Annotated in this window: 41 protein-coding genes; 18 read left to right on the forward strand and 23 right to left on the reverse strand. The window is 62.8% G+C overall.

Annotation, left to right across the window (positions count from 1 at the left end; all coding sequences use genetic code 11):
• From DSAT_RS05495 to DSAT_RS05535, 9 genes are all read right to left on the reverse strand, one after another.
• On the reverse strand, positions 1-679 hold a 679-nt coding region (locus tag DSAT_RS05495; RefSeq protein WP_020886603.1), incomplete at its 3' end, for a flagellin N-terminal helical domain-containing protein.
• A gap of 148 nt (positions 680-827) precedes the next feature.
• Positions 828-1580, reverse strand: coding sequence for a tRNA (adenosine(37)-N6)-threonylcarbamoyltransferase complex dimerization subunit type 1 TsaB (gene tsaB / locus DSAT_RS05500; RefSeq protein ID WP_020886604.1), 753 nt, complete (start codon positions 1578-1580; stop codon positions 828-830).
• Positions 1581-1584: 4 nt separating this feature from the next.
• Positions 1585-2658: an RIP metalloprotease RseP gene (rseP, locus tag DSAT_RS05505; RefSeq protein ID WP_020886605.1), complete on the reverse strand. Its 1074-nt coding sequence runs from the start codon at positions 2656-2658 to the stop codon at positions 1585-1587.
• Positions 2651-3865: a 1-deoxy-D-xylulose-5-phosphate reductoisomerase gene (gene dxr, locus DSAT_RS05510; protein WP_020886606.1), complete on the reverse strand. Its 1215-nt coding sequence runs from the start codon at positions 3863-3865 to the stop codon at positions 2651-2653. Before dxr ends, rseP begins: the two co-directional genes overlap by 8 nt.
• A gap of 22 nt (positions 3866-3887) precedes the next feature.
• A complete protein-coding gene (locus tag DSAT_RS05515; protein WP_020886607.1) occupies positions 3888-4703 on the reverse strand; it encodes a phosphatidate cytidylyltransferase in 816 nt (271 codons plus the stop codon).
• A 55-nt stretch (positions 4704-4758) separates the two neighbouring features.
• Positions 4759-4983 carry a rubredoxin gene (locus tag DSAT_RS05520; protein ID WP_020886608.1) on the reverse strand — a complete coding sequence of 75 codons (225 nt, stop codon included), beginning with the start codon at positions 4981-4983 and terminating at the stop codon, positions 4759-4761.
• A gap of 146 nt (positions 4984-5129) precedes the next feature.
• Positions 5130-5996, reverse strand: a complete 867-nt coding sequence (locus tag DSAT_RS05525; RefSeq protein ID WP_020886609.1) for an aldo/keto reductase — start codon at positions 5994-5996, stop codon at positions 5130-5132.
• A 12-nt stretch (positions 5997-6008) separates the two neighbouring features.
• The gene (locus tag DSAT_RS05530; RefSeq protein ID WP_020886610.1) at positions 6009-6953 is read right to left on the reverse strand and encodes a YbgA family protein; all 945 of its coding nucleotides are present in this window, start codon (positions 6951-6953) and stop codon (positions 6009-6011) included.
• Positions 6950-8170, reverse strand: a complete 1221-nt coding sequence (locus DSAT_RS05535) for a protoglobin domain-containing protein (protein WP_020886611.1) — start codon at positions 8168-8170, stop codon at positions 6950-6952. Before DSAT_RS05535 ends, DSAT_RS05530 begins: the two co-directional genes overlap by 4 nt.
• A gap of 225 nt (positions 8171-8395) precedes the next feature.
• Between DSAT_RS05535 and DSAT_RS05540 the strand changes: the two genes are divergently transcribed.
• The 14 genes from DSAT_RS05540 to DSAT_RS05605 all read left to right on the forward strand — a co-directional run bounded on the left by DSAT_RS05540 (position 8396) and on the right by DSAT_RS05605 (position 22130).
• A complete protein-coding gene (locus DSAT_RS05540; RefSeq protein ID WP_020886612.1) occupies positions 8396-9043 on the forward strand; it encodes an HAD family hydrolase in 648 nt (215 codons plus the stop codon).
• A gap of 12 nt (positions 9044-9055) precedes the next feature.
• The gene (locus DSAT_RS05545; RefSeq protein WP_020886613.1) at positions 9056-9697 is read left to right on the forward strand and encodes a phosphatidylserine decarboxylase family protein; all 642 of its coding nucleotides are present in this window, start codon (positions 9056-9058) and stop codon (positions 9695-9697) included.
• Positions 9698-9727: 30 nt separating this feature from the next.
• The gene (gene pssA, locus DSAT_RS05550) at positions 9728-10498 is read left to right on the forward strand and encodes a CDP-diacylglycerol--serine O-phosphatidyltransferase (RefSeq protein WP_020886614.1); all 771 of its coding nucleotides are present in this window, start codon (positions 9728-9730) and stop codon (positions 10496-10498) included.
• 117 nt (positions 10499-10615) lie between these two features.
• Positions 10616-12151 carry a 2-isopropylmalate synthase gene (locus DSAT_RS05555; RefSeq protein ID WP_020886615.1) on the forward strand — a complete coding sequence of 512 codons (1536 nt, stop codon included), beginning with the start codon at positions 10616-10618 and terminating at the stop codon, positions 12149-12151.
• The gene (leuC, locus tag DSAT_RS05560; RefSeq protein WP_020886616.1) at positions 12136-13395 is read left to right on the forward strand and encodes a 3-isopropylmalate dehydratase large subunit; all 1260 of its coding nucleotides are present in this window, start codon (positions 12136-12138) and stop codon (positions 13393-13395) included. The genes DSAT_RS05555 and leuC overlap by 16 nt, the downstream gene beginning before the upstream one ends.
• A gap of 15 nt (positions 13396-13410) precedes the next feature.
• Positions 13411-13911, forward strand: coding sequence for a 3-isopropylmalate dehydratase small subunit (locus tag DSAT_RS05565; RefSeq protein WP_020886617.1), 501 nt, complete (start codon positions 13411-13413; stop codon positions 13909-13911).
• A 1-nt stretch (position 13912) separates the two neighbouring features.
• Positions 13913-14992 carry a 3-isopropylmalate dehydrogenase gene (gene leuB / locus DSAT_RS05570; protein ID WP_020886618.1) on the forward strand — a complete coding sequence of 360 codons (1080 nt, stop codon included), beginning with the start codon at positions 13913-13915 and terminating at the stop codon, positions 14990-14992.
• Positions 14993-15261: 269 nt separating this feature from the next.
• Positions 15262-17253, forward strand: a complete 1992-nt coding sequence (locus DSAT_RS05575; protein WP_020886619.1) for an ABC-F family ATP-binding cassette domain-containing protein — start codon at positions 15262-15264, stop codon at positions 17251-17253.
• A 9-nt stretch (positions 17254-17262) separates the two neighbouring features.
• The gene (locus DSAT_RS05580; protein WP_020886620.1) at positions 17263-17580 is read left to right on the forward strand and encodes a hypothetical protein; all 318 of its coding nucleotides are present in this window, start codon (positions 17263-17265) and stop codon (positions 17578-17580) included.
• Position 17581: 1 nt separating this feature from the next.
• Positions 17582-17989 carry an 8-oxo-dGTP diphosphatase MutT gene (mutT, locus tag DSAT_RS05585; RefSeq protein WP_020886621.1) on the forward strand — a complete coding sequence of 136 codons (408 nt, stop codon included), beginning with the start codon at positions 17582-17584 and terminating at the stop codon, positions 17987-17989.
• A 28-nt stretch (positions 17990-18017) separates the two neighbouring features.
• Entirely contained in the window at positions 18018-18890 is an 873-nt protein-coding gene (gene metF, locus DSAT_RS05590) for a methylenetetrahydrofolate reductase [NAD(P)H] (protein WP_020886622.1), read from the forward strand.
• A gap of 25 nt (positions 18891-18915) precedes the next feature.
• Positions 18916-19935, forward strand: coding sequence for an aspartate-semialdehyde dehydrogenase (locus tag DSAT_RS05595; protein WP_020886623.1), 1020 nt, complete (start codon positions 18916-18918; stop codon positions 19933-19935).
• Positions 19935-20891, forward strand: a complete 957-nt coding sequence (locus tag DSAT_RS05600) for an aminotransferase class IV (protein WP_020886624.1) — start codon at positions 19935-19937, stop codon at positions 20889-20891. The genes DSAT_RS05595 and DSAT_RS05600 overlap by 1 nt, the downstream gene beginning before the upstream one ends.
• A gap of 153 nt (positions 20892-21044) precedes the next feature.
• Complete coding sequence (locus DSAT_RS05605; RefSeq protein ID WP_020886625.1) at positions 21045-22130, forward strand: glycosyltransferase family 4 protein; 1086 nt, start codon at positions 21045-21047, stop codon at positions 22128-22130.
• A gap of 27 nt (positions 22131-22157) precedes the next feature.
• Here DSAT_RS05605 and DSAT_RS05610 read toward each other — a convergent pair whose 3' ends face one another.
• The gene (locus DSAT_RS05610) at positions 22158-22949 is read right to left on the reverse strand and encodes a Tim44 domain-containing protein (RefSeq protein WP_020886626.1); all 792 of its coding nucleotides are present in this window, start codon (positions 22947-22949) and stop codon (positions 22158-22160) included.
• A gap of 90 nt (positions 22950-23039) precedes the next feature.
• Positions 23040-23438, reverse strand: coding sequence for a response regulator (locus DSAT_RS05615; RefSeq protein WP_040370859.1), 399 nt, complete (start codon positions 23436-23438; stop codon positions 23040-23042).
• A 170-nt stretch (positions 23439-23608) separates the two neighbouring features.
• Here DSAT_RS05615 and DSAT_RS05620 point away from each other — a divergent pair, with 170 nt between their 5' ends.
• The 4 genes from DSAT_RS05620 to DSAT_RS14815 all read left to right on the forward strand — a co-directional run bounded on the left by DSAT_RS05620 (position 23609) and on the right by DSAT_RS14815 (position 30455).
• The gene (locus tag DSAT_RS05620; RefSeq protein WP_020886628.1) at positions 23609-24385 is read left to right on the forward strand and encodes an HD domain-containing protein; all 777 of its coding nucleotides are present in this window, start codon (positions 23609-23611) and stop codon (positions 24383-24385) included.
• Between the two features lie 413 nt (positions 24386-24798).
• Complete coding sequence (locus tag DSAT_RS14810; protein WP_020886629.1) at positions 24799-25821, forward strand: PEP-CTERM sorting domain-containing protein; 1023 nt, start codon at positions 24799-24801, stop codon at positions 25819-25821.
• Between the two features lie 61 nt (positions 25822-25882).
• Positions 25883-27181, forward strand: coding sequence for a tetratricopeptide repeat protein (locus tag DSAT_RS05630; protein ID WP_020886630.1), 1299 nt, complete (start codon positions 25883-25885; stop codon positions 27179-27181).
• A gap of 340 nt (positions 27182-27521) precedes the next feature.
• The gene (locus tag DSAT_RS14815; RefSeq protein ID WP_020886631.1) at positions 27522-30455 is read left to right on the forward strand and encodes a PAS domain-containing hybrid sensor histidine kinase/response regulator; all 2934 of its coding nucleotides are present in this window, start codon (positions 27522-27524) and stop codon (positions 30453-30455) included.
• Positions 30456-30834: 379 nt separating this feature from the next.
• Here DSAT_RS14815 and DSAT_RS15100 read toward each other — a convergent pair whose 3' ends face one another.
• The 12 genes from DSAT_RS15100 to DSAT_RS15105 all read right to left on the reverse strand — a co-directional run bounded on the left by DSAT_RS15100 (position 30835) and on the right by DSAT_RS15105 (position 42623).
• The gene (locus tag DSAT_RS15100) at positions 30835-31209 is read right to left on the reverse strand and encodes a YkvA family protein (RefSeq protein WP_084712775.1); all 375 of its coding nucleotides are present in this window, start codon (positions 31207-31209) and stop codon (positions 30835-30837) included.
• A gap of 13 nt (positions 31210-31222) precedes the next feature.
• Positions 31223-31426 (reverse strand): DUF2188 domain-containing protein, encoded by a 204-nt coding sequence (locus tag DSAT_RS05640; RefSeq protein ID WP_235695921.1) that lies wholly within the window; start codon positions 31424-31426, stop codon positions 31223-31225.
• 97 nt (positions 31427-31523) lie between these two features.
• Positions 31524-31943: a hypothetical protein gene (locus DSAT_RS05645; RefSeq protein WP_235695922.1), complete on the reverse strand. Its 420-nt coding sequence runs from the start codon at positions 31941-31943 to the stop codon at positions 31524-31526.
• Between the two features lie 51 nt (positions 31944-31994).
• Positions 31995-33380 carry a hypothetical protein gene (locus DSAT_RS05650; RefSeq protein WP_020886632.1) on the reverse strand — a complete coding sequence of 462 codons (1386 nt, stop codon included), beginning with the start codon at positions 33378-33380 and terminating at the stop codon, positions 31995-31997.
• 97 nt (positions 33381-33477) lie between these two features.
• Positions 33478-34017 (reverse strand): hypothetical protein, encoded by a 540-nt coding sequence (locus DSAT_RS05655; RefSeq protein WP_040370853.1) that lies wholly within the window; start codon positions 34015-34017, stop codon positions 33478-33480.
• 69 nt (positions 34018-34086) lie between these two features.
• Positions 34087-35127 carry an HTH domain-containing protein gene (locus DSAT_RS05660; protein WP_020886633.1) on the reverse strand — a complete coding sequence of 347 codons (1041 nt, stop codon included), beginning with the start codon at positions 35125-35127 and terminating at the stop codon, positions 34087-34089.
• A 47-nt stretch (positions 35128-35174) separates the two neighbouring features.
• Positions 35175-38207, reverse strand: a complete 3033-nt coding sequence (locus DSAT_RS05665) for a type I restriction endonuclease subunit R (RefSeq protein ID WP_020886634.1) — start codon at positions 38205-38207, stop codon at positions 35175-35177.
• Positions 38204-39478 (reverse strand): restriction endonuclease subunit S, encoded by a 1275-nt coding sequence (locus DSAT_RS05670; RefSeq protein ID WP_020886635.1) that lies wholly within the window; start codon positions 39476-39478, stop codon positions 38204-38206. Before DSAT_RS05670 ends, DSAT_RS05665 begins: the two co-directional genes overlap by 4 nt.
• The gene (locus DSAT_RS05675) at positions 39475-40515 is read right to left on the reverse strand and encodes a PDDEXK nuclease domain-containing protein (protein WP_020886636.1); all 1041 of its coding nucleotides are present in this window, start codon (positions 40513-40515) and stop codon (positions 39475-39477) included. The genes DSAT_RS05670 and DSAT_RS05675 overlap by 4 nt, the downstream gene beginning before the upstream one ends.
• Positions 40512-42089 (reverse strand): type I restriction-modification system subunit M, encoded by a 1578-nt coding sequence (locus tag DSAT_RS05680; protein ID WP_020886637.1) that lies wholly within the window; start codon positions 42087-42089, stop codon positions 40512-40514. The genes DSAT_RS05675 and DSAT_RS05680 overlap by 4 nt, the downstream gene beginning before the upstream one ends.
• The gene (locus DSAT_RS05685; RefSeq protein ID WP_020886638.1) at positions 42086-42295 is read right to left on the reverse strand and encodes a helix-turn-helix domain-containing protein; all 210 of its coding nucleotides are present in this window, start codon (positions 42293-42295) and stop codon (positions 42086-42088) included. The genes DSAT_RS05680 and DSAT_RS05685 overlap by 4 nt, the downstream gene beginning before the upstream one ends.
• A 157-nt stretch (positions 42296-42452) precedes the next feature.
• A complete protein-coding gene (locus DSAT_RS15105; RefSeq protein ID WP_268870153.1) occupies positions 42453-42623 on the reverse strand; it encodes a gamma-glutamylcyclotransferase in 171 nt (56 codons plus the stop codon).
• Between the last annotated feature and the right edge of the window lie 240 nt (positions 42624-42863).

Genomic DNA, 42863 nt, shown 5'->3' on the forward strand with positions numbered 1-42863 from the left:
GGTTGGCGCGGATCTTGTCCTTGGAGATGATGGCGTTTTGGATGCCCTGCAGGGCCTTCTGCGCCAGGGCCTGGGTGGACACGGACTTGGCGGCCGCGCCCGCTGCGGCGCCAAGACCGACGCCGAGCGCCGAGGCCGTGGAGTTGCCGATCTGGATGTAGTAGTAGTCTTCGGCCGAATCGTTGCCCGCGCCGAAGTGGACCTTGAGCTTGCCCGTGGAGTTCAGGCCTTCGCCGTTGTGGGTCTCAGAGCTCAGGTTGCCGTTCAGCAGGTAAACGCCGTTGAAGTCCGTGGCGTTTGCGATACGGCTGATTTCCGAGGCCATGGCCTGGTACTCGGAGTCGATGATGAGGCGCTGGTCCGAGTTGTAGGTGCCGGTGGCAGCCTGCTCGGCGAGTTCCTTCATGCGGATCAGCTTTTCGTCGATGACGCCGAGCGCCCCGTCCGCGGTCTGGATCATGGAGATCGCGTCCATGGCGTTGCGGATGCCCTGGTTGATGGACGCGATATCCGCGCGCATGAGTTCGCGGATCGCCAGACCCGCGGCGTCGTCGGCCGCGCCGTTGATGCGCAGGCCCGAGGACAGCCGGTTCACCGACGTGCCCAGGTTGCTGTAAGCCGTGGTCAGGTTGCGGGCCGCGTTCATGGCCATGAGATTGTGATTGATGACGAGAGACATAGACGTTCCTCCTTGAATGATTGCTGGCGTCCGTGCCATGCATGCCGTCTGGAACCCTTTCCCCGGGGGACGCTGGTCCTCACAGGGCTCCATTTCGGCCTTTCACATTCAAGGATCGGCAGGAAGATGCCGAATCTTTACTCGTGCTTCAAAATTTTTGCGCGCTGAGGCGGGCCTTTTCCAGCATGCGAGCCGCTTCGTCTGGGGAGAGCCCCCGTCCGGCCGCGATCTGGGGGAGATTTTCCTCGGCATCAGAAGGTCTGACGTAGAGCGGCTCCACTGGATCAAGGGAGAATGTGGCGAGTCGGGCGGCTTCGAGCAAGGCTTCGGGCAGAGGGTGGTCGAAGCGCTGGTCGAGTGTCTGGACGGAGGTAGCGAGAGCGGCGAACGCCTGCGCGTTGCGGCGCAGTCCGCTACCCAGAACCCGGACCGGGCCAGGCAGTTCCTCGATCGCCGCGATCGCTTCCGGGACGGACAGCACGCGCACGTCGCACAGGGGATCGAGCGAGGGGGCAAAGAAGGCCTGGACATGGACCAGCCCGCGCCGGGCATGGGTGACCACGGCCAGGGTTCCGTCGGGGAATTTCGGCGCGGAGAGCGCCAGGACGTGCAGGTGCGAGAGTCCGCCCAGGGGCAGGCCGAGCCCGGCCTTCATTCCCTCGGCAAAGGAGAGCACCACGCGCAGCCCGGAAAACGAGCCCGGACCCCGAACGCAGGCCAAGCCCTTCAGGCGGCCGGGGCCACCGAGAAGGGAAAGCGCGGCGTGAAGCGACGGGGCGAGCAGGGCCATGGCGCGCATAGGCGCGCGCCATTCCTGGGCCATCTCCAGGACAAGCTCGCCGTCCACGTCGCGCCCGATGACCAGGTGCAGCCGTTCTTCGGCCGCGCCCAGTACGGCCACGAGGTCAGGCCGGCTCGCCGAAGAAGGAGCGGACGATGTCATTGTAGATCGCCAGGGCCATGAGGGTGAGCAACAGGAACAGGCCGATGCGCGTGGTCACGGCCTGGATTCTCGGTCCTACGGGCTTTCTGGTCACGGATTCTATGCCATAGAACAGGATGTGCCCGCCGTCGAGTACCGGGATGGGCAAGAGGTTGATGAGCGCCAGATTGACCGAGAGGAAAGCGGCCATCTGCAGGACCGTGGTCACGCCGTGTTTGGCGGATTCGGCCACCACCTGGGCGATGAGGATGGGGCCTCCGATCTCCTTGGTGGAGACCGCGCCGGTGATGATCGAGCCTATGCCCGCGAGAATCTTGCTCGTCAGGGCAGAGAGCTTCTTCCAGGCCAGGACCGGGGCCTCAAGCATCGAGACCTCGGCCGGAACGGTTTTGTAGCCGAAGCCCACGCCTATCATGGGGCGGGTCGTTTCGCCTCCGTCCGGGTGGGTTACGGTCATTTCACGGGGCGCGAGGCTTATTTCGAACGTCTCCTCGCCGCGAAGGATGGAAAGGCGCATGGCCGTGTCAGGATACTCGCGCACGTGCTCGACGAGCTCGTCGCCGAACCACAGGGCTTTGCCGCCGATGGCCGTGATCTCGTCGTCCGGCAAGAGGCCCGCCTCCTGGGCCGGGCTGCCGTCCTGCACGGAGTTGACGATCAGGTGCAGCGACTGCGCCCCGCTGAACATGAGTCCCCAGAAGATGAGGAAGGCCAACAGGAAGTTGAAGCCCGGCCCGGCGGCCACGATGAGCATGCGCTGCCAGGGCGGCTTGAGCGAGAAGCTGTCCTTGGGTGTGAAGCCCTCGGGCATCTCGGCTTGGTCGTGCTCGCCGACCATGCTCACGTAGCCGCCCAGCGGAACGGCGCAGACGCGGTAGTCCGTGGGGCCGTGCTTGAAGCCGAAGAGGCGGGGGCCAAATCCCAGGGAGAAGACCTTTACGCCCACGCCGAAGATGCGGGCCACGACGAAGTGTCCGAGTTCATGGAAGAATATCAGGCCGCCGAGTACGAGGATAACGGCCAAGGCATCAATCACGCAGGGCTCCGCTCAGTTCACGGGCGCGCTCTCGCGCCTCGTGGTCAAGGTCGAGGACCGAGGAAAGGTCCGGAATGTCGCGGCCGTCGTGACGGTCGAGACAGCGCTCGATGAGGCGCGGGATGCCGAGGAACGGCAGCGCGCCGCTGAGGAACAGGGCCACGGCCACCTCGTTGGCGGCGTTGAGCACCACGGGGTGGCTTGGCGAGGCGGCAAAGGCCTCGCGGGCGAGCCTGAGACAGGGGAAGAGTGCGAGATCGGGCTCCTCGAAGGTCAGGCCGCCCAGGCGCACCAGGTCGATGGGCGTCACGGAGAGAGCCACGCGTTCAGGATAACACAGGCAGTAGGCGATGGCCACGCGCATGTCCGGCGGGCCAAGATGGGCCAGAAGCGAGCCGTCCACGTATTCGGCCAGCGAATGGACGATGCTCTGCGGGTGGACCACGGTGGCCACGCGGCTTTCGGGAAGGCCGTAGAGGTGGCAGGCCTCGATGACTTCGAGTCCTTTGTTCATGAGCGTGGCCGAGTCGATGGATATCTTCGCGCCCATGCTCCAGTTGGGGTGCGCCAGGGCCTGGGCCGGCGTCACGGTTTCCAGGAAGGCGCGGTCGCGGCCCCGGAACGGTCCGCCCGAGGCGGTCAGGATGAGACGTCTGAGCGAGGCGGCGGTCTCGTTGCACGATGCCTGGAACAGGGCGTTGTGCTCCGAATCCACGGGCAGAAGCGCCGCGCCGCTCTCGCGGCAGGCCGCGCGGATCAGGCCGCCCGCGAGCACGAGCGATTCCTTGTTGGCCAGGGCCACGTCGGTTCCCTGGCGCACGGCCGCGAAGGTCGGCGGCAGTCCGGCCGCGCCCACGATGCTTGAAAGCACCATGTCGGCCTCGGATAGCTCGGCCAATTCCACGAAGGATTCGGGGCCGCTCAGGATTTCGGGCGTGTAGTCGCCCGGCAGGCGCTCGCGTAACTCGGCGGCCAGGGGCTGGTCGAGCACGGCCAGAAACCGGGGCCGGAAACGCATGGCCTGGGCCGCGAGCAGGGCGACGTTCCTGCCTCCCGTGAGGGCCAGGACGTCGAAGCGCTCGGGATGCTCGGCCACGACGTCAAGCGCCTGCGCCCCTATGGAGCCGGTGCTGCCGAGCACCACCAGGCGGCGCGGGGCCGTTTGCGTTTCGCGGTCGGGGAGCGGGGAGATGTATGCGGTGTGCACTGTGTGATTGGTCCTCGTTTCGTCAGGTGGTGGGCGCGAAAAGCGGCCAGCAGATGCGCCAGGCCGCGTAGACCGGCACGGCCAGGAGCAGACCGTCGATGCGGTCCAGGATGCCGCCGTGCCCGGGCAGGATGGTGCCGGAATCCTTGACTCCCAGCCAGCGCTTGAGCGCGGACTCGAAGAAGTCGCCGAACTGGGCCGCCAGATTTAGTGTCAGGCCCGCCAGGAGAAACGCCTGCCAGGAGGCCACACCCAGCGGCAGACCGAAGGCCAGGGCCACGAGCAGACTCAGGATCAGGCCGCCCGCGCTGCCGGACCAGGTCTTCTTGGGGCTGATGGCCTCCCAGACCTTTGGGCCGCCCACGCGGCAGCCCGTGAAATAGGCGCCCGTGTCCGAGGCCGCGACAATGAGGAGCAAGAAAAGAATCTCCACGGGAGAGAAGAAAATGAACAGGGCCAGGGGCAGGGGCACGTAAAGCAGCCCGGCCGTGAGCACGGCCGCATTGGTGTAATGGGCGCTGCACGAGTCCTTGCTGAAGCAGAGCAGAAAGAAAATGTTGCCGACCCACAGGCAGGCCGTGAGCGTCAGGATCAGGTAGACCGGATCGCCGCCGAAGGCGGCCGCGAAGAGCGCGCAGGCCAGGAGCCCACCCAGCACTTTTTTGCCGAGTCCCGCGCGTCCCGGCCAGAACATGGCGTAGAATTCGAGCAGGCCAAAGAGCGAGACGGCCAGGGCCGCGAGGGCCACGGCCACTCCGCCCGTGGTCAGGACGACGGCGAGCGCGGCGACCATGATCGCCGAGGTGATCACGCGGGCGCGCAGGTTGGGAGCGCTCATGCGGCTACCTTGCTGGCCGCGCCGCGCGGGGTCGGAACGGCTCGTTGAACTGTTTCTACCGGGTGGGCTTTTCGCAGTGCGCCTGCACGTTGGAGCCGGGCCCGGCCAGGGGGCGGAAGCATTTCTTGGTGCCTCCGCAGACCGGACAGCGCCACTCGTCGGGAAGATCCTCGAACTTCGTTCCGGCGGGGATCTTGCCCTTCCGGTCGCCCTTGTCCGGATTGTAGATATAGCCGCAGTTGACGGTCTGGCACTGATACATCTCTTCTGGCGCTGCCATGTTCGACCTCCCGGTCAGCGGTGATGACGCCGTGTCGTATTTCGTAGAGATAGCCGCGCGGCGCGGGAAGTCAATCGGTGCGCGCGGCTCGATTGTCTGGACAACCCTAGCGGGATTCCCTCCGGCTGGCAACCGAGCCCGAACGGCTAACCCGGCCGCTGACCGCGATAAAAGGCCATGCGCGCGGCGTGCGGCGCAAAGGCCGCAGCCAACTCCTCCCGCGCCTCGGCGGGCATGGGCGTGAATCCTTTCGCCACGCGCGCGGCGATGCGCACATGGTCGGGCATGCCGCAGCCCACCACGCACACGTCCACATTTTGCGAAAGCGCGAAGCGCAGCAACAGTTCGGGCGTGACGTGCCCCTGTGGGAAGATGTAGTGGCCGCCGCCGTAGATTTTCATGCCGACCACGGCCATGCCGCGCGCCCTGGCCGCAGGCAGGACGCGGTCGAGAAAGCCGCCCAGCGCCGCTTCGGGCGGGTTCACCGGCAACAGCACGCTGTCCAGCGGCCAGGTGGTCACGCAGTGCAAGAGTGTCTCCGGGTCGTGGTGGCCGGTGACGCCGATCAGACGGGCCTGGCCCGCCTCGCGCGCGGCGATGAAGGCTTCCAGCGCCCCGCCCGGCCCCTCGATGGCCGCGATGTCGTCGGCGTCGCGCACGTCGTGGATCTGCCACAGGTCCAGGTGGTCCGTGCCAAGCCGCCGGAGCGTGTTCTCCAAGTCCTCGCGCGCGCCTTGCGCGCTGCGGCGGGCCGACTTGCTGGTCTGGAATATCCCTTCGCGCGCGCCGGGAAGCCGCTTCCAAACCTCGCCCAGGTAGCCTTCGCTGCCTGCGTAGGCCGGTGCGGTGTCGAAATAGGTGATGCCCTGGGCCAGGGCCTCCTCGATGACGGCCGCGGCCCCTGCCTCCTCGCCGAAGGTGCGCAGGATGCCCTCTCCGCCCAGGCCCAGGCGGGTGACGACGCGGCCGCTGGAGCCGAAGGGGGCGGTGACGATGGGGTCGCTTGGTTGCATGGATGTCTCCCCTCAGACGTGGTTTCGCAGTTTGAGTTCGATGGGGTGGGGGTTCAGATAGGTCTGCGCGGCGAGATATTCCTCGCTGTACTTGCGCACGTAATGGTTGATGAGCGTGATGGGCACGATGAGCGGTACGTGGCCGTCGCGGTAGTGGCCAAAGACCTCGCCGAGTTCGGCCTTTTCGTCGCTCGTGAGCGCCCGTTTGAAGTGCCCGGCCGCATGCTGCAGCACGTTCAGGTGTTTGCGCGGGGTGGCCTTGAGCGCCAGGGCGGCCATGAGTATGTTCTGGTAGTCGTGCACGAGTTGCGGCAAAGGCTTCTCGCGGCCCGTGGCCACCATACGGCCCATCTCGCGGTAGTGCTTTTCCGAGTGGGAGCGCAAGAGCAGTTTGTGCCGGGTGTGGAATCCCACTAGACGGCCGAGCGTCGGCCCCTCGGCCAGCATGTCCCGCCAGCGCTTCATGGTGAAGACGCGCTCCAGGAAATTTTCGCGCAGCGCGGCGTCGTGCAGCCGTCCGTCCTCCTCGCAAGGCAGGAGCGGGAAACGCTTCATGAACTCGCGCGCGAAGAACCCCACGCCTTTTTGCTCGGGCATGCCCGCGTCGTTGTACACCTTGACCCGTTCCATGCCACTGGAGGGGCTCTTGGACTTGAAGATGAAACCGCACAGGTCTTCCTGCTCCAGTTCGCTCACCCTGCGGGCACAGAAGTCCTGCATCCGCTGCGTGTAGTCGTGGCCGCTTTGCGTGCCCACGAGGCGAGGAAACTCCACGCTGCCTTTGAGGCGCATGGCTTCACGCGGGATGGGCAGGCCGCTCTCAACCTCCGGACAGACGGGCACGAAGCTTACGAACGCGCCCAGAGTGTCGCGTATCCAACGGTCGAGCTGATGGCCGCCGTCGTAGCGCACGTTTTGGCCGAGCAGGCAGGCGCTGACGCCGAGTTTCAGGGTCATGACGGTCTTTCCTGTTCCCCGGTCCTGACGAAGAGGCCCGAGGCGTCCACCGCGCCGGGCAGGGGCAGGGTGGCCACGGCCTCGGTGCCGCTGCCGTTCACGGGCGCGATGTCCAGCGTGCCGAAGTTGCGGCGGGCCGCGAGCCGGGCGATGGCCAGTCCGAAGCCCGTGCCGTAGGGCTTGGAGGAATGGAAGGGCAGAAACATGGCCTCGCCGCTCATGCCGGGCGGCGGTTGGCCGGTGTTGAAGACGTGCACCGACAAGAAACCTGGCAGCGCGCGATCCGTGCCGCTCGTGACGGATAGCCGGGGGTCGTCTGGCAGCGCGGCCTCGGCCGCGTTCTGCAGCAGGTGGTAGAAGAGCGGTTCCAGGAGCGCGGGGTCGCCCTCCACGGCCAAGGCGCCTTCGGGCAGGCGAATGTCCACGTCGTAGCCGTTCATGGCGCCTTCGCTCCGCAGCCGGTCCAGAAGGCCGGTGAGCAGCGGTTCGAGTTGAATCCTGCGAAACTTTGGTTCGAGCGAGAGCGTGGAGACGTAGACGCTCACGTTTCTGACCATGCGTTCGAGCCGTCTGGCCTCGTCGATGATGGCCTCGCCAGCCGCGTGCTCGCGGCTGCCGGGGCCCGAGGAGCGCAGCAAGGCATGGGCGTTGCCGCCGATGATCGTCAGCGGGTTCCTTATCTGGTGGGCGACCCCCGCCATGACGTCCAACTCGCAGCGGCTGGAACTGGTCAGGAAGGCGTCGGTTTCAACGAGCAGGCACAGGTCGAAAATGCGGGCCAGGGCGTCGGTTACGGCGGACAACTCCTCGGCCGAGACGATCTTCGCGGCTTCGGCCATGCAGAAGCGGCGTACATGGGAATAGGCCAGGCTGATGAAACGGTGGTCCACGCCGTATTGCACGTGCCGGGTGCCGCTCTTCCACAGGGCGGTCAGGAAATCGTCGGAGAGGGGATCGTCCCACAGCCGCGCGTACCAGCCTCGCCAGTTGTGTTTCAGGCGCATCTCCGAGGTCTGGTGCTGGAGCACGATCTTGGTCTGGGCATATCCCATGATGAGTTGGTAGAGGAATTCGCCCATGGAATCGACGCGCGCCGCGAATTGCGGCGCATAATTGGCCAGTGGGGCGGCGAGCTCCGGGCTTATGCCCAACTGGTCCTTGAAAAAGCGCAGCCGGGGAAGCGGCGGTTTGATGTCCAACAGATCGGGGGCTGGCATGGAATGGTCCTCCGGCAGTATTTCTTATCAACAGACAGGAAAAATGCAACGCGTGGCGGCCTGCGTTCGGGCCTTGGACGAGGTTTGCCCGGCCGAGCCGATTCCGCCGTCTCCCACGGCGTGGCCGATGCGGCCTTTGGCCGATTCACGTTGACGCAGCAGCCGCCCACGGCTAGATTCACATACTGCGCATTCGCGCTCAACCCGCAAACAGACACGAAGACTATGATATCACATGTTTATTTTGATTACGGAGGAGTCATCGCCGAGGAAGGGTTCGCGCAGGGGCTTCGGGCCATCGCGGTCGCTGAAGGCCGCGACCCGGACGAATTCTTCACGGCCGTGCGCGACATCATTTTCGAGACGGGCTACGTGGTCGGCCGCGTGGGCGAGGACGAATTCTGGAAAACCGTGCGCGATCGCCTCGGCGTCCGGCAGGACCCGCAGACGATGCGCCGCGAGATCCTTTCGCGCTTCGCGCTTCGGCCGCACATGCTGCATCTGGCGCGTCGTCTGCGCTCCATGGGCAGGACCGTGGCCATCCTCTCCGATCAGACCAACTGGCTGGACGAACTCGACGCGCGCGACGGTTTTTTCTCGGTCTACGACCACGTCTTCAACAGCTTCCACCACGGCGTGCACAAGGGGCAGCGGGAGTTCTTCGACCTTGCCCTCTCGACCCTCGGCGCGCGTCCGGCAAACACTCTTTTCATCGACGACCAGGAAGTGAACATCGTCACGGCCAGAGCCGTGGGGCTGGACACCATTCATTTCACAAGCGCGGATGCCTTCGCCGCGGGCTTTGGAGTGCGCTTCCCCGGCCTTTTGCAGACCGCTCTCGACGACGCCCGCGCCGACACGGCGGGCAATTAAGGATATCACGACATGAAGAAATCCCACGCCCAACTCTGCCCCGAGGGCCTGCCCTACATCGGCGTCTTCGCCTTCGCCACGCTCGTCTTCGCCCTGCTCGAATGGGGCTTTCTGGCCTTTTGCGGCCTCGTGGTCACGGTCTTGGCCGTCAACTTCTTCCGCGACCCCGAGCGCGTGCCGCCGTACGATCCCGACGTGGCCGTGGCCCCGGCCGACGGCAAGGTCATCCGCGTGGGACAGGCCGAGGACCCCATCACCCGCGAGCCGCGCACCGTGATCTGCATCTTCATGAACGTCTTCGACGTGCACGTGAACCGCGCGCCAGCGCCCGGCTCCGTGACCCGCATCGAATACATCCCCGGGACCTTCTTCAACGCCTCCCTGGACAAGGCCAGCCAGGACAACGAACGCTGCATGCTGCGACTGGAGGACGGCGAGCGTTCCTGGACCGTGGTCCAGATCGCGGGACTCGTGGCCCGGCGCATCGTGACCTGGGCGGACAAGGGTGACGCATTGACGCGGGGCCAGCGCTTCGGCATGATCAAATTTGGTTCGCGGGTTGACGTCTATCTGCCCCATGACTATGAACCCTGCATCGCCGAAGGCGAACGCACGGTCGCCGGACAGACGCCCCTGGCCAGACCCAGGCGCTGAACGAGCCGGACGCCGACCCGGAAAGACGAAGTGGACGAAAACAGCACGCAAAAGCCCCGCCATCGCGGGGTATACATCCTGCCCAACCTCATGACCACGGCGAGCATGTTCGCCGGGTTCCTGGGCATGACCATGGCCATCAAGGGGCAGTACGAGTTCTGCGCCTGGGCCATTCTGGTCTCCTGCGTGCTCGACGGCCTCGACGGCAAGATCGCCCGCCTCACGGGCACGAGCAGCGAGTTCGGCGTGCAGCTCGACTCGCTGGCCGATCTCGTGGCCTTCGGCGTTACTCCCGCGCTGCTGATCTACCTTTGGCAGCTCGACGGCTACGGCCGCCTGGGCCTCATGGCCTGCTTCCTGTTCATGGTCTGCGCCGCGCTGCGTCTGGCGCGCTTTAACATCCAGACCAAGACCTCGGGCAAGCTGCTCTTCACCGGCATGCCCACCCCGGCCGCGGGCTGCATCATGGCCACGCTGGTGCTCTTCGAACAGCGCCTGCCCGAGGGGTTGGCCGGAAGCCTGCTGCCCCCGGTCTGCCTGGTGCTGGCCTACGGCCTGTCCTTCCTCATGGTCAGCAAGATCAGGTACTTCTCCTTCAAGGAGTACGGCTGGTTCAAGGCTCATCCCCTGACCACGCTGGTCACGGCGGTGCTGCTCTTCGTGGTCATCGCCTCCGAGCCCGCCCTGCTGCTCTTCCCCCTGGGGCTGACCTACGCCCTGTCCGGGATCGTCTACACCTTCATCATCCTTCCCCGCCGCCACCCCAAGCTCCTAGGCGACCAGTCCCAGGATCTATCCTAGGGTCCGGCGCGCGCGGTTCGCGCGCGACTCATCCCCGATCACCGAGGTCCCGGCCTCGACCCCAGAAGCGAAGCCGGGCTTGACAAGCACGGCACACATCCCCCACGGAGGGTTTCCATGAGCGAGCGAATTCACATTTTCGACACGACTCTGCGCGACGGCGAACAGTCTCCCGGCGCGACCATGAACCAGCGCGAGAAGGTGCGCCTGGCCCGGCAGCTCGAACGCCTGGGCGTGGACATCATCGAGGCGGGCTTCCCGGCCGCGAGCCCCGGCGATTTCGAGGCCGTGCAGGCCATCGCCGGCGCGGTCTCGAACTGCCGCGTGGCCGGGCTTTGCCGCAGCATGAAGGCCGACATCGAGCGCTGCTACGAGGCCATCAAGGGCGCGGCCGCCCCGCGCATCCACACCTTCATCGCCACGAGCCCCCTGCACATGCAGTACAAGCTGCGCAAGGAGCCGCACCAAGTGCTGGAGATGGCCAAGGACGCCGTGACTTTCGCCAAGTCGCTGTGCGCGGACGTGGAGTTCTCGGCCGAGGACGCCTCGCGCTCGGAGCGCGAGTTCCTGGGCCGCGTCGTGGAGACGGCCATCGACGCCGGAGCCACAGTCATCAACATCCCCGACACCGTGGGCTACGCGCAGCCCGAGGAATTCGGCGACCTCATCCGCTGGCTGCTCGAAAACGTGCGCAATTCCCACAAGGCCGTCTTCAGCGTGCACTGCCACAACGACCTGGGGCTGGCCGCGGCCAACACCCTGGCCGCGCTCAAGGCCGGAGCCAGGCAGGCCGAGGTCACGCTCTCGGGCATCGGCGAGCGCGCGGGCAACTGCTCCGTGGAGGAAGTGGTCATGGCCCTGCGCGTGCGCCACGACCTCTACGGCCTTGAGACCGGCATCCAGACCGAGCAGCTCTATCCTTCCTGCCGCCTGCTCTCGCGCATCATCGGCATGCCCATCCCGCCCTACAAGGCCATCGTGGGCCGCAACGCCTTCGCCCACGAGTCCGGCATCCACCAGGACGGCATGCTGAAAAACCGCCAGACCTACGAGATCATGACCCCGCAGAGCATCGGCCGCAGCGGCACGGACATCGTGCTCGGCAAGCATTCGGGCCGCAACGCCCTGACCGCCAAGCTGAAGGAGTTGGGCTTCAACCTCAGCGACGAGCAGACCGTGACGGTCTTCGACGCCGTGAAGCGGCTGGCGGACAAGAAGAAACAGATCTTCGACGAGGACGTGGAAGCGCTGGTCCTCGAAGAGATATACCGCATCCCGGACAAGCACGCCCTGAAGGCGCTCTCCGTGCTCTCGGGCAACATGGGCGTGCCGCCCACGGCGGCCGTGGTCATGGAGACCGACGGCCAGGAGAAGAAGCTCTCGGGCTTCGGCATGGGACCGGTGGACGCGGTCTTCAACACCATCTCGGAGATCGTGGGCATCAAGCCCAAGCTCCTGGAATACCTGGTCAGCGCCGTGACCGGCGGGACGGACGCGCAGGGCGAAGTGACGGTACGCATCGAACTGAACGGCCAGTCGGCCGTGGGGCGCAGTTCGGACGGAGACATCATCGTGGCCAGCGCCAAGGCGTATCTGAACGCGCTCAACCGCCTGGCGAAGAAAGAGGAGAAGAAGGAATGGGCCGTACTTTAGCCGAAAAGATCCTGCAGCGGCACACGGACGAGACCATCAGCGGCGCGGGTCAGATCGCCCGCTGCAAGGTCTCGCTCGTGCTCGCCAACGACATCACCGCGCCGCTGGCCATCAAGTCGTTTCGGGCCATGGGCGCGAAGAAGGTCTTCGACAAGGACCGCGTGGCCCTGGTCATGGACCACTTCACGCCCAACAAGGACATCGACTCGGCCGAGCAGGTGCGCGGCGTGCGCGAATTCGCGGCCGAGATGGGCGTGACCCACTACTACGAGGGCGGCGACTGCGGCGTGGAGCACGCGCTGTTGCCCGAACTCGGTCTGGTCGGGCCCGGCGACGTGGTCGTGGGCGCGGACAGCCATACCTGCACCTATGGCGGGCTCGGGGCCTTCGCCACGGGCATGGGCTCCACGGACATCGCGGCGGCCATGGCCATGGGCGAGACCTGGTTCAAGGTGCCGCCCACCATCCGCGTGGACATCGAGGGCCAGATGCCCAAGTGGCTCTCGGCCAAGGATCTGGTGCTCGCCACCATCGGCGAGACCGGCGTTTCCGGCGCGCTGTACAAGGCGCTGGAGTTCGGCGGATCCGTGGTGGACGCCATGGACGCCGAGTCGCGCATGACCATCGCCAACATGGCCATCGAGGCTGGCGGCAAGGTCGGCCTGTTCCCGGTGGACAAGGTGGCCCTGGACTACGCCAGGGCGAACGGCCATCCGGGCTGCGAGCCCCTGGCCGCGGACGCCGACGCTGACTACGAGCGCCGCATCCGTTTCGACGTCACGGAGATGTCGCCGGTGGTGGCCTGCCCGCACCTGCCCGACAACGTGAAGCCGGTTGAGGACGTGGGCGAGGTGGTCATTCATCAGTCGGTCATCGGCTCGTGTACTAACGGCCGCATCTCGGACCTGCGCGCCGCGGCCGAAATCCTGAAAGGCCGCAAGGCCGCCAAGGGCGTGCGCCTGATCGTGCTCCCGGCCACGCCGCGCATCTGGCGTCAGGCCATGGACGAGGGGCTGTTCGCCGTCTTCATGGACGCGGGCGCGGTCATCGGGCCGCCCACCTGCGGTCCGTGTCTGGGCGGCCACATGGGCATCCTGGCCAAGGGCGAGCGCGCCATCGCCACCACCAACCGCAACTTCAAGGGCCGCATGGGCAGCCTCGAATCCGAGGTCTATCTGGCCAGCCCGGCGGTGGCCGCGGCCTCGGCCGTGGCCGGGCGGATCATTCACCCCCGGGACCTCTAGGCAAGGGAGACGACGATGATATTCACAGGCAAGGCCCACACCATGGGCGCGCACATCGACACCGACGCCATCATCCCGGCCCGCTTCCTGGTCACCACGGACACGGCCGAGCTGGGCAAGAACTGCATGGAAGGGCTCGAACCCGGCTGGATCGCCAAGGTCAGCCCCGGCGACATTTTCGTGGCCGACGAGAACTTCGGCTGCGGCTCCTCGCGCGAGCACGCGCCGCTGGCCATCCTGGGCGCGGGCGTGAAGGTCGTGGTGGCCCACAGCTTCGCGCGCATCTTCTACCGCAACGGCTTCAACATGGGACTCACGCTCCTTGAGGTCGGCGACGCCGTGAAGGACATCAAGGACGGCGACGAGCTTTCCGTGGACACCTCCACGGGCGTCATCGAGAATCTGACCACGGGCGCGAAGATATCCTGCCAGCCCGTGCCGCCGTCCATGCAGGAAATCCTCGACGCGGGTGGGCTCGTGCCCTTCGTCAAACGGCGTCTGAGCGCGGGAGCGTGACATGAAGCTGAACATCTGCCTTCTGCCGGGCGACGGCATCGGGCCGGAGGTCATGGACCAGGCCGTGAAGGTTCTGGAGAAAACCGCCGGGATATTCGGCTTCGGGCTTCAGACCACCACGAAGCTCATCGGCGGCGCGGCTATCGACGCCACGGGCGGGCCGCTGCCCGAGGACACCGTGGCCGCCTGCAAGGCCGCGGACGCCGTCTTGCTCGGCGCGGTGGGCGGCCCCAAGTGGGACGAGATCGACAAGGCCATCCGCCCCGAGCGCGGCCTTTTGGGCATTCGCAAGGCGCTTGGATTGTTCGCCAACCTTCGGCCCGCCACGCTCTTCGAGGAGCTGAAGCACGCCTGCCTTTTGCGCGCGGACATCGCGGCCAAGGGCATCGACGTGCTCATCGTGCGCGAGCTCACGGGCGGCGCGTACTTCGGCGAGCCCAGGGGCGAGGAGGTGCGCGGCGGCGAGCGCGTGGCCTTCAACAACATGATCTACTCCGAGCACGAGATCGAGCGCATCGCGCGCGTCGGTTTCGAGGCGGCCAGGAAGCGCGGCAAGCGGCTGTGCTCCGTGGACAAGGCCAACGTGCTCGACGTCTCGCAGCTCTGGCGCGAGGTGGTGATCCGCGTGGCCAAGGACTACCCGGACGTGGAACTCTCGCACATGTACGTGGACAACGCGGCCATGCAGCTCGTGCGCGCGCCCGCGCAGTTCGACGTCATCGTCACCGAGAACCTGTTCGGCGACATCCTCTCGGACGAGGCCTCGGTCATCACCGGCTCGATCGGCATGCTGCCCTCGGCCTCGCTGGGCGCTTCCGGGCCTGGGCTTTACGAGCCTATCCACGGCTCGGCCCCGGACATCGCGGGCAAGGATCTGGCCAACCCGCTGGCCACGATTCTTTCCGTGGCCATGATGCTGCGCCATTCGCTGGACATGCCCGAGGCGGCCGCGAGCATCGAGGGCGCGGTCAAGAGCGTGCTGAAGGAGGACTTCCGCACCGGCGACATCATGCAGGAGGGCGCGACCCAGGTCGGCTGCGTCAAAATGGGCGACTTGGTGGCCGAGCGCATCGCGAAATAAACAATCGCGCAAACCATACGGACACGATGCGGGGCCGTGGCAAATGCCACGGCCCCGCAGACCGTTTTTGACATTTCCAAGCCATCTGTTACTACCGGGAGCGCCACGCGGGAAGCGTGGCGCTCCCGCGGCTTCGCCGCCAGGGCCCGCCCTCGGCGGGCCGTATTGATAACCCGGAGCACGAAAATACTGCATATTTTCTGCTCCGGATAATAGCTTCTCGCCCTGCGCGTTGCGCGGTATTTCGTTTCACGAGGGTTTCACGTCCCATGGCCTCCCTGTCCGTCACCAATCTCCACAAGTCCTACGGCGGCCGCGACCTCTTCACGGCCCTGTCCTTCGACGTGCCCGACGGCTGCCGTCTGGCCCTGGTCGGCCCCAACGGCTGCGGCAAGTCCACCCTGCTGCGCATCCTGGCGGGCGAGGCGGGCGCGGACCGGGGCGAGATCAAGACCGGCGACGCGGCGGGCGTGGGCTACGTGGCCCAGGAACTGAGCCCGGACGACCTCTCCCAGGGCATCCTGGCCTTCGTGCTGGCCGTGTTCCCCTCCTGGGCGGACTTCTGGGCGCGCTGGGAAAGCGCTCTGGCCGCGCGCGACGAGACGCTCCTGGCCAGGCTCGCGCGCGAGCAGGCCGATCTGGAGGCCCGCTTCGGCTACAATCCCGAGCACAAGGCCGAGAGCGTGCTCATGGGCCTTGGCTTCACGCGCGAGGAGTTCGGCAAGACCGTGGGCCAGTTCAGCGGCGGCTGGCGCGAGCGCGCCAAGCTGGCCCGGGTGCTGGTGCAGGGCACGGGCACGCTGCTGCTCGACGAGCCCACCAACCACCTGGACCTGGAGGCCGTGGAATGGCTGGAGGAATACCTCCTCTCCTTTCCCGGCGCGCTGGCCTTCGTGGCCCACGACCGCGTCTTCCTGGACAAGGTGGCCACCCACGTGCTGCCCCTGGGCACGGCCAAGCCCACGCCGCGCAAGGGCAATTTCTCGCAGTACCTGGCCTGGACCGAGGAGCAGGAGGTCGTGCGCGCCCGCCAGGCCGAGAAGATCGAGGCCCGCATCGGGCACCAGATGGATTACATCCGCCGCTTCCGGGTCAAGGCGCGCAAGGCTGCCCAGGCCCAGAGCAAGCTGCGCTCCGTGGAGAAGCTGCAGGAGGAGCTTTCGGGCCTTGCGCCCGAGCGCAGGCGAAAGAGCCTGTCCTTCAGCCTGCCCGAGCCGCCCCCGGCCGAGAAGGTGGTCATGCAGGCCGTGGACCTGGCCTTCTCCTTTTCCGGCGGCGCGCCGCTGTGGAAGCCCTTGTCCTTCACCGTCTACCGGGGCCAGAAGATCGCCCTGGTGGCCCCAAACGGCGCGGGCAAATCGACGCTCATCAAGCTGCTCACGGGCGGGCTCGCCCCCACGGGCGGCAGCGTCTTGCCGGGCGCAAAGACCCGGCTGGGCTACTTTTCGCAGCACCAGACCGAGATCCTTTCGCTTTCCGGCACGGTGCTTTCCGAGATGCGCCGCCTGAGCGACCCGCGCTGCCTGGAAGAGGAGTTGATGGGCACGCTGGGTCTGTTCCTGCTCGGTGAGGAATATTTCGACCGGCCCGTGGCGCGCCTCTCCGGCGGCGAGAAGAGCCGCTTGGTGCTGGCCAGCCTGTTCCTTCGGCGCTGCAACTTCCTGATCCTGGACGAGCCCACCAACCACCTGGACCTGGAGAGCCGCGAGGCGCTCATCGAGGCCCTGGCCGGCTTTTCGGGCACGATCCTGCTCGTGGCCCACGACCGCTGGCTGATGCAGGAGGTGGCCGAGGAGGCCTGGGCGCTCACGCGAGAGGGCGTCACCCAGTACCTGGGCGGCTTCGAGGAATACGAGCGCTGCCGCAGGCGCGAGGCGGCCGAGACGCCCAAGAACTGCCCCGCGCCGGAAACGCAGCTCAGGCGCAAGCTGGACAAGGACGAGAAGCGGCGGCAGGCCGAGCTTCGCAACGCGCTCTCGCGCGAGATGAAGCCCAAGAAGGAGGCCTACGACCGCCTGATGCTCGACCTGGACGCCGTGGCCGAGGCCCAGGCCGAGGCCGAGCGCGTGCTGGCCCTGCCCGAGACCTACGCCGACCACGAACGCTTCCTGCGCCTGACCAGCGAGTACCAGCGCCACAAGGAGCGCGAGGAGGAGCTGCTGCTCGAACTCGCGGCGCTCGAAGCCGACCTTGCCGCGCTCGAAGCTCGCAGGGCGGAGCTTTTGGGCCTTGAGGCCACGCAGGCCGAAAGGGCCTCGTGAGGAGAGGGCATGCAAGCGGCCTATCGCATCTATGGAACCGTCAAGGGCATACCGGCTTCAGCCTGGGACCGGCTTGCCGCCGAGTTGCCTTTTGAGGGCGTGAGCTATACAAACGGTCTCTTGGACATCGACCACGAAGGCGCGTGGGTCGATGTGGAATCCGCCCTCGATCTCATTTCGGCCGTGATGCTGGAAGGGGGCTGGGGCGGGGTGGATGTCATCGACAACCTGGATTGGCAGATTACCCGCTACACGCTTACGCCCGGCGGGTATTCGTCCAGGACGTTCGATCTGGATAACGTGATGGAGCACGTTCGGCCCAACTGAGATGAACGAGCGCAGGGTTATCGACGTGGCCGCAGGGGTCATCTGGAACGAGGGGCGTTTTCTGGCCGTGCGCCGTCCGCCAGGGACCAGCATGGCGGGTTACTGGGAATTTCCCGGCGGCAAGGTGGAGCCCGGCGAGAACGCCGAGCGCGCCCTGGTGCGGGAGCTCCAGGAAGAACTCGGCGTCACGCCCAGGGCCATCGACTTCTGGCGGGCCATGCGCCACGATTACCCTCACGTCTCCGTGCGCCTGCATTTTTTCCACGTCCGCGCCGTGCAGGGCGTGCCGCACCCCCGCGAAGGCCAGGAACTGGCTTGGGTCGATCCCGCCGGAGAGTGCGACCTGACCTTTCTGCCCGCCGACGAGGACATCCTGGCCGAGCTGATGCAGACCGCCCCGGCCGGTTAGCTTTCGATACCGATCAAGGAGAATCCGCGTGCGCATTTGCGATCTGATAGCCCAAAAGACGCCCTTCGTTTCCCTGGAGTTCTACCCGCCCAAGGAGCGGGAGCAGTGGGGCGCGTTCTTCGAGGAGGCCGAGAAGCTCAAGGCCGTGGACCCGCTGTTCGTCTCCGTGACCTACGGCGCGGGCGGCGGCACCCAGGACAACACCCTGGAGATCGCCGCGCGCCTGAAGAACGAGACCGGCTTCGAGCCGCTGGTGCACCTGACCACCGTGGGCGCGACCGAGGAGCGCATTGCCGCCTACCTGCGCGACCTGAAGACCTCGGGCATCGAGAACATCCTCGCGCTGCGCGGCGATCCGCCGCGCGGCATGTGCGACTTCAAGCCGGACAACGAGCGCTTCCAGCACGCCTCGGACCTGGTGTCCTTCATGCGCGCGGGCTTCCCCGAGTTCTGCGTGGGCGTGGCTGGCTATCCGCAGCCGCACCCGCAATCGCCCACCGTGGCCGAGGATCTGGCCTGGACGAAGTTCAAGATCGAGCAGGGCGCGCAGTTCATCGTCACCCAGCTCTTCTTCGACGTGCGCCAGTACGTCGATTTCGTGGGGCGCTTGAAGGCCATGAACGTGGACGTTCCGGTGATCCCGGGCATCCTGCCGATCATGAGCCTGGGCTCGATCCGCTTCATCCTCTCCCTGTGCGGGGCGAGCATCCCCGGCAAGTTCTACCTGGAACTGGAGGAGGCGGACAAGAAGGGCGGCGCGGCGGCCGTGAGCGAGATCGGTCTTCGCTTCGCCATCGACCAGTGCAGGCAGCTCCTGGACGCGGGCGCGCCCGGCGTGCACCTGTACACCCTGAACAAGGCCGATGCCTGCCTGCACATCGCGGGCGAGCTGAACATCTAGAGATTTCAAGGAGACTGGCACAATCATGAGCAGAGTGAAGGTTGCCGTTGCGGGCGCCACGGGCGCCGTGGGCCGGGAGATGCTGAAGGTTCTGGAACAGCGCGACTTCCCCGCCGAGGTGGTTCCCTTCGCCTCGGCCCGGTCGGCCGGGAGCGCCGTGCCGTTCAAGGGCGCGGAACTGACCGTGCGCGAGCTGAAGGAGGACTCCTTCAAGGGCTTCGACATCGCGCTCTTCTCCGCCGGAGGCTCGACCTCGGAGAAGTTCGCCCCGCTGGCCGCCAAGTCGGGCTGCGTGGTCGTGGACAACTCCAGCGCCTGGCGCATGGACCCGGCCTGTCCGCTGGTGGTGCCCGAAGTCAACGCCCACGACCTGGACTGGCATAAGGGCATCATCGCCAATCCCAACTGCTCGACCATCCAGATGGTGGTGGCGCTCAAGCCCCTGCACGACGCGGCGCGCATCAAGCGCGTCATCGTCTCCACCTACCAGGCCGTGTCCGGCACCGGGCAGAAGGCCATCGTGGAGCTCGAAAACCAGGTGCGCCGTCTCATGTCCGGCCAGGAGGCCGTGCCCGAGGTCTATCCGCACCAGATCGCCTTCAACTGCCTGCCGCAGATCGACGTCTTCCTGGACAACGACTACACCAAGGAAGAGATGAAGATGGTCAACGAGACCAAGAAGATCATGGGCGACGACTCCATCCGCCTCACGGCCACCACCGTGCGCGTGCCCGTGTTCTACGGCCACTCCGAGTCCGTGAACGTGGAGTTCGAGAAGCCCCTGAGCGCCAAGCAGGCCCGGGCCATCCTCGCCCAGGCGCCGGGCGTGCGCGTGCTCGACAACCCGCGCGAGAGGATCTACCCCATGCCCATCGACGCGGCCGGCCAGGACGAGACCTTCGTGGGCCGCATCCGCCAGGACGAGACCGTGGAGAACGGCCTGAACATGTGGATCGTGGCCGACAACATCCGCAAGGGCGCGGCCCTCAACGCGGTGCAAATCGCCGAGGCCCTGATCGAGCGCGATCTGGTCCGGGTGCCGTGATGCCCGACATCCGCATCGTCGATGGCGACGAATACATCGAGCGGCTGAAGGCCGCCCACAGGCCCGGCGGCGAGAAGATGCTGGCCTTCTACGAGCACCGCCTGGGCGTGATCGGCACGGACCCGCGCCTGATGCTCATGCTCTGGGACGACCACCTCGTGCACCGGGGCGACGGCGTCTTCGAGACCATGAAGTGGGTGGACGGCAAGCTCTACCAGCTCGATCCGCACCTGCGCCGCATGGAGTGCTCGGCCAAGGCCATCCATCTGGCCCCGCCGTGCGCGCTGGACGACGTGCGCTCCATCTGCATCCAGGTGGCGCGCGCCGCCAAGCGGCCGCACGGCATGCTGCGCGTGCTGCTCGGACGCGGCCCCGGCGGCTTCGGCATCGACCCCCTGGAGTGCCCGGTGCCGGGGCTCTACGTGGTGGCCTACGCCTTCACGCCCAAGGCCGAGGAGGCCTACGAGAAGGGCGTCACCGCGTTTCGCACCTCCATCCCGGCCAAGCAGAGCTATCTGGCGACCATCAAGAGCACGGACTACCTGCCCAACATGCTCATGAAGCGCGAGGCCCTGGAAAAGGGCGTGGACTACCCCATCTGTTTCGACGACCAGAACTTCCTGGCCGAGGGGGCGGTGGAGAACGTCTGTCTGGTGGACAAGCAGGGCGTGATCTGCGTGCCCGCCTTTGACAACTGCCTGGCGGGCACCACCATGCGCAGGGCCATCGAGTTGATCGGGACCGAGCGGCAGGTGGACTTCCGCAAGATCCGCGAGGACGAGATCTACGACGCGCACGAATTCATCGTGGTGGGGACCACGGTGGATGCCGTGAGCATCGTGCGCTACAACGGCAAACCCATCCACGACGCGCGGCCCGGCCCCGTGGCCAAGCGCATGCGCGAGCTTTTGCGCCAGGATCTGCGCGAGACAGGCGTGGTGGTGTACGACGGCTAGCAGCATACTCAGGCCGTTCAAAAAGCCCCAGATGCAAGGCGCAAGAGAAGTTCAAGGCCGACGCGTATTTCGCATACGCGAGGACGTGAACTTCTCGCAGCAACGCAGCAGATGGGGTTTTCGGGGCGGCCTGGTTTCACCCCAGGCAGCCCCATGATGCAGGCCATCCAACTCGACCTGGGCCGCGAATGGCGCGGCGGGCAGCGCCAGGTGCTCTATCTGGCGCGGCATCTGCTGCGCGAGGGGAGCTTCGCGCCCCTGGTGGCCGCGCCCAAGGGCGCGCCGCTGCTCGACGCGGCCAGGGGCGAGGGCATTCCCGTGTTCGAACTGCCCGGCCGCCGCGAATGGAGTCCCGGTAGCTTTCGGGCCGTGAACCGGCTGTTGCGCCAGGGCGCGGGCATCCACATCCTGCACACCCACTGCGCCCGCTCGGCCGCGCTGGCCGCGCTGCTCAGGCTTCTGTCCGGGGTGCGCTTTCATCTCGTGCACACCCGCCGCGTCTCCTATCCCCTCAAGGGGTTTTGGAGCGTGGAGAAGTATCGCCTGGCCGACCGTGTGGCGGCCGTGAGCGGCGAGATCGCCGCGGTGCTGGAGCGCGGCGGCCTGCCGCGCGAGAAGATTCGCGTCATCCACTCCGGCATAGATCCCACCCGCTACCCCGTGCGTGAGCGCGGGGCCTTGCCCGACATGCCCCGCGTCATAGGCTTCGTGGGCGCGCTGACCCCGCAAAAGGGCCTGCCCGTGCTGCTCGACGCATTGGCGCTCCTGCGCGAGGGAAATCCCCCGGCCTTCAAGGCGCTGATCGTGGGCGAGGGGGCGCTTCGCCCCGACCTGGAGCGCAAGGCGCGCGACCTGGGTCTTGGCGACCTGACGCGCTTCCTGGGTTTTCGCGAGAGCCGCGAGGTCATGCCGTCCATGGACGTGTTGGCCGTGCCCAGCGTGGACGGGGAGGGGTCGAGCGGGGTCGTCAAGGAGGCCTGGGTCACGGGGCTGCCCGTGGTCTGCTCCAGCCTGCCCTCGAACCTCGAATTGGTGGAGCCGGGCGTCTCAGGGCTCTCCGTGGGCGTGGGCGATGCCCACGATCTGGCCGAGGCGCTTCGCCGCCTGCTGACCGAGCCGGAACTGGCCCGCAGTCTGGTGGAGGGCGGCCGGCGCCGCGTGGCGTCCTTCACGGACACGGCCATGGCAAGGGCCTATCTGGACCTGTACCGGGAAATGACCGCGCGAAGCGACTCCTGACCGGAGTTTTGCCGAAGTTCTTGAGGGCTACTGCGTCGCGGACTGGTCCAGCGGCTGGATGGCGTCGAGCTTCCACATGGCCGAGGGGTCGTCCGTGGGCCGCACGAAAGTCCAGACCTCGCGCACCTGCTCGGTGGCCGAAAGCCTTTTGTCCTGACGCATGGTTACGTCGTAGTAGACCGTGGCCGTAGTCATGCCGCCTTGTTCCGCCACCTCCATCAGCCGGGCGTTGATGACCAGCACGTCAACGGGCGACGGCGTGGGGTTGGCCGCTGCCTCGCGTTCGATCTCGGCGAGCATCTTTGGCGTGGTGAAGGGCGTGAGGTCTTCGATGTCGCGCCGACTCCAGGATTCTTGCAGCCGGGCGAAGACGAGTTTGGCGCCCTTCATGAATTCATCGGCGTCGAAGTCCTGGGGCAGGCGGACGTTGGGTGCCACGTCGGCTTCCTGTTTTCCGGCTTCCGGGCCGGCCTGCCGGGCCGTGGGGCCCTTCAGCGCTTCCCAGGCCTGTTCGGCCGCGCGGTAGCGCGCGTCGCGGCCGTAGGTTCCCTCGCGATCGTGGTCGTCGTCCAGGCCGCCGTGCGAGTTGTTGCCGAAGCGCTCATCCGGCCGTCCGTGGCCGCCTCCGCCGCCACGGCGGCGGGCGATGAAGCGGAAAAGTAGGTACACGGCCAAGCCCATGAGCAGCATGTCGAACATGCCCATGCCGCGTTGTTGCTGCGGGGCGGCCGCAGGCGCATTGGCCAGGGCCAGCGTGGGCGCGAGACACAAAACCGCCGTCAGGAGCACGGCGGACAAGGTGGCGAGGTGGTATTTCATCGATGTCGTCCGAGGGTTCGATATGGTTGATCGGTGGCCGGGCAGAGAATGGATGCGCCACCCGACTCGGGGCCATTCGGAAAAGGGCCGCTATTCGATCAGGCCCAGGTTGCGCAGCAGGTGCAGGAACATGTGCTTGTCGATGGGTTTGGGGATGTAGGAGGTGGCTCCGCCTTTGTAGTAGGCCTCGACCACGTTCTTGGGATCGTCCAGGGCCGTGGTCATGACCACCTTGACCTCGTCCGCGCCGCGTCTGCCGCGTTCCTTCTCGATCTGGCGGATCACCTTCAGGGCCTCTTGGCCGTCCATCTCGGGCATCATGATGTCCATGGTCACGAGATCGTAGGGCCTGCCCTCGTCCAGCGACTGGGAGAAGGCCACAACGCACTCGCGACCGTTGACCGCGATGTCGCACTCGGCATACGGAGCCAGAATTTTCTGCAGCAGCTTGCGGCTGGTGAAGTCGTCCTCGACGATGAGCGCGCGCATGGACATCCCCTCGTTGCGATTGGTTTCCTCCATTCATAGTTCCTTTTCAGATTAAATCAAGGTCGCGCCCGTTCGCCATGGCTCCGCAATCCTTGCTGGATTGCGTGTTGAGGGTATAATCAGCAACCGGACGCGTCGTGCGCATCCCAAATCCGAAGGCGCGCCGCAGGATGCCTGTGGAACTGTTCGAGACCTATTGCCGGTCGTTTTTGGACGGAAGCGAAGGCGATCTCGCCTATCGGGTGAAGCTCGACCATTCGCTGCGCGTGCGCGACGAGGCCGCGCGGCTGGCTAAGATCCACGCCGTCGAACTCGATCGGCTCGGCGTTTCAGCCGAGACCGCAGCCCTGGCGGGGCTTTTGCACGACGCGGGTCGTTTCGAGCAATTCCGGCGCTTTCAGACCTTCAACGACCGCGTTTCGGTGAACCACGCTACGCTTTCCGTGCGCGTGATCCGGCGCGAAAACTTCCTTGCGCATCTTTCCCCGGCCGGGCAGCGCCTTGTGCTCGGCGCGATCATGCTCCACAATCGAAAGATCGTCAGGTCGCCCGCGTCCACGCCGCTTGGCTATCTCGCGCGGCTTTTGCGCGACGCGGACAAGCTCGATATCTACCGGGTCATGCTCGACTACTTCACCCCAGGCGGCGACCGCCATGCCTTCATGACGCTCGACGCCAAACCCCACGCGACCGCCTACACGCCCGAGGTGCTCGATGACGTGTTGGCGGGCCGCATGGTGGACTACGCGCGCCTTTGCTGGGAGAACGACTTCAAGCTCCTTATGTTGGCCTGGGTGCACGACCTGAATCTGCCTGGAACGGCCAAGGCTTTTTTGGAGCGCGGCTTCGTGGGCCGGGTCTTGTCCCTGCTGCCGGACAACCCTGACGTGCGCAAGGCCGGGCACATCCTGGCGGACACGCTCGCCCGCCGGGCCGAAGAGACGTAGCCCAGGCGGGCGGTCCGCCGGATCGCACATCGCATCTCGCCGCTCACGGACGTGTGTGCACCTTTCATTCACCCTTCCCATCCTCGCCCGCCGTTGCCCCCAGAGCAGCCGGACAAGCCGCTGCCGCGTGCTTTGTCATCCGGTTTTCCTGAACGCCCTTCCCAATTGCATGAAACCAGCACATCCGGTCTGTTGTGTCTGTAAAGTGATCGCTCTTGCCTTTTGAGCGCGCAAAATAATCTTGTCTATAACATTAATAAATTGTCGGAATTGTTTTCATCCGTGTCGCCACCGGTTACATTTTTCATTCATTTTTATGAAAAAATTATTTTTATTTCAGCATATTATGCAGTGGAATATTCCTTGCTAGATTCATCATGAATTCTTTCTCTCAACTTTTGAGGAGGCTGGCAATGGGCATCAGGAAACACATCGCAACAGTCGTAGTGGCCATGGCGATGCTCCTGGCGGCAAGCGCAAGTGTGCACGCCGGAGCCGTCATCTTCAGCCCCGATGGGAATCTCGCCTTGGGCGTGAACGACCACGGGCACCTCAACTTCAGCTCGGCTCCGAACCCGGCCAACGCAGTCGCCTGGGGCGTGGCCTACAGGTTCCCGGACGGCTCGTTCCGCGACGCGACCGCGCCCGGCTGCCTGTGCGAGGGCTGGGGCGTGTCCGGCAGCGGCTTTTCCGGCGACGCCAGCGTGGACAACGGGGGCATCAACAACCTCTCGCTCGTCTCGTTCGTCTCCGGACCCAGCACCGCCACTTCCACGGTGGCCCTGACCTCGTTCTCCGATCTGGTCGTGACCCAGTCCTACGGCCCCTCGGCCGAGGCTCCCAACTCCCTGTTCGTGAACAATGTGACCATCTCCAACACGGGCGCGAGCACCATCACCGATGTGCGCTACGTGCGCGTCATGGATTGGGACATCCCGCCCAGCGAATTCAACGAGTACGTGACCATCAAGGGCACCGGCACCACGACCCTGCTCGAAACGTCGCACGACGACGGCTTCGAGTCGCCCAATCCTCTGGCCTTCACCACCCCGATTCTGCCCGGAACCCTGGACGTCGATTTTGAGAACTCCGGCCCCACGGACCACGGAGCGTACTTCAAGTTCCTGTTCGGCGATCTGGCGGCTGGCGAATCCTACAGCTTCAGCATCTTCTACGGCGCTGCTCCGAGCGAAACCCTGGCCCTGAATGCGCTTGGCCTGATCGGCGCGGAGCTTTACTCCCTCGGCAAGAGCACGATCGCCGGCACGCCCGCGACCTTCATGTTCGCCTTCAAGGGTGTTGGAGGCGAGATCATCGTTCCTCCGCCGACTCCGACCGATCCCATTCCCGAGCCGGGCTCCCTGCTCCTTTTGGGCAGCGGTCTGGCCGGGTTCGCGGCTTGGCGGCGTCGCCGCGCGGCGAACGTCAAGGCGTAAGGACAAAAAACACGAACAGGCCTTCCCCCACGTGGGGGAAGGCCTGTTTCGCCGAGGTCGCATGAAGACGCTACTCCTCATCCTGGCATTGGTGTGCGGCATCGCGGTCGGCGTGGAACAATCCCACGCCTATTTCATAGATCTTTCCCCTGGAAGCGGTGACATGCACCATTCCACGGAGGGAAAGCGACTCTTGGCGCTCGGCATGGCCGCCTTGGAGAAGGGCGATTTCAGGGAGGCGACAAGCCGGTTTGAGCAGAGCGCGGACGATAATCCCCGCAGCCCCTTCCCCTATCTGGGGCTCGCGGACGTGGCCCGCGCGCAGAACGACGTTCCGGGAATCGGCCGACAACTCGCCAAGGCGCTGGAGACGGCGCCCGATGAGCCCGTCGTGCACCTCGCGCTCGCGCGTTACCATTTCATCAGGGCCGAGTATCCGGCTACGGAATTGTCGCTGCTCAAGGCCCTTGAGTTTGATCCCGGGTTCACCAAGGCCAAGGTCGAGCTTGCGACCTTGTATGCCTCCGTCATCCCCGATCCGGCCAAGGCGGAAAAACTGTTCCTGGAGGTGCTCGCCCAGGAGCCGGAGAACACCGGGGCGTTGTTCGGTTTGGGCAATCTACTTGGAGGGCAGGGCCGCATGAGCGAGGCCGAGCGGCATTTGCGGGAAGCGGCCCGGCTGCGGCAGCGTGACGCGAGGCCCTACATGGCGCTGGCCGCCCTGCACGCCCGCATGAAGGATTACGAAAAGGCGGCCGCTGTCTACGGCGAGGCCTTGACCGTGGATGCCGAATCGAACGATGCGCAGTTCGGCCGGGCGCAGGCTCGTCTGGCCATGGGGCGAAAGGACGAGGCGCTTGCGGATTGCCGGGCCGTCTTGCGTAGGCAGCCCGACAATCTCGGGGCGCTGTTCATGGCCTCCATGATCCATCTCGAACGTAAGCAGTGGGACGAAGCCGAGAAAGGCTTTCGCGAAGTCGTGCGTCTCGACCCGGAGAACGGCTGGGCGCGTAACAACCTGGCTTGGCTCATCGCCGAGCGCAAAGGAGAGCTGGCCGAGGCCAGGATGCACGCGGCAAAGGCGGTGGAGATACAGGCAAACAACGCCCAGTTCCGGGACACATATGGCACGGTCCTGGCGAAGAGCGGGGACAGGCAAGGTGCGGCCATGCAGTTCGAGCTGGCCGCGCAGGCGGCCCCGAATTCCTCGGCCGCGTGGTATCGCCTGGGAGAGGCCAGGGAGGCCACGGGCGAGACCGGCGATGCCCGCAAGGCGTACCAGCAGGCGGTCAAGATCGGCGGCGGGGGCGATCCCTTTGCCAAGCGCGCGGGTGAGAGGCTTGCCGCTTTGAAACAGTGAGGCGGCTGCCGCGCCGTCACGGAACCGGACGAATCGCGCCGACGGGCCCTGCACGCGCATGGTCCGTCGGCGCAGGCTTTTGCGGTTGTCCACCGTGAACCCTCCGGTCGCCGTTCCTTCTGGCCGGAACTGCCGGGAGGAGCCAAATAATAATTGGCGATGCCGGTTCCGCCCTGTTCAATCCGTCCGAAATCTGCCACAAGATATCAGACCGTATGCCATTCCGGGGCAGGGAAGAGCATGCGCCAGATTTGATCGGCGCATGGAGTCTCGCCGTGTCTCCTGGACGGCATCCGAATTTTCCGGCTACCCACACAGGGCGCACAAGGAACACAGCGACATGAAACGCCTGCTCCTGCTCGCACTACTGCTCATCCTCCTTTGCGCGGCGACGGCTTCGGGGCATTTCGCGGACGATCGGCTGCCCCCGGAACTGGCCGGGCACACCTCCGTCATCATGCTCATCGACCCGGGATCCGGGCGGATACTCGACGCCAACAGGGCGGCTGCGGATTTTTACGGTTACGACCGCGACGCGCTGCGGCGAATGACCATCCAGGAGATCAACGTTCTTGACCCGGTGGAGGTTGCCGAAGAGCGCCGCCGGGCAGCGGCAGAAAAGCGCAATCACTTCATATTCCCGCATCGCCTGGCCGATGGCCGCGTCCGCACCGTGGAGGTTTACAGCTCTCCCTTCGTCGATGCCGGGGGAAAACAGCTCCTGCTCTCGATAATTCACGACGCGGAAGGCAAGAGTCTCTTGGAAGCGGAACTGAAGGAGTACCATGGAAGGCTCGAAAATCTCGTGGCCAAGCGCACGCAGGAGGCGCTCTCGGCGCACGAACGCCTGAAGTGGCTCACGATCCTGGGAGTGGTCGTGGTCTTCGGGCTGGTCTTCGTGCTCTACCGCAAGAACAGGCAGGCCGCGATCTACCGCCTGGAATCGGATATGGAGCACGAGCGTCGCTCCATGCTGGAGCGCTTCGAGTATCTGACCAAGTACGCCAACGACATCATCCTTCTGCTGGACGAGCAAGGGCGCATCGTGGAGGCCAACGAGCGCGCCGTGAAGGCTTACGGCTATTCTCGCGAGGAGCTTTTGCAAAGCACGCTGCACGACCTGCTGGTTCCGGAGGAGCGGCCAGAGGGCGCGTCTTTCATGGAGGCGGTCCGCGCCCACAACGGCCACGTCTACGAGACCAGGCACCTGCGGCGCGACGCCACGAGCTTCCCCGTGGAATCGAGCGTGCGCCAGGTCAACATCAAGGGCCGCGCGTACTTCCAGCACATCATCCGCGACATCACCGAACGTGTGAAGGCCGAGGATGAGCGCAGGCAGCGCGAGGCGTTCATCGAGGCGATCATCGACAACCTCCCGGTGGGCATCGCGGTCAACTCCGTGGACCCCGCCGTGGAGTTCTCCTACATGAACGACAACTTCCCCAGGTTCTACCGCACGACCCGCGAGGCGCTGCAAGAGCCGGACGCCTTCTGGACAGCGGTGTATGAGGATCCGACATTTCGGGAGGAAATCAGGAAGAGGGTTCTGGAAGACTGCGCCTCGGGCGATCCCAAGCGCATGCAGTGGGTCGATGTGCCGATTACGCGCAAGGGCGAGGGAACGACCTACGTCACCGCCAAAAATATTCCCATCCCCGAGAGGAACCTGATGGCCTCGGTGGTCTGGGACGTGACCGATCGCAAGCGGACCGAAGAGGCGTTGCGGGAAAGCGAACGGCTGCTCGCGGAGACCGGCGAAATCGCCCGTGTCGGCGGCTGGGAGTTGGATCTGGAGCGCAGGGTGGTGCGCTGGACCAGCGCGGTCAGGCTTATCCATGAAATGCCCGAGGGTTTCGAGCCCACGCTGAAGCAGGCCGTGGACTTCTACGCTCCGGAATCGCGGCCGATCATCGCCGAGGCCGTGCAGCGGGCCGTGGAGCATGGCGAACCTTGGGATCTCGAACTACAGGTCGTCACGGCCACGGGCCGCGTGGTGGACGTGCGGGCGGTGGGACGCCCGGTCTTTGAAAATGGTCGCTGTGTCAAGCTGTCGGGCATCTTCCAGGACATCAGCGAGCGCAAGCGGGCCGAGGCCGTGTTGGTCAAGGCCAAGGAGCAGGCCGAGGCGGCCAACCAGGCCAAGTCCGAGTTCCTGGCCAACATGAGCCACGAGATACGCACACCGCTCAACGGAGTTTTAGGCATGCTCCAGTTGCTCGAGACCACGCCGCTCGATGACGAACAGATCGAGTACGTGAGCAACGCCTTTATTTCGGGTAACAGACTGACTACGCTCTTGAGCGATATTCTCGACTTGGCCAGGGTGGAGGCGGGAAAATTGGCCATCCAGGAAGAGAGTTTCGACCTCGCCGAGTGTCTGCGCTCCATTGAGCAGCTTTTTCACTCTTCGGTGCGCCAGGGCGGCGTAGGTTTTGGGTTCGACATCGACCCCGCGCTACCCAGGCTTGTGGTGGGCGATCCCGCGCGGTTGCAGCAGATTCTGACCAATCTCGTGGGCAACGCGGTCAAGTTCACGGAAGTCGGGCAGGTGCGCGTCGGTGTTTCACTGCTTTCAACATCGACGCCAGAACTGGCTCGCGTGCTGTTTACGATCGAGGATACCGGTCCCGGAATCCCCCCGGAGAACCTGGACAGCCTGTTCGACCCCTTCACCCAGGGCGACAAGGGCTTCACGCGCAAGCACCAGGGGGCCGGACTCGGCCTGTCCATCTGCAAGCGGCTGGTCCGGCTTTTGGACGGCAGCCTGGTCATCGAGTCGGAGATCGGGAGCGGCACCACGGTCTACGTTAGCTTTTCCTTCGCCGTTCCCGAGACCGTTGCAAGGAACTCCAGCGCGGACACGAAAGCCGTGGCGCAAGCCCACCAAGGGCTGCGCATTCTTTTGGCCGAAGACGAGCGGATAAACCGCGTCTCGGCCGCCAGGCTTTTGGAGAAGCTCGGCCATGAAGTCACGGCCGTGGAGAATGGCGAGCAGGCTGTCGCGGCCGTGCGCGCGAAAGATTTCGACGTCGTGCTCATGGACGTGCAGATGCCGGTCATGGACGGCATCGAGGCTATCCGGACCATCAGGGCCGATGAAAAGGCGCGGGCGCGCAAGGGTGTCCCCGTCATCGCCATGACCGCCTACGCCATGGCCGGGGATAGGGAGCGCTTCCTGGCCGAGGGGATGGACGACTACGTGGCCAAGCCCGTCGAGGTGCACGAGCTTGTGCAGGCCATCGAAAGAGTTCTTGCCCAAAGGGAGAAAGACTAGGCGGAATGACGGCAGGATTATTCCCTGGCATGGTGCCAGACGTTCGCCAAAAAAAGAACGGCTTGCGGTTTTGTGCCGCAAGCCGTTGATTTCTTTGGTGGAGGGAACGCCGACCTACCGCAAAACAGCCTCAAAGCCCGCGCTCCTCGTAACTCCTTGATAATAAACGCCGAAGTCATTTCACACAACCATTTCCCACCAACCCGACCAGAGAAACGATTTTCTCCCCTGATTTCCCTGCACCGGACGAGGGTGACGGGTTTGCAGTAAAACCGGATACCTGGCGCTTCTCAGCAACAACTTCGAATCCGGTTTTCGGACGCCGGTTCAGTTCCTAAATCGGGAATCGAATTGATGCCGTCCTGCGCTTCCGTCTGAGTCACCGACGCCACAACAGCCAGCCTGTCATCAATGCAATTCCCAACCAAATGGTTACGATGACGCCTGCGGCGAGAACACTTCGTGGACGTTGTGCCAATCTGAGACTGGCCTCATTCCGCAACTCAGCGAGAATCTCTTGCGGTATCAACCGCACCGTCAACCAGATCGCAGTCGGCAGTATTATTATGTCGTCCAGATATCCGATTACGGGTATGAAATCTGGAATCAAATCAATGGGACTGAGCGCATAAGCTGCTGTTGCAGCCGCCAATAGCTTTACGTACCAAGGAACTCTTGGATCACGTCCAGCCAGATATAGGGCCAAAACATCCCGTTTCATCGTTTTGGCCCAGCTCTTCAGATGATCAAGCATATCCCTGTTCTGATCACCCCTTTGGCGGATACGGATCGTTCCCGTGGCTGTCCTTGTTTTGGATCTTCCCGTCCTTGCCGTGGATGTAAAACTCGGTGCCTTGGTTCTGGCTGATCTTGCGCCCGGCATCGACGGCATCCTGCTTCTTGTCGAAATGGCCGCTGCTGCGGGTCGCGCCGTCTTTCTTGACGTCCCAGCCGCCGTCGGCGTTGGGCACAACATGATGTGATCCTGGTTTCTTTGGCATGGTCACCTCCTGTTTACTTGGTTTCGGTTGAAATGAGTTGAGCTGGAAGGTCCCGAACACCCACCGGCTACGATTGGATAAGCATCCTCTCCTCGGCATGGTCAATACGCCACTCCTTGCCTCGGTCATCGGTCAGAACCACGGTGAAAACAGACCTGCCAATCGAAGCGGAACGGCCGTCCTCTGAATAGTCATCAATCCCGAAGTGGGCAGAGAGAACCGCCGAAGCCACAGCGCCGGGTGGTGCCAGTTGCCCGGCGTTTCGGTGGAGCGTGCTCTGACACATCCCGGCAAGAATCCGGTTCCTCTCAATGTCGAAATCAGCGGGTTCGATTCGCAGTTCCAGGAGGTCAATTGTCACCGTCGGCAACCGGTGGTGGTACGCCAGCCAGGCATAATGCTGAGCCGAGCAGGCAAACATATGAGCGATGCCGCTGGCGAAGCTCTTGATATGCTTGCGACCCAATTTTTTCTGCTCGAATGGCATATCTGCCGTTTTTATTGATCAATCTCCGCGCTGTGACTCAACCAGACAGGTTCACCCCGGCTGCCAGGCGCAATCTGCCCAGTGCGCTTCGTAGCGTTTCACAAAGTCTTTCATCTCCCGGATGTTGGAGTTAGGTTCGCGGCAGGCCCGGGCGCAGGTAGAAACAACATCCCGGTAGAACTCCGGAGCGACAGTCTTGATGCCCCCATAATTCATAAGCAACTCAGGAAGGCGCTCCGTGATTTTTGCTCCGCGAGGTGCCATCACAATGCTCGGGGGCTCTCCATAAGTGTTGATCAACACGTATCGCCAGCTTGGATCGGCGGCTCCTTGACGAGGGACAATCTCACAGGGATATGCATCTCCACCTCCGGAAATGCCTTCATAGACTTCCTTGAGGGCCAGTGGTTTGTGGGCCACCAGGACATAAGGTCCGGCCTCTACATATCTGCCCATGCTTTCGTCGTATTCGATGCCGAGCAAGGCTTCCAGGTCAAAACGCGCATGCCGGTCGAGGGACGCCTTCCCCGAAGTGAACCATTGAAGTTCCCGCAGGGTGATCCCGGCACACTTGGCAATCTCTGCAGGTGAATTGGGCCAGCACGCCACGAGGTTCTTGGCGATTTCGGCTGCGTTGTCATAGTCACTGTCGGCCCAGAAATCATCATCCTCGACGATATTCTCCGGTGCCTTCTCACCTGTCAGTAACCAGGTACAGCCATCAAACCCATCGTGGTTGAAATATCGGGGCTGATCGGGCGGCAGAGAGGTCTCCCAGGATGACAGCCATGGGCCAGGCTCCCAGTCGAGTCCACCTGCCACTGTTGGCACCGGCACTTGCGCCGGTAAGGTCAACCACTGCTGGATTCTGTCTTCAACCTCGCGGCTGTTGACGCCTCTGTGGCCATCCCTGGCACGAAAATCGTGGTCAACTTGAGCGTACCGGCAAAGGGCCTGAATGGCCCCGGCAAGAGACCGGTCATTTCCGTCGTGCTTCCTCAGCAACCACCGGCTGGAGTCCTGGGCCGAGCGCAGGGAAGCTGGCAGGGATTTCTCCTTGGCATCGGCCACCTCGACCTGGACTCCGATTTTGGCCATTTCCCCTATCAGTCCAGGGCTGGCCGTCGAGAGGTGTCGGTTGACCCGAAGGATGTCGGGGCGGCCACGCAAGCCCTCGGCGTTATGCCACGCTTCCAGAAGAACCTCCCGGAAGGACCTGGGCTGAGCGACCGGGGCAAAGGTCATCCACCGAATGGGTAACCCGGCCACGGTCAATCCATAGAGTATGAGGGGGCTGAGCCCGTACCGCTCTGCGTCCTTGATCTTGATCGGGTCCCGCACTGATACAATGCCATGCTCCGGATGATGGAAAAGGAACTTGGCTATCGCAACGTAGAAATGATGCTCTCTTGGTGATGGCTGCGTCTGCTGATTCATGCCCTCTCCTGGGGAAACGAGAATTTCCCTCCGGGAACTTGCGGCCTGCTGGCCACGCTCTCCACAATGAAAAACGGCGTATTCCCGTACATATCAGTTAATCCCGCCCGAACCACCATCCCAGCAGGAAGGAGGCGGCCAGGGCACCAAGACCACACCCTTGCGAAGGCCGTAATCCGATTCTCTGATGGGATGCCAGACCATCAAGCCATGTGTTGAAACAATTCAGCTCTTCTTCTGCGTCAAGAGTAATCAGCGGCTCCCCCAGATAATCTTCGCTTTCAGCCTCTGTAAGAGACTGAAGCGTCCGCAGCAGATCGCGCATGGGCCGTTCGAGAACGGCCGAAAACAGAGGCTGTCCCATTTCCAGGCCCTGGGGGAATGGCCGCTCCCAAAAGCACCGGTAACCCGATGACATACCGTTTGCTGCCTGAAGCAGATCATGAGTAGAGAGCCTTCCGGTGGTTTCCGTAAGCTCCCGAATGCTCTGAAAATATTCGTCGCAACTATCAAGCGCAGTCTGCAGATCGAAATGCGGCTCACCTTCAGGATTGGGGCGTCTTGTTAAAGCGTCCTGCAGTGTCCCAATGACTGGAACCAGTTCGTCGGCATCCAGCAAAAAATCAACTCTATTCATTTCTCACCCCGCTCAATCGACAGTCCCGCGTACATTCTGCGGTCTTGGAGAATCGATCTATCCGCGCCGTCATTTCATCACCGGTCCGAATTCTTCATCAATTTCAAAAAGATCAGGCGTCGAGCGATGGACGCCGATGCCGTGTTCCATCAGGAGCATCACAAGCTGGTCCCCGTTCATCAGGGCGATGGGGGTCTTGTCTGCCTGGGCGGCCTCCTTGACGGCTCCGGCGCTGAAGTCGCTGGTGGTGATGATCAGACCTTGCTCGTGCGCCCCCAAACTGCCGCGCACCTGCTGTACCACCGGAGCCTGGATATTATTCTTGAGCTTCCACTTTTTGACCTGGACGGCCATCTTGATGCGGACAACGTCACCAACCACCAGGGTGCCCCTGACATCGATGCCGCCGTCGCCGCTGAGTTTGGTTACCTCGACCATCTCGAAACCCATCTCCGCCAGCAACTGCGAGATAAGTTCCTCGAACTCGCCGGGCTTCATGGCCAGCAGTCGTTCGCGCAAGACTTTCCGGACCTGGTGGTTGTGCTGCTCGATCTGGAACGCTAACCCGCGCCCCATCCATTGGCTCAGGCCCACATAGCCACGGCCGTGCTGAACGAAGCGGGGACGTTCACCGCGTTTCTGCTGGCGCTTGATCTCGGTGATCACCTGGGCGTACATGGTGGCCTCGGGCGTTTTGCCGCCCGTCACCAGCCAGCCTTTTTGCAGGGCCTTCTCGGTTATTTCCTTGTAATGCATCGGCTTCTTGCCGCCGAACTCCTCGAGCACCTTCTGAGCGCAATCAGTGAAGGAGAAACCCGCGTTCGGATGATGTTTTGGGGCTTCTTCGACGGCCGCAGGAACCGGCTCAGCGCCGCTCGGTATTTCAACAGAATCCCGAAGCGCGAAGGTCTGAGGACCGACCTTTACAAAGGGCGATTTGTCCCCATTGCTCTTGATGTCGGAGTAGAGCCGGGCGCTGACGGTGGCGTCTGGGGTTTTCCCTCCGGACTGCCAGAGACCGGCAGCCATGATCTGCTCGGCGATGTCCTTGGCGTGCAACGCCGTTCCGGCCTGCTGCAAAACCTGAATGGCGGCCGTTTTAACGTCCATGATGTCCCCCATCTGCTTCTGCCAGTTTCGCCGTCATCATCATGTCCTCAGATCAGGCCGAAGAAACGCTCGAAGAACGCACCCAGCTTGTCCAGCACCGTTTGCTTCTTCACCGCATGGCCGTTGTTTTTGTTAAACCTTGAAACCGGCGGCAGAATCTTCGTGATGGCGGTGCCGGTGGCAGGGATCGCGCCATCCCGGAACGCGTTGTCAACAAACGCCTTCGTCTCGTCTACGTTGAGACCTTCATCCGCGATGATCCGGTCAAGTTCCTCCGCCTTTTTGGTCGTAATGAATGCGACCCATTCCGCGTCGACCTTGGCTTTCGTGGAGACGGAATCCACAAACTGTTCGATGAGGTCTTTTTTGTTGCGCAAGCTGGGGCTGGCATTGATCGCACGTTCGATAGTCGCCCGGATCTCTTTGTCTTCGCCCGAGCCTTTCTTCTTCAGGTACTTTTCGACCAGCATCAGAATGTAATCGACGTTGATCTCGACCTGCTTGATCAGCTCGATCTCGAACACCACGTCGTCGTTGATCGACTCCTTTTCCGCTTCCGACGTGCTGCGGAACTCAGCGTATAGGTTGAGATACAGGCTCTGGTAATCCTGGAAGTCGCGTTGGCTCAAAATTTCGTTGCCTGCGAAATCGTCAAATGCCGTGAGAATATTTTTCAGCCGCAAGATCGAGCCAAAGAGCTTGATAAATGCCTTCTGAGCCGCTTCGCCGACGATGGCTTTACCGAGCGGAAACTTCTCGACCAACTCCTCGATCCGCTTCTGGTACTCCTTGTAGTACTCGGCGTAAGGTTTCAGTAGCACGATACCCTTGGCATCCTTATTGCCGAACAGGGCCAAGGCATCGTTGGTTTCCTGTTCGAGATCGCGGAAGGAGACGATGTTGCCGTAGGTCTTGACCGAATTGAGGATGCGGTTGGTGCGTGAATAGGCCTGGATCAATCCGTGGGCTCGCAGGTTCTTGTCCACCCACAGGGTATTGAGCGTGGTGGCGTCGAAGCCGGTCAGGAACATATTGACCACGATCACCATATCCAGCTCGCGTTTTTTCAGACGCTGCGACAAGTCTTTGTAGTAGTTCTGAAACTTGTCGGCCGAGGTGTCGAAGCTGGTGCCGAACAGGGCGTTGTAGTCTTTGATCGCGGCGTCCAGAAAATCGCGCGAGCTTTGATCAAGCCCTTCGGTTTCGAATTCCTCCTCGCTCAGAAGTCCATCGACTTCTTCTTCGTTGGCGGCAAAGCTGTAGATCAAGCCCACTTTGAGACGCCGTGAGGGCGGCAGCTCTTTTTCTTGCTCGGCAAATTCGGTGTAGTAGCGTTTGGCCGCGTCGATGGAGGCGGTAGCGAACAGCGAGTTGAATCCGACCAGCCGCTTGCCATCATGGCGGTAGCTGGCGCTGCGCTTGGTTTTCTGGTCGAAGTGCTCTCGGATATAGCTCACGACCTGCGTGATGCGTTCCGAGGCCAGCAGCGCCCGCTCCGTGTCGATGGCCGACACCTTTTTGTCCTTGATACTTGGGCGTGACTTGATCGTGTTGATGTAATCTATGCGGAAGGGCAGCACATTCTTGTCATTGATGGCATCGACAATCGTGTAGGTGTGCAGCTTGTCGCCAAAGGCCTGCTCAGTGGTGCGTCTGAGCGGGTTGCCGTGGCTCCCGGCGTTGTCGGCGAAGATCGGTGTGCCGGTGAAGCCGAACAAGTGGTAGCGCTTGAAGACCCGGGTGATTTCGGCATGCATGTCGCCGAACTGGCTGCGATGGCATTCGTCAAAAATCACCACCACATGTGCATCATAGACCGGGTGTTTTTTATTCTTTGTCACGAAGCGGCTTAGCTTCTGGATGGTGGTGATGATGATACGAGCGTGTGGGTTCTCCAGCTGCCGCTGCAACACCGCCGTCGAAGTGTTGGAGTTGGCCGCACCTTTTTCAAACCGCTCGTATTCGCGCATGGTCTGGTAATCCAGATCCTTGCGGTCCACCACAAACAGCACCTTGTCGATCTCCGGCAGGCCCCGCGCCAGTTGCGCCGCCTTGAAACTGGTCAACGTCTTGCCACTGCCGGTGGTGTGCCAGATGTAACCGCCTGCGCTTGCTTTGCCCAGCTGCCGGTGGTTGGTGCTGGTCGCGATGCGTTGCAAAATCTGTTCAGCCGCCACGATCTGATAGGGCCGCATCACCAGTAGCTTGCGGTCTACGTCGAATACGCAATACCGGGTCAGGATGTTCAACAGCGTGTGCTTGGCAAAGAAGGTCTTGGTGAAGCCTGTCAGCTCGGTGATGGGATGGTTCTTCGCGTCAGCCCACCAGCTGGTGAACGAGAAACTGTTGGAGGTCTTCTGTCGCGAGCGTTTGCTTCGTTGTTCAGCCAGATGCCCGTCGCGCACCGTGTTGCTGTAGTACTTGGTCAACGTGCCGTTGCTGATGACGAACAGCTGTACGTACTCAAAGAGGCCGGAGCCTGCCCAAAAACTGTCACGCTGGTAGCGGTTGATCTGGTTGAAGGCCTCGCGGATGTCCACGCCCCGGCGCTTTAACTCCACATGCACCATTGGCAGACCATTGACCAACACCGTCACATCGTAGCGATTGGCCCGGTTGGCCCCGCCATCCCCCTGTGGCACCTCGTATTGGTTGATGACCTGCAAGCTGTTGTTGTGGATATGCAGCTTATCGATCAGGTAAATGTTCTTGACCGTGCCATCGTCGCGCTTGAGCACCTGGATATGGTCTTCCTGGATGCGTGCAGTCTTTTCGACGATGCCATCATTGGCACTGGAAATACAGGTACCGAAAAATCGTTCCCATTCGGAATCGGAAAAGACGATCTTGTTGAGGATTTCCAATTGGAGGCGCAGATTGGCGACCAGATCGGCCTCAGAGGTGAGCGGCAGGTAATCATAGGCCTGCAACTGCAATTGCTTGATGAAGGCTTTTTCCAGCTCAGCCTCAGACTGGTAAGCCGTCTCCCGGACCCTATCGGGCAGAAATTCGGCGACGACCGTGCTTTCGTTTGAGAGCGCAATCGGTTCGATTCGGTACGGGGTGAGGTCTTCGCTCATGCAGCCTCCCGAAAATCGAGCAAACGGTCGCGGTAGTGCTCGTACTGCTGACGGCGGGCTTTGATCTCGGCGGGCAGACCGCTCCCGAGGTCGTTCACCAGGGCATCGAATTTATCGAGAATAGCGACGATGCGTTCTTGTTCTTCAGTCGATGGGACTGGGATTGTGAGTTTGCCGAGGTTCTCCCCGGACAACCGTTTGACCTTGGCCCGGGCCACGAATTTATTTTTCTCTGAGTGGAAGGCTGCAGTCTGGAAGTAATATGAGACGAACTTCGGATTCAGTGAATGATGGAATGCGAAACAATCATCGTGGATAGCTACCTCCTCTTCACCGAGCCATGCGACAGCTTTACCCACATCCTCGACAGTCTCACCGACAGCAGCAATGACGAGATCACCCGGTTGGGCGAAACGGAGGGTGGAGGCCAAATCAGTACGCACGTGCGAAATTGCATCCTTCGCGGACGTTCCGTAGTGTGTGTAGATATCGCCATAGTGAATGCATCCGATTCCATCAGGCGCATAGTCATCCTTAGTGAATCTCCGTCCGCGCGTAAATTTTCCTATCTCACTCAAGGTCGCCCACCTTATGCTTGCTTGCTTGCTTGCTTGCTTGCTTGCTTGCTTGCTTGCGCTCGCTACGCTCGCGTCATTAAAACTCAAAAGCGCGTCGCGGTAGTACTGGTACTGCCGCCGACGCGCTTCCAGCTCCGCTTCCAGCTCCGCTTCCAGCTTGGTGAACTTGTCCAGTACTTCCACGATTTCGCGTTGCACTTCAAGCGGCGGGACGGGAATCCTGATCTTTGCGAGGTTCTTTGCAGAGACATCGATGACCTTCGTGCCCGTCGCGTGTTTCTTCTTCTCAGCGAAGAATTGTGGTGTTTGCAGGTAGTAGGAAAGATACTTCGGATCTTGATTGTGCTTCAGCACTGTGGCGTGACCACCAGTGACAATCTGAGCGTCGCCGATCCACGCTACCGCCTTGCATACATCGTCTATGTTTTCGCTGGTGTTGGTGATAATCAGGTCGCCCGGATCGACTTTGGCAAGTTTGAGCGCTTTTTCTGCCGAAACAAACGAAATCGTTTCGGTAGTCCAAATGCCGTAGTAGGTATAAATCTGCCCGTAATGAATACAGCCTACCCCAGACTCCACGAAATCGGATTTCGGCATTCCGTTGCCACGTACTAACTCACCAAAATCGCCAATGGCTTTGTACTCCACCCCCTCCGGACACAACTCGGCAATCAATCCTTCAATCCGGCTCATGCGTCACCTCCCTGCAATTCGCGTTCGATCTGTTCGATGCTGGGCAGATTGGTCTGCAGCGGCTCGGGCAACGACTCCAGCAGTTTGTATTCGGCGATGCCCATGGGCTGGGTTTTGTCGCCCAGGGCGTATTCCGCCACCACCTTGTTTTTGCTCTTGCACAAGAGCAGGCCGATGGTAGGGCTGTCCTGTTCGCTCTTGAGCTGGCGATCCACAGCGGTGAGGTAGAAACCCAGTTGCCCCAGGTGTTCCGGTTTGAATTTGTCCGCCTTGAGTTCGATCACCACATAGCAGCGCAGTTTGAGGTGATAAAAAAGCAGGTCGATGAAAAAGTCGTCGCCACCGACCTCCAGATGCACCTGCCGCCCAACGAAAGCGAACCCCGCGCCCAGCTCCAGCAAAAACTGGGTGATGTGTTTAACCAGCGCCGATTCAATTTCCCGCTCATCCGCCTCTTTGCCAACATCCAGAAAATCGAACAGGTAAGGGTCTTTAAGTGATTGCCGTGCCAGATCACTTCCCGGCGCGGGAAGGCGTTCGCTAAAGTTGGTGACGGCTTTGCCGGTACGTTCAAGAAGCTTGGTTTCGATGTGGATGTTCAACACATTGCGCGACCAGCCATGTTCGATGGCGGCCCGGGCGTAGGCAAGGCGCTGTTCCGGTTGTTTCAGCCGGGCCAAAAGGACCAGGTTGTGTCCCCAGGGCAATTGTCCAACAGCCTGTTGGACAATTGCAGAGTCGGGCCAGGCTTCGGCAAAGGCACGCATGTACATCAGGTTGGCGCGGGAAAACCCCTTCATCTCGGGAAAGGCGGTGCGCAGGTCATGGGCCAGCCGGTCGATGACCTTGGCCCCCCAACCCTGTTCGGCCTGCCGCGTCAAAATGTCGCGGCCGATCTGCCAGTAAAGCGTCACAAGTTCGCGGTTGACCGCCAGGGTGGCGCGTTGCTGGGCGCTGTGAATGCGGCCTTTCAGTTCCACAAGCCAGTCGGCGTAACCTTCCGGTGGTTGGATCAGGGAGACGGGTTTATCACTCATGCCTGTTCCCCCTCCAGATCGGCCACGATGGCGTCAATCTGCATCCGCAATTCCATCTGCCGTGCCACGATACGGGCGATATCGGCGTTGAGCTTTTTGATATCGATTGCTTCGCGCTCGTCTTTTTGAGCGACATAAGAGGAGACGGCGATGTTGTAATCGTTCTCGGCAATCTCGACGTTGTTCACCAGCCGCGCGAAGTGGTCGATGCTCTTGCGCCCGATGTAGGCATCCAGAATTTTCTTCTGGTGGTCTTTGGTTAACTTATTCTTGTTGCCGTTGCGCATGAACTCGCTGGATGCGTCGATGAACAGGGTGGCGTTGTCGTGTTTGGATTTTTTTAGCACGATAATGCAGGTGGCAATGGTGGTGCCGAAGAAGAGATCCGGCGGCAGCTGGATAACCGCATCGATATAGTTGTTGTCGATCAGGTACTGGCGGATTTTTTTCTCGGCCCCGCCGCGATAGAGCACGCCGGGAAACTCAACGATGGCCGCCGTGCCGTTCACCGCCAGCCAGCTCAGAATGTGCATGGTGAAGGCGAGGTCGGCCTTGCTCTTGGGGGCGAGCACGCCCGCAGGGGCGTAGCGCGGGTCGTTGATCAGTAAGGGATTGGCGTCGCCATCCCATTTGATTGAATACGGCGGATTGGAGACGATGGCTTCAAAGGGCTCGTCGTCCCAGTGGGCGGGGTCGGTCAGTGTATCGCCGTGGGCGATGTCGAACTTCTCGTAATTCACGTCGTGCAGGAACATGTTGATCCGGCACAGGTTGAAGGTGGTCAGGTTGATTTCCTGGCCGAAGAAACCTTGACGCACCTTATCGTGGCCCAACACCTTGGCGAACTTGAGCAGCAGTGAACCGGAGCCGCAGGCCGGGTCGTACACCTTGTTGACCTCGCTCTTGCCGACCACGGTGATGCGGGCGAGCAGTTCGGAGACCTCCTGCGGGGTGTAGAACTCGCCGCCGGATTTTCCAGCGGTGGAGGCATACATCTGCATCAGGTATTCATAGGCGTCGCCGAACAGGTCGATGGTGTTGTGCGAAAATCCGCCGCCATTGCTCAAGGGCAGATCGCCGATGGCATCGAGCAGCTTCACCAGCTTTTCATTGCGTTTGGCCACCGTGGGACCGAGCTTGCTCGAGTTGACGTCAAGGTCGTCGAACAGTCCCTTGAAGTCGTCCTCACTCTCCGCGCCGATGGCGGAACCTTCGATATCGGCAAAGACGCGGCTCAGGGTCTCGTTGAGGTTGGCATCATGTCGCGCCCGTGCCTGTACATTGACAAAAAGTTCGGAGGGCAGGATGTAGAAACCCTTTTCCTTGACCGTCTCGGCGCGGCCGAATTCGGCATCTTCGTCAGGAAGTGTGGCGTAATCGAAGTCCGGATTGCCTGCCTTGCGCTCCTGCAAATTGAGGTAACTGGTCAAGTTTTCGGAGATGAAGCGGTAGAACAGCATGCCGAGCACATAGGTCTTGAAATCCCAGCCATCCACGCTGCCGCGCAGATCGTTGGCGATGCGCCAGATGGTTTTATGGAGATCCGCGCGTTCGGTTTCCTTGTAGTTGTTCATTCTGCCTGATCCTGTCTGCTCTTGTCCGCCGCGCCGCCAGCCTTCACCCACTCATCGACCTCGTCTTTCTTGAACTTCCAAAGACGGCCCATGCGATGAGCGGGCATCGCATGCTTGTCGATCCAGCGGTAAATGGTGTCACTGCTGACACCGAGGTACTTGCCTATCTCGTCTACTGATAACCAGCGGTCTTCCATCTCGGCCATATCTCCAACTCCTCAAGGGCGATTGGTTTTCTTGCCACGCCAGAGGCGGTAACGGGGATGCTGGGCGCAGCTTCCCCAACTTAAAACATCCTCTAATATATTTAGGCAGGGGCCGATTGTCAAACGCTTTAGTCCGGATAAGGCCGCAAAGATCGGCTCACGGGCGTAACCACTGGCCACTGGCGACTCTTTCCGCGGAAGGCGGGCATGGCATCCAATAGGTCCAGGCGGGAATCGAGGTGCGCCCGCATAGCACCGCCACCATTACCCGCTGGTACATGCTGTGCCCGCCGGGCCGAAAGCCTTCCAGCCGGTCGATGGGCGGCATCGAACGATGACCTAAGACAACCGCCAAAAACGGCAACCAGCCACAAACCCATATCAATCAAGGATGTAGCTTTCCGGACGCGCTTCGGACTTCGTCCGGAGAAAACAGAGAATCAGGGGCCAAACAGAGAAAGAAAGGCGGGAGGATGGGGAGAATCGATGGTGCGGAGAGGTGCTTTGGAAAGATGTGAAACGGGCGCAAACCCTTTAGAAACAAGGGGAAAAAGAAAACCCGTCACCC

Source organism: Alkalidesulfovibrio alkalitolerans DSM 16529, assembly GCF_000422245.1.
GTDB lineage: Bacteria > Desulfobacterota > Desulfovibrionia > Desulfovibrionales > Desulfovibrionaceae > Alkalidesulfovibrio > Alkalidesulfovibrio alkalitolerans.

What these genes read in the sequence shown, in the direction of transcription:
- DSAT_RS05515 (WP_020886607.1), bottom strand. Translation starts at nt 4,703, where the DNA reads ATGAGCGCTCCCAACCTGCGCGCCCGCGTGATCACCTCGGCGATCATG.
- DSAT_RS05520 (WP_020886608.1), bottom strand. Translation starts at nt 4,983, where the DNA reads ATGGCAGCGCCAGAAGAGATGTATCAGTGCCAGACCGTCAACTGCGGC.
- DSAT_RS05525 (WP_020886609.1), bottom strand. Translation starts at nt 5,996, where the DNA reads ATGCAACCAAGCGACCCCATCGTCACCGCCCCCTTCGGCTCCAGCGGC.
- DSAT_RS05530 (WP_020886610.1), bottom strand. Translation starts at nt 6,953, where the DNA reads ATGACCCTGAAACTCGGCGTCAGCGCCTGCCTGCTCGGCCAAAACGTG.
- DSAT_RS05535 (WP_020886611.1), bottom strand. Translation starts at nt 8,170, where the DNA reads ATGCCAGCCCCCGATCTGTTGGACATCAAACCGCCGCTTCCCCGGCTG.
- DSAT_RS05540 (WP_020886612.1), top strand. Translation starts at nt 8,396, where the DNA reads ATGATATCACATGTTTATTTTGATTACGGAGGAGTCATCGCCGAGGAA.
- DSAT_RS05545 (WP_020886613.1), top strand. Translation starts at nt 9,056, where the DNA reads ATGAAGAAATCCCACGCCCAACTCTGCCCCGAGGGCCTGCCCTACATC.
- DSAT_RS05555 (WP_020886615.1), top strand. Translation starts at nt 10,616, where the DNA reads ATGAGCGAGCGAATTCACATTTTCGACACGACTCTGCGCGACGGCGAA.
- leuC (WP_020886616.1), top strand. Translation starts at nt 12,136, where the DNA reads ATGGGCCGTACTTTAGCCGAAAAGATCCTGCAGCGGCACACGGACGAG.
- DSAT_RS05565 (WP_020886617.1), top strand. Translation starts at nt 13,411, where the DNA reads ATGATATTCACAGGCAAGGCCCACACCATGGGCGCGCACATCGACACC.
- leuB (WP_020886618.1), top strand. Translation starts at nt 13,913, where the DNA reads ATGAAGCTGAACATCTGCCTTCTGCCGGGCGACGGCATCGGGCCGGAG.
- DSAT_RS05575 (WP_020886619.1), top strand. Translation starts at nt 15,262, where the DNA reads ATGGCCTCCCTGTCCGTCACCAATCTCCACAAGTCCTACGGCGGCCGC.
- DSAT_RS05580 (WP_020886620.1), top strand. Translation starts at nt 17,263, where the DNA reads ATGCAAGCGGCCTATCGCATCTATGGAACCGTCAAGGGCATACCGGCT.
- mutT (WP_020886621.1), top strand. Translation starts at nt 17,582, where the DNA reads ATGAACGAGCGCAGGGTTATCGACGTGGCCGCAGGGGTCATCTGGAAC.
- DSAT_RS05595 (WP_020886623.1), top strand. Translation starts at nt 18,916, where the DNA reads ATGAGCAGAGTGAAGGTTGCCGTTGCGGGCGCCACGGGCGCCGTGGGC.
- DSAT_RS05600 (WP_020886624.1), top strand. Translation starts at nt 19,935, where the DNA reads ATGCCCGACATCCGCATCGTCGATGGCGACGAATACATCGAGCGGCTG.
- DSAT_RS05605 (WP_020886625.1), top strand. Translation starts at nt 21,045, where the DNA reads ATGATGCAGGCCATCCAACTCGACCTGGGCCGCGAATGGCGCGGCGGG.
- DSAT_RS05610 (WP_020886626.1), bottom strand. Translation starts at nt 22,949, where the DNA reads ATGAAATACCACCTCGCCACCTTGTCCGCCGTGCTCCTGACGGCGGTT.
- DSAT_RS05615 (WP_040370859.1), bottom strand. Translation starts at nt 23,438, where the DNA reads ATGCGCGCGCTCATCGTCGAGGACGACTTCACCAGCCGCAAGCTGCTG.
- DSAT_RS05620 (WP_020886628.1), top strand. Translation starts at nt 23,609, where the DNA reads ATGCCTGTGGAACTGTTCGAGACCTATTGCCGGTCGTTTTTGGACGGA.
- DSAT_RS14810 (WP_020886629.1), top strand. Translation starts at nt 24,799, where the DNA reads ATGGGCATCAGGAAACACATCGCAACAGTCGTAGTGGCCATGGCGATG.
- DSAT_RS05630 (WP_020886630.1), top strand. Translation starts at nt 25,883, where the DNA reads ATGAAGACGCTACTCCTCATCCTGGCATTGGTGTGCGGCATCGCGGTC.
- DSAT_RS14815 (WP_020886631.1), top strand. Translation starts at nt 27,522, where the DNA reads ATGAAACGCCTGCTCCTGCTCGCACTACTGCTCATCCTCCTTTGCGCG.
- DSAT_RS15100 (WP_084712775.1), bottom strand. Translation starts at nt 31,209, where the DNA reads ATGCTTGATCATCTGAAGAGCTGGGCCAAAACGATGAAACGGGATGTT.
- DSAT_RS05645 (WP_235695922.1), bottom strand. Translation starts at nt 31,943, where the DNA reads ATGCCATTCGAGCAGAAAAAATTGGGTCGCAAGCATATCAAGAGCTTC.
- DSAT_RS05650 (WP_020886632.1), bottom strand. Translation starts at nt 33,380, where the DNA reads ATGAATCAGCAGACGCAGCCATCACCAAGAGAGCATCATTTCTACGTT.
- DSAT_RS05655 (WP_040370853.1), bottom strand. Translation starts at nt 34,017, where the DNA reads ATGAATAGAGTTGATTTTTTGCTGGATGCCGACGAACTGGTTCCAGTC.
- DSAT_RS05660 (WP_020886633.1), bottom strand. Translation starts at nt 35,127, where the DNA reads ATGGACGTTAAAACGGCCGCCATTCAGGTTTTGCAGCAGGCCGGAACG.
- DSAT_RS05665 (WP_020886634.1), bottom strand. Translation starts at nt 38,207, where the DNA reads ATGAGCGAAGACCTCACCCCGTACCGAATCGAACCGATTGCGCTCTCA.
- DSAT_RS05670 (WP_020886635.1), bottom strand. Translation starts at nt 39,478, where the DNA reads ATGAGCCGGATTGAAGGATTGATTGCCGAGTTGTGTCCGGAGGGGGTG.
- DSAT_RS05675 (WP_020886636.1), bottom strand. Translation starts at nt 40,515, where the DNA reads ATGAGTGATAAACCCGTCTCCCTGATCCAACCACCGGAAGGTTACGCC.
- DSAT_RS05680 (WP_020886637.1), bottom strand. Translation starts at nt 42,089, where the DNA reads ATGAACAACTACAAGGAAACCGAACGCGCGGATCTCCATAAAACCATC.
- DSAT_RS05685 (WP_020886638.1), bottom strand. Translation starts at nt 42,295, where the DNA reads ATGGCCGAGATGGAAGACCGCTGGTTATCAGTAGACGAGATAGGCAAG.
- DSAT_RS15105 (WP_268870153.1), bottom strand. Translation starts at nt 42,623, where the DNA reads ATGCCGCCCATCGACCGGCTGGAAGGCTTTCGGCCCGGCGGGCACAGC.